At 66.4% G+C, this 55,199-nt stretch carries 53 protein-coding genes, 2 tRNA genes and 1 riboswitch (2 of these 56 only partly in view); of the genes, 25 read left to right on the top strand and 30 right to left on the bottom strand.

What is annotated here, in order from left to right; all coding sequences use genetic code 11:
* The 4 genes from trmB to E8L99_RS11910 form a co-directional block, all read left to right on the top strand.
* Positions 1 to 145 carry the 3' portion of a tRNA (guanosine(46)-N7)-methyltransferase TrmB gene (gene trmB / locus E8L99_RS11895; protein WP_137099735.1) on the top strand. The gene continues 548 nt to the left of window position 1, outside the view, so the window shows 145 of its 693 coding nt (coding positions 549-693); its start codon lies beyond the left edge, outside the window; its stop codon occupies positions 143 to 145.
* 16 nt (positions 146 to 161) lie between these two features.
* Positions 162 to 1,139, top strand: coding sequence for a FecCD family ABC transporter permease (locus E8L99_RS11900; protein ID WP_137099736.1), 978 nt, complete (start codon positions 162 to 164; stop codon positions 1,137 to 1,139).
* Positions 1,136 to 1,906 (top strand): ABC transporter ATP-binding protein, encoded by a 771-nt coding sequence (locus E8L99_RS11905; RefSeq protein ID WP_137099737.1) that lies wholly within the window; start codon positions 1,136 to 1,138, stop codon positions 1,904 to 1,906. The genes E8L99_RS11900 and E8L99_RS11905 overlap by 4 nt, the downstream gene beginning before the upstream one ends.
* Before the next feature lie 88 nt (positions 1,907 to 1,994).
* On the top strand, positions 1,995 to 3,170 hold the full coding sequence (locus tag E8L99_RS11910) for a M20 aminoacylase family protein (protein ID WP_137099738.1): 1,176 nt from the start codon (positions 1,995 to 1,997) through the stop codon (positions 3,168 to 3,170).
* A gap of 15 nt (positions 3,171 to 3,185) precedes the next feature.
* Here the strand turns inward: E8L99_RS11910 and E8L99_RS11915 are convergent, their stop codons facing one another.
* Positions 3,186 to 4,280, bottom strand: coding sequence for a 2'-deoxycytidine 5'-triphosphate deaminase (locus E8L99_RS11915; protein WP_137099739.1), 1,095 nt, complete (start codon positions 4,278 to 4,280; stop codon positions 3,186 to 3,188).
* Positions 4,281 to 4,355: 75 nt separating this feature from the next.
* Positions 4,356 to 4,434: riboswitch (SAM riboswitch) on the top strand.
* Positions 4,435 to 4,506: 72 nt separating this feature from the next.
* Between E8L99_RS11915 and E8L99_RS11920 the strand changes: the two genes are divergently transcribed.
* Both E8L99_RS11920 and E8L99_RS11925 read left to right on the top strand, forming a co-directional pair.
* Positions 4,507 to 5,733 carry an O-succinylhomoserine sulfhydrylase gene (locus E8L99_RS11920; RefSeq protein WP_137099740.1) on the top strand — a complete coding sequence of 409 codons (1,227 nt, stop codon included), beginning with the start codon at positions 4,507 to 4,509 and terminating at the stop codon, positions 5,731 to 5,733.
* Positions 5,734 to 5,802: 69 nt separating this feature from the next.
* A complete protein-coding gene (locus tag E8L99_RS11925) occupies positions 5,803 to 6,879 on the top strand; it encodes a quinone-dependent dihydroorotate dehydrogenase (protein ID WP_137099741.1) in 1,077 nt (358 codons plus the stop codon).
* On the opposite strand, the gene E8L99_RS11930 is transcribed toward E8L99_RS11925, so the two are convergent.
* The 4 genes from E8L99_RS11930 to E8L99_RS11945 all read right to left on the bottom strand — a co-directional run bounded on the left by E8L99_RS11930 (position 6,876) and on the right by E8L99_RS11945 (position 10,266).
* Positions 6,876 to 8,204 (bottom strand): MATE family efflux transporter, encoded by a 1,329-nt coding sequence (locus E8L99_RS11930; protein ID WP_137099742.1) that lies wholly within the window; start codon positions 8,202 to 8,204, stop codon positions 6,876 to 6,878. The two genes, E8L99_RS11925 and E8L99_RS11930, sit on opposite strands and share 4 nt — an antisense overlap.
* A gap of 35 nt (positions 8,205 to 8,239) precedes the next feature.
* Positions 8,240 to 9,130 carry a bifunctional helix-turn-helix domain-containing protein/methylated-DNA--[protein]-cysteine S-methyltransferase gene (locus tag E8L99_RS11935; RefSeq protein WP_137099743.1) on the bottom strand — a complete coding sequence of 297 codons (891 nt, stop codon included), beginning with the start codon at positions 9,128 to 9,130 and terminating at the stop codon, positions 8,240 to 8,242.
* Positions 9,131 to 9,216: 86 nt separating this feature from the next.
* Entirely contained in the window at positions 9,217 to 9,696 is a 480-nt protein-coding gene (locus E8L99_RS11940) for a YbaK/EbsC family protein (protein WP_137099744.1), read from the bottom strand.
* 39 nt (positions 9,697 to 9,735) lie between these two features.
* Positions 9,736 to 10,266, bottom strand: a complete 531-nt coding sequence (locus E8L99_RS11945; protein WP_137099745.1) for a DUF2244 domain-containing protein — start codon at positions 10,264 to 10,266, stop codon at positions 9,736 to 9,738.
* A 22-nt stretch (positions 10,267 to 10,288) separates the two neighbouring features.
* On the opposite strand from E8L99_RS11945, the gene nth reads away from it, so the two are divergent.
* From nth to E8L99_RS11975, 6 genes are all read left to right on the top strand, one after another.
* Positions 10,289 to 11,050, top strand: coding sequence for an endonuclease III (gene nth, locus E8L99_RS11950; RefSeq protein ID WP_137099746.1), 762 nt, complete (start codon positions 10,289 to 10,291; stop codon positions 11,048 to 11,050).
* A 134-nt stretch (positions 11,051 to 11,184) separates the two neighbouring features.
* Positions 11,185 to 12,411, top strand: coding sequence for an ABC transporter substrate-binding protein (locus tag E8L99_RS11955; RefSeq protein ID WP_215906999.1), 1,227 nt, complete (start codon positions 11,185 to 11,187; stop codon positions 12,409 to 12,411).
* Positions 12,412 to 12,555: 144 nt separating this feature from the next.
* Positions 12,556 to 13,425: a branched-chain amino acid ABC transporter permease gene (locus E8L99_RS11960; RefSeq protein ID WP_137099748.1), complete on the top strand. Its 870-nt coding sequence runs from the start codon at positions 12,556 to 12,558 to the stop codon at positions 13,423 to 13,425.
* Positions 13,426 to 13,438: 13 nt separating this feature from the next.
* The gene (locus tag E8L99_RS11965) at positions 13,439 to 14,458 is read left to right on the top strand and encodes a branched-chain amino acid ABC transporter permease (RefSeq protein WP_137099749.1); all 1,020 of its coding nucleotides are present in this window, start codon (positions 13,439 to 13,441) and stop codon (positions 14,456 to 14,458) included.
* Entirely contained in the window at positions 14,455 to 15,177 is a 723-nt protein-coding gene (locus E8L99_RS11970; protein ID WP_137099750.1) for an ABC transporter ATP-binding protein, read from the top strand. Before E8L99_RS11965 ends, E8L99_RS11970 begins: the two co-directional genes overlap by 4 nt.
* Positions 15,178 to 15,190: 13 nt before the next feature.
* Positions 15,191 to 15,895 (top strand): ABC transporter ATP-binding protein, encoded by a 705-nt coding sequence (locus E8L99_RS11975; protein WP_137099751.1) that lies wholly within the window; start codon positions 15,191 to 15,193, stop codon positions 15,893 to 15,895.
* Positions 15,896 to 15,898: 3 nt separating this feature from the next.
* On the opposite strand, the gene E8L99_RS11980 is transcribed toward E8L99_RS11975, so the two are convergent.
* The gene (locus E8L99_RS11980; protein WP_137099752.1) at positions 15,899 to 17,974 is read right to left on the bottom strand and encodes a TonB-dependent receptor; all 2,076 of its coding nucleotides are present in this window, start codon (positions 17,972 to 17,974) and stop codon (positions 15,899 to 15,901) included.
* 106 nt (positions 17,975 to 18,080) lie between these two features.
* Positions 18,081 to 19,493, bottom strand: coding sequence for a threonine synthase (gene thrC, locus E8L99_RS11985; RefSeq protein ID WP_137099753.1), 1,413 nt, complete (start codon positions 19,491 to 19,493; stop codon positions 18,081 to 18,083).
* Between the two features lie 235 nt (positions 19,494 to 19,728).
* On the opposite strand from thrC, the gene E8L99_RS11990 reads away from it, so the two are divergent.
* Positions 19,729 to 20,463 (top strand): HAD family hydrolase, encoded by a 735-nt coding sequence (locus tag E8L99_RS11990; RefSeq protein WP_137099754.1) that lies wholly within the window; start codon positions 19,729 to 19,731, stop codon positions 20,461 to 20,463.
* A 240-nt stretch (positions 20,464 to 20,703) separates the two neighbouring features.
* Here the strand turns inward: E8L99_RS11990 and E8L99_RS11995 are convergent, their stop codons facing one another.
* Both E8L99_RS11995 and E8L99_RS12000 read right to left on the bottom strand, forming a co-directional pair.
* A complete protein-coding gene (locus E8L99_RS11995; RefSeq protein ID WP_137099755.1) occupies positions 20,704 to 21,549 on the bottom strand; it encodes a patatin-like phospholipase family protein in 846 nt (281 codons plus the stop codon).
* 64 nt (positions 21,550 to 21,613) lie between these two features.
* Positions 21,614 to 21,865 (bottom strand): hypothetical protein, encoded by a 252-nt coding sequence (locus tag E8L99_RS12000; RefSeq protein ID WP_137099756.1) that lies wholly within the window; start codon positions 21,863 to 21,865, stop codon positions 21,614 to 21,616.
* Positions 21,866 to 22,160: 295 nt separating this feature from the next.
* Here E8L99_RS12000 and E8L99_RS12005 point away from each other — a divergent pair, with 295 nt between their 5' ends.
* The 3 genes from E8L99_RS12005 to E8L99_RS12015 all read left to right on the top strand — a co-directional run bounded on the left by E8L99_RS12005 (position 22,161) and on the right by E8L99_RS12015 (position 23,083).
* Positions 22,161 to 22,382, top strand: coding sequence for a hypothetical protein (locus E8L99_RS12005; RefSeq protein ID WP_137099757.1), 222 nt, complete (start codon positions 22,161 to 22,163; stop codon positions 22,380 to 22,382).
* Between the two features lie 115 nt (positions 22,383 to 22,497).
* Positions 22,498 to 22,574 (top strand) — tRNA-Pro (locus tag E8L99_RS12010).
* 233 nt (positions 22,575 to 22,807) lie between these two features.
* A complete protein-coding gene (locus E8L99_RS12015) occupies positions 22,808 to 23,083 on the top strand; it encodes a hypothetical protein (RefSeq protein WP_137099758.1) in 276 nt (91 codons plus the stop codon).
* Between the two features lie 76 nt (positions 23,084 to 23,159).
* Here the strand turns inward: E8L99_RS12015 and E8L99_RS12020 are convergent, their stop codons facing one another.
* The 7 genes from E8L99_RS12020 to E8L99_RS12050 form a co-directional block, all read right to left on the bottom strand.
* Complete coding sequence (locus E8L99_RS12020; RefSeq protein WP_137099759.1) at positions 23,160 to 25,409, bottom strand: sensor domain-containing phosphodiesterase; 2,250 nt, start codon at positions 25,407 to 25,409, stop codon at positions 23,160 to 23,162.
* 166 nt (positions 25,410 to 25,575) lie between these two features.
* Positions 25,576 to 25,779: a hypothetical protein gene (locus E8L99_RS12025; protein ID WP_137099760.1), complete on the bottom strand. Its 204-nt coding sequence runs from the start codon at positions 25,777 to 25,779 to the stop codon at positions 25,576 to 25,578.
* Between the two features lie 94 nt (positions 25,780 to 25,873).
* Positions 25,874 to 27,019, bottom strand: coding sequence for a M20 family metallopeptidase (locus E8L99_RS12030; RefSeq protein WP_137099761.1), 1,146 nt, complete (start codon positions 27,017 to 27,019; stop codon positions 25,874 to 25,876).
* Between the two features lie 12 nt (positions 27,020 to 27,031).
* Positions 27,032 to 27,808 (bottom strand): DUF1499 domain-containing protein, encoded by a 777-nt coding sequence (locus E8L99_RS12035; RefSeq protein WP_137099762.1) that lies wholly within the window; start codon positions 27,806 to 27,808, stop codon positions 27,032 to 27,034.
* 21 nt (positions 27,809 to 27,829) lie between these two features.
* Positions 27,830 to 28,936: a M48 family metallopeptidase gene (locus tag E8L99_RS12040; RefSeq protein ID WP_137099763.1), complete on the bottom strand. Its 1,107-nt coding sequence runs from the start codon at positions 28,934 to 28,936 to the stop codon at positions 27,830 to 27,832.
* Between the two features lie 2 nt (positions 28,937 to 28,938).
* A complete protein-coding gene (locus E8L99_RS12045; protein ID WP_137099764.1) occupies positions 28,939 to 30,348 on the bottom strand; it encodes a DUF898 family protein in 1,410 nt (469 codons plus the stop codon).
* Positions 30,349 to 30,739: 391 nt separating this feature from the next.
* Positions 30,740 to 32,368: a long-chain-fatty-acid--CoA ligase gene (locus E8L99_RS12050; RefSeq protein WP_137099765.1), complete on the bottom strand. Its 1,629-nt coding sequence runs from the start codon at positions 32,366 to 32,368 to the stop codon at positions 30,740 to 30,742.
* 244 nt (positions 32,369 to 32,612) lie between these two features.
* Between E8L99_RS12050 and E8L99_RS12055 the strand changes: the two genes are divergently transcribed.
* From E8L99_RS12055 to E8L99_RS12070, 4 genes are all read left to right on the top strand, one after another.
* A tRNA-Gln gene (locus tag E8L99_RS12055) sits at positions 32,613 to 32,686 on the top strand.
* A gap of 51 nt (positions 32,687 to 32,737) precedes the next feature.
* On the top strand, positions 32,738 to 33,709 hold the full coding sequence (locus tag E8L99_RS12060) for a glycosyltransferase family 8 protein (RefSeq protein WP_137099766.1): 972 nt from the start codon (positions 32,738 to 32,740) through the stop codon (positions 33,707 to 33,709).
* A 132-nt stretch (positions 33,710 to 33,841) separates the two neighbouring features.
* Entirely contained in the window at positions 33,842 to 34,294 is a 453-nt protein-coding gene (locus E8L99_RS12065) for a (2Fe-2S)-binding protein (protein WP_137102093.1), read from the top strand.
* Positions 34,295 to 34,297: 3 nt separating this feature from the next.
* Positions 34,298 to 36,493 carry a xanthine dehydrogenase family protein molybdopterin-binding subunit gene (locus E8L99_RS12070; protein WP_137099767.1) on the top strand — a complete coding sequence of 732 codons (2,196 nt, stop codon included), beginning with the start codon at positions 34,298 to 34,300 and terminating at the stop codon, positions 36,491 to 36,493.
* A 301-nt stretch (positions 36,494 to 36,794) separates the two neighbouring features.
* On the opposite strand, the gene E8L99_RS12075 is transcribed toward E8L99_RS12070, so the two are convergent.
* The 5 genes from E8L99_RS12075 to E8L99_RS12095 form a co-directional block, all read right to left on the bottom strand.
* Positions 36,795 to 37,487 (bottom strand): helix-turn-helix domain-containing protein, encoded by a 693-nt coding sequence (locus tag E8L99_RS12075; RefSeq protein ID WP_137099768.1) that lies wholly within the window; start codon positions 37,485 to 37,487, stop codon positions 36,795 to 36,797.
* A 122-nt stretch (positions 37,488 to 37,609) separates the two neighbouring features.
* A complete protein-coding gene (locus tag E8L99_RS12080; RefSeq protein WP_137099769.1) occupies positions 37,610 to 37,987 on the bottom strand; it encodes a response regulator transcription factor in 378 nt (125 codons plus the stop codon).
* 128 nt (positions 37,988 to 38,115) lie between these two features.
* The gene (gene fixJ / locus E8L99_RS12085) at positions 38,116 to 38,733 is read right to left on the bottom strand and encodes a response regulator FixJ (protein WP_137099770.1); all 618 of its coding nucleotides are present in this window, start codon (positions 38,731 to 38,733) and stop codon (positions 38,116 to 38,118) included.
* The gene (locus E8L99_RS12090; protein ID WP_137099771.1) at positions 38,723 to 40,243 is read right to left on the bottom strand and encodes a PAS domain-containing sensor histidine kinase; all 1,521 of its coding nucleotides are present in this window, start codon (positions 40,241 to 40,243) and stop codon (positions 38,723 to 38,725) included. Before E8L99_RS12090 ends, fixJ begins: the two co-directional genes overlap by 11 nt.
* A 222-nt stretch (positions 40,244 to 40,465) precedes the next feature.
* Positions 40,466 to 41,557, bottom strand: a complete 1,092-nt coding sequence (locus E8L99_RS12095; protein WP_168201655.1) for a DUF1176 domain-containing protein — start codon at positions 41,555 to 41,557, stop codon at positions 40,466 to 40,468.
* 191 nt (positions 41,558 to 41,748) lie between these two features.
* Here E8L99_RS12095 and E8L99_RS12100 point away from each other — a divergent pair, with 191 nt between their 5' ends.
* Positions 41,749 to 42,081, top strand: a complete 333-nt coding sequence (locus E8L99_RS12100) for an SH3 domain-containing protein (protein WP_137099773.1) — start codon at positions 41,749 to 41,751, stop codon at positions 42,079 to 42,081.
* A gap of 9 nt (positions 42,082 to 42,090) precedes the next feature.
* Here the strand turns inward: E8L99_RS12100 and E8L99_RS12105 are convergent, their stop codons facing one another.
* The 6 genes from E8L99_RS12105 to E8L99_RS12130 form a co-directional block, all read right to left on the bottom strand.
* Positions 42,091 to 43,383, bottom strand: coding sequence for a GGDEF domain-containing protein (locus E8L99_RS12105; protein WP_137099774.1), 1,293 nt, complete (start codon positions 43,381 to 43,383; stop codon positions 42,091 to 42,093).
* A 185-nt stretch (positions 43,384 to 43,568) separates the two neighbouring features.
* A complete protein-coding gene (locus E8L99_RS12110) occupies positions 43,569 to 44,318 on the bottom strand; it encodes an SDR family NAD(P)-dependent oxidoreductase (RefSeq protein ID WP_137099775.1) in 750 nt (249 codons plus the stop codon).
* A gap of 170 nt (positions 44,319 to 44,488) precedes the next feature.
* Entirely contained in the window at positions 44,489 to 45,388 is a 900-nt protein-coding gene (locus E8L99_RS12115) for a polysaccharide deacetylase family protein (protein WP_137099776.1), read from the bottom strand.
* Positions 45,389 to 45,400: 12 nt separating this feature from the next.
* Positions 45,401 to 46,162, bottom strand: coding sequence for an SDR family NAD(P)-dependent oxidoreductase (locus tag E8L99_RS12120; RefSeq protein WP_137099777.1), 762 nt, complete (start codon positions 46,160 to 46,162; stop codon positions 45,401 to 45,403).
* A 25-nt stretch (positions 46,163 to 46,187) separates the two neighbouring features.
* Positions 46,188 to 47,465 (bottom strand): MFS transporter, encoded by a 1,278-nt coding sequence (locus tag E8L99_RS12125; RefSeq protein WP_252511093.1) that lies wholly within the window; start codon positions 47,463 to 47,465, stop codon positions 46,188 to 46,190.
* Positions 47,466 to 47,639: 174 nt separating this feature from the next.
* Positions 47,640 to 48,104 carry a response regulator gene (locus E8L99_RS12130; protein ID WP_168201656.1) on the bottom strand — a complete coding sequence of 155 codons (465 nt, stop codon included), beginning with the start codon at positions 48,102 to 48,104 and terminating at the stop codon, positions 47,640 to 47,642.
* 201 nt (positions 48,105 to 48,305) lie between these two features.
* Between E8L99_RS12130 and E8L99_RS12135 the strand changes: the two genes are divergently transcribed.
* Together E8L99_RS12135 and E8L99_RS12140 are read left to right on the top strand one after the other, a co-directional pair.
* A complete protein-coding gene (locus tag E8L99_RS12135; protein WP_137099780.1) occupies positions 48,306 to 50,522 on the top strand; it encodes a sensor histidine kinase in 2,217 nt (738 codons plus the stop codon).
* A gap of 7 nt (positions 50,523 to 50,529) precedes the next feature.
* Positions 50,530 to 50,913, top strand: coding sequence for a response regulator (locus E8L99_RS12140; RefSeq protein ID WP_168201657.1), 384 nt, complete (start codon positions 50,530 to 50,532; stop codon positions 50,911 to 50,913).
* A 187-nt stretch (positions 50,914 to 51,100) separates the two neighbouring features.
* Here the strand turns inward: E8L99_RS12140 and E8L99_RS12145 are convergent, their stop codons facing one another.
* The 3 genes from E8L99_RS12145 to E8L99_RS12155 are packed head-to-tail and all read right to left on the bottom strand — an operon-like array spanning position 51,101 to position 54,092.
* Positions 51,101 to 52,099 (bottom strand): cytochrome d ubiquinol oxidase subunit II, encoded by a 999-nt coding sequence (locus E8L99_RS12145; protein WP_137099782.1) that lies wholly within the window; start codon positions 52,097 to 52,099, stop codon positions 51,101 to 51,103.
* 10 nt (positions 52,100 to 52,109) lie between these two features.
* Positions 52,110 to 53,471: a cytochrome ubiquinol oxidase subunit I gene (locus E8L99_RS12150; protein WP_137099783.1), complete on the bottom strand. Its 1,362-nt coding sequence runs from the start codon at positions 53,469 to 53,471 to the stop codon at positions 52,110 to 52,112.
* 33 nt (positions 53,472 to 53,504) lie between these two features.
* Positions 53,505 to 54,092, bottom strand: a complete 588-nt coding sequence (locus tag E8L99_RS12155; protein WP_137099784.1) for a GbsR/MarR family transcriptional regulator — start codon at positions 54,090 to 54,092, stop codon at positions 53,505 to 53,507.
* Between the two features lie 145 nt (positions 54,093 to 54,237).
* Between E8L99_RS12155 and modA the strand changes: the two genes are divergently transcribed.
* Together modA and modC are read left to right on the top strand one after the other, a co-directional pair.
* Positions 54,238 to 55,044, top strand: a complete 807-nt coding sequence (gene modA, locus E8L99_RS12160; RefSeq protein WP_391527491.1) for a molybdate ABC transporter substrate-binding protein — start codon at positions 54,238 to 54,240, stop codon at positions 55,042 to 55,044.
* 26 nt (positions 55,045 to 55,070) lie between these two features.
* Positions 55,071 to 55,199, top strand: partial view of a molybdenum ABC transporter ATP-binding protein gene (modC, locus tag E8L99_RS12165; protein ID WP_137099786.1) — the beginning only. Its footprint extends 981 nt past the window's final position; the window shows 129 of its 1,110 coding nt (coding positions 1-129); the start codon lies at positions 55,071 to 55,073; the stop codon falls past the right edge of the window.

Here is a 55,199-nt window from a genome sequence, read left to right on the forward strand (position 1 = left end):
CCTGCGCTCGCCGCACTTCGTGTTCGCCGCCGAGCGCGCGGTCGACTGGCGCACGCCCTGGGCAGGTTGGGAATCCACCCGCTATGAGGTGAAGGCCCTGCGGGAGGGCCGGCAGCCGTGCTATCTGACGTTCCGGCGGCTCTGATCCGCCCGGAGATGGCATGACCCCGGCGCTCGCGATCCTCTGCTGCCTGCTAGCCGGCCTGTCTCTGCTGGCGGGACCGGTGGCGCTGTCGCCGCTGGACGTGCTGTCCGGGCTGGCTGGCGGGACGACCACGGCCGCCGTCATCGTCACCGAGATCCGCCTTCCGCGCACTCTGCTCGCCCTGATGATCGGCGGGACACTTGGCCTCGCCGGCGCCGCGCTTCAGGGCCTTGTCCGCAATCCGCTGGCCGAGCCGACCCTGTTCGGCGCCCCGGCGGCCGCGGCTTTCACCTCCTCCGCGGTGCTGGCCTTCGGCGGTTCCTCCGCCCTGTCATTCTGGCTGCCGGTCGCCGGCATGGCTGGCGCCTTCGTCTCCGTTGCGGCCTTGCTGCTGATCGCCGGCCAGCGCGCCAGCCTGACGGTCTTGTTGCTCGCAGGACTTGCATTGACCAGCCTGTTCGGCGCCGGCACCGCCCTTGTCCTCAACCTGGCGCCCAATCCCTTCGCTGCCCTGGAGATCGCGTTCTGGCTGCTCGGGTCGCTGGAAGACCGCTCCTTCGTCCATGTCGGCCTCGCCGCGCCCTTTCTCGCATTGGGTGCAGTCCTCCTCGCATCTCAGGCTCGTGCCTATCGCGCCCTGACGCTCGGCGAGGAGGTCGCCGGCAGCCTCGGCATCAATGTCGCGAAAACGCGCCTCATTGTGGCCCTGGGTCTCGCCTTTGGCGTCGGTGCCGCCGTCTCGGTCACCGGGGCCATCGGCTTTATCGGCCTGGTGGCGCCCCATCTGGTCCGGCGTGCGGTGGGAGCGGACCCTGGCCGCATCCTGCTGCCGGCGACGCTCGCCGGCGCCTGCCTGCTCACCGCTGCCGATATCGTCGCGAGGCTCATCCCGGCCACGACCGAGGTCAAGACCGGCGTGGTGACGGCCCTGGTCGGTGTCCCCTTCTTCCTCTGGCGCATCCTGCGCGAGCGCAGGCTGGAGGACGTGGCATGAGTGCGCTGTCGGTTGCCGATCTGACGGTGAGGCTCGGATCAACACTGGCGGTCGATCGGGCGGCATTCTCGGCAGAACAGGGAGAACTGGTCGCGATCGTCGGGCCGAATGGTGCGGGCAAGACCAGCCTCGTCAGGGCTGTCGCAGGCCTCGTCCACCATTCCGGCCAATGTTCCCTCGACGGCACGCGGCTGGAGGAGCTTACGCCGGTTGAGCGCGCACGGCGCATCGCCTATCTGCCGCAACGGGCCGATTTCGCATGGGCGCTGCCAGTCCGCGATGCCGTGGCGCTGGGGCGGCTGCCCCATGGCGACCCGTTCGGGCGCCCGAGCCCTGACGATGCAACGGCTGTCGCAACTGCTCTGGACCGTCTGGCTCTGTCAGCCCTTGCCGATCGCCCGGTGACCGCGCTCTCCGGCGGAGAGCGTGCGCGCGTCATGCTGGCCCGCGTGCTGGCAACGCAGGCACCGTTGATCCTGGCCGACGAGCCGACGGCTGCTCTCGACCCGGCACATCAGATGCTGGTGCTCGACCTGCTGCGCGATGAGGCGAGGGCGGGGCGCATCGTGCTGGCCGTGCTGCATGATCTGGCGCTCGCCGCCCGCTATGCTGATCGGGTCCTGGTCATCGATCAGGGGGCGATCGTGGCCGACGGGCCTGCCGTCGCGGTGTTGACCGGCGACCTGATTGCGCGCGTTTTCGGGCTCGCCTGTCTGTTCGTGGAGATCGAGGGCCGGCGGGTGCCCATGCCGATCGGCCGCATCTAGGGGGCTGTGCTGCATCGCGACATCTCGACGCCGCGATCAACTGCGCTAACCTGAGGCTTCCCGTTTTCAGCTACCGGAAGCCTGACCCATGGCCGTCATCGATCGGATCGCCGCTTACCATGCCGAAATGACCGAGTGGCGCCGGGATTTCCACGCTCATCCAGAGATCGGCTTCGAGGAAGTGCGCACCAGCGGGATCGTGGCCGAAAAGCTGGAATCGTGGGGGATCGAGGTCTATCGCGGCTTCGGCAAGACCGGCCTGATGGGCGTGATCCACGGCCGCCCGGGCAACCGCAAGATTGGCCTGCGTGCCGACATGGATGCGCTGCCGATGCCGGAGCTCAACGATCACCTGCCCTACAAGAGCACCTACGAGAACCGCATGCATGCCTGTGGCCATGACGGCCACACCACAATGCTGCTGGGTGCCGCGCGCTATCTCGCCGAGACGCGCAACTTTTCAGGCACCGTCCATCTCATCTTCCAGCCCGCGGAAGAGGGCCTGACGGGCGCCGCCGAGATGCTGCGCGATGGCCTGTTCGAGAAATTCCCCTGCGACCAGGTCTATGGCATCCACAATGCCTGGAACCTTCCGCTCGGCACAGCCGCGATCCGTCCTGGCACGGTGCTGGCGGCCGTCGACTACTTCACCATCACGCTGAAAGGCCGTTCGAGCCACGCTGCCCAGCCGCACCAAGGGCTCGATCCGCTGCCCTGCGCGGTCCAGATCTATACGGCGCTGCAGAACCTCGTCAGCCGCCGCATGGACCCCCACGACGTCGTCGTTTTGTCCATCGGCCAGTTCAATGCCGGCACCTCGCAGATCGTCATACCTGAGACGGTGACGATGACGGGCACGATTCGCACCCTGAAGGCGGGCGTGCGCAAGCAGATGGACGAGCTCTTCCATCAGACCGTCCAGAACCTCGCTGCAGCTCATGGGGTCGAGCTGATCCTCGACTACAAGCGCTCCTACCCGCCGACCATCAACACGGCGGAAGAAGCCTCGGCCTTCGAGGCGGCGGCGCGCGATGTCGTCGGCGACGACCTCATCAAGACCGACCTGCCGTCGCTGACAGCCGGCGAGGATTTTGCCTATTACCTGGAGAAGGCACCCGGCGCCTTCATGCTGCTCGGCCAGACCACCCCGGAACACGGCGCCGTGCCGGTTCATAATGGCCGCTACGACTTCAACGACGACCTGTTGCCAATCGGCGCAAGCTGCTTCGCGCGGCTGGTGGAGCAGCAATTGTCGGGCGTCTGAACGCCCGGCAATCCCTTAGCGGAAGTGCTTGGAGAGCTTCAGGCCCTGGGCCTGATAGTTCGAGCCGACCTCGCCATAGAGGCTCTTCGGCGTCTCGATCATGTGCTCGTAGACGAGACGCGCCACGATCTGCCCGTGCTCCAGAATGAACGGCACCTCGCGGGAGCGGACCTCCAGCACGGCGCGGGCACCACGCCCGCCGGCCGTCGCATGGCCGAAGCCCGGATCGAAAAAGCCGGCATAATGGGCTCGGAACTCGCCGACGAGCGGATCGAACGGCACCATCTCGGCGGCATAGGCCGGCGGCACGACCACCGCCTCCTTCGAGGCGAGTATATAGAACTCGTCGGGATCGAGGATCATCTCGCCCTTTCCGCGGGCCTGGATCGGCTCCCAGAAGTCGAGCACATCGGCGGCGGCCTTCTTGTCCACGTCGATGACGCTGGAATGGCGCTTGGCGCGATAGCCGAGAAGCCCGCCCCAGGCTTCGCCCATCAGGTCGATCGACACCGCGATGCCGCCAAGCGCCACCACCGGCTCGCCGGTATCCACGAGGCGCTCGGTCTCCTGCAGCACATTGACCTCGTCGATCGACAGTTCGGCCCGGCCGCGCCGGAGCCGGATCTGCGACAGGCGCGAGCCCGTGCGCACCAGGACCGGAAAGGTCTGTGGCGAGATTTCGAGAAACAGAGGCCCCTCATAGCCCGCGGGGATCGTGTCGAAGGCCTGGCCGTGGTCGACGATCACGCGGGTGAAGACATCGAGACGACCAGTCGAGCTCTTCGGATTGCAGGTGGCAGAGATGCCCTCGCGGAGCGCCAGTCCCTCCATCAGCTCGACCAGATAGACGCAGCCGGTTTCGAGCACCGCGCCGCGCGTCAGGTCGATCTCGTGCAGCGCCAGCGACTGCAGCCGGTCGGCGACAGCCGAATTCGGTCCGGGCAGGAAGCTCGCGCGGATGCGAAAGGCCCGTGTGCCAAGCCGGAGATCGAGCGAGGCCGGCTGGATCTGGTCGCTGTCCAGCGACCGGGCTATCCGGATCACGCCACGGCTGACCAGTTCCTCGATCGCCTGGGAGGGCAGAATGCCCGTCCTGTCGTCCTGGCTCATGCGAAAAACTCCGACGAACGTTTCGTTCGTCAAAAAGAACAAAACACTTGACGCGGCAAGCCCTGAAACCTATCACGCTTGCCGCGTGGAGATTTGGCCGGCCGGCTTGCGGTCCACGATAAAGAAACCGCTAAAAGGCCGGGACCGCGGGTGCAACCCGGCCCTGGCTATTTGCCCGGCCGGGTTTTGTTTTTCCGGGGGACAAGTCCCCGAAAGGACCGTTGTGATGAAGAAGCCGTTCGACGCATCCCGCGCCCGCCCCGCCACCCGCCTCGTTCATGGCGGCACGATCCGCTCCAATTTCGGCGAGACCTCGGAAGCGCTATTCCTCACCCAGGGCCATGTCTATGACACGGCCGAGCAGGCCGAGGCCCGCTTCAAGGGCACCGACGAGGGCTTCATCTACGCCCGCTTCTCCAATCCCACCGTCCAGATGTTCGAGGACCGCGTGGCGCTTCTCGAAGGCGCCGAGGCCGCCAAGGCGACAGCGACCGGCATGGCGGCGGTCAATGCGGCCATGTTCGGCCAGCTCTCGGCCGGTGATCACGTCGTTGCCGCCAAGGCGCTGTTCGGCTCCTGCCGCTACATCATCGAGACGCTGCTGCCGCGCTTTGGCGTGCAGTCGACGCTGGTTGATGGTGCCGATCTCGCCCAGTGGGAAGCGGCTGTCCGCCCCAACACCAAGGTCTTCTTCCTCGAGAGCCCGACCAATCCGACGCTCGAGGTCTATGACATCGCGGCCATCTGCAGGATTGCCAAGAAGTCCGGCATCAAGGTGACTGTCGACAATGTCTTCGCAACCGCCATGCTGCAGAGCCCGCTCGAGCTCGGCGCAGACTGCGTAATCTATTCAACCACCAAGCACATTGACGGTCAGGGCCGCTGCCTTGGCGGTGTCATCCTGGGCTCAAAGCAGTTCATCCAGGACAATGTCTACCAGTACCTTCGCCAGACGGGCCCGGCCATGAGCCCGTTCAATGCCTGGGTCATGCTGAAGGGCCTGGAGACACTGCCGCTGCGGGTGGAGCGCCAGACGGCGACGGCCGCCCGCGTCGCCGATGTCCTGGCCGCCCTGCCGGGCGTCACCAAGGTGCTCTATCCCGGCCGCAAGGATCACCCGCAATATGAGCTGGCCAAGCGCCAGATGAAGGGTGGCTCGACGCTGATCGCCTTCGAGGTCGAGGGCGGCAAGGCCGGCGCCTTCCGCGTCGCCAATGCGCTGAATATCATCCGCATCTCCAACAATCTCGGCGATTCGAAGAGCCTTATCACCCATCCGGCGACCACGACGCACGACCGCTTCACGCCGGCCGAGCGGGCGGAGATGGGGATTTCCGATGGCATGCTGCGGCTCTCCTGCGGCCTCGAGGATGCCGACGACCTGATCGAGGACCTGACCCAGGCGGTCCACTCGCTGGAATGGCCGCACGGCGCCAAGATCGTCCGGCTCTGACGAATGCGGAGAAGGCAGGGGCGCACGGCGCCTCTTGCCCGGCCGGCGCTTGGGTGCGAAAGACCGGTCATGTCGCTCCTGTCCTTCGCCTCCCGCCTCGCCCAGCCGCTGCTGCTCGCAACCGATCCCGAGACCGGGCATCAGCTCGCGGTCACTGCGCTCAAGACCTTGCCGGTGCCGCGCTGCGGCGCGGACGATCCCCGGCTCGCGGTCCGGGCCTTCGGGTTTGATTTCCCCAATCCGGTGGGTCTCGCCGCGGGCTTCGACAAGCACGCCGAAGTGCCGGATGCCTGCCTCAGGCTCGGCTTCGGCTTCGTCGAGGTTGGCGGCGTCACCCCGAAAGCCCAGCCGGGCAATCCCCGCCCGCGCGTGTTCCGCCTCGTGCCCGACCAGGCGGTGATCAACCGCTACGGCCTGAATTCCGATGGCATGGACGCCATTGCCGCCCGGCTTGCGCGCCGCACCGGCCAGCCGGGCGTTGTCGGCATCAATATCGGTCCCAACAAGGACGCGACTGACCGCGTGGCCGATTACGGCACGCTGGTCGAGAAGCTGGCGCCGCTGGTGTCCTATCTCTCCGTCAATGTCTCCTCGCCGAATACGCCAGGCCTGCGCGACCTGCAGCAGGCCAGCTTCCTCGACGACGTGCTGGCCCGCTCGCTCGATGCCCGCGACAAGGTGGCGCCCGGCAAGCCGGTTCTGGTCAAGATCGCGCCTGACCTCTCGCTCGAAGGCCTCGACGACATGGTGCAGGTCTGCCGCAAACGCGGCGTCGACGGCATGATCGTGGCCAATACGACGATCGCCCGTCCAACGAGCCTGAAGGATCAGGCGACCGCCAAGGAAACCGGCGGCCTGTCGGGTGCGCCCTTGTTCGACCGCTCGACCCGCATGCTGGCCGAGACCTATATCCGCGTCGAAGGCCAGTTCCCGCTGGTCGGGGTCGGCGGCATTGCCTCGGCCGACGATGCCTTCGCCAAGATCGAGGCGGGCGCCACGCTGGTCCAACTCTATTCCGCGCTGGTGTTCAAGGGGCTGGGCTTGGTCGGCGATATCAAGATAGGGCTTGCAGATCGCCTCAAGCGCGGCGGGTTCGCTACCGTTGCAGCGGCTGTCGGAACCGGCGTGGTGCGCTGGCGTCTCTAGCCGAACGTCGCCCTGACGAGGCGCGGATAGACCATCCACTGGTAGAGCCCGCGCGCCGCCTGGAAGGCCAGATAGGCGATCCACAGCCCGCTATTGCCGTAGCCGGACAGGAGCCACCAGAGCGCCAGGAACGTGGCGAGCGCCGCGAGCATGCAGTTGCGCATGGCCACCGTCCATGTCGCCCCGATGAACACACCATCGAACAGGAAGGCCATCACCCCCGTGAACGGCGTCAACGCCGCAAACGGCAGGTAGCGCCGGGCTTCCTGGCGCACCGCATCGGCCGTCGAGATGAAGTCGATGGCGTGATGGCCACCGGTATAGAACAGCAGTGACGCGCCCGTGCCGAAGGCGACGGCCCAGATGGCGGAGAGCGCAACGGCTCGCCGGAAGCTTGCCTCGTCGCGCGCGCCGACCGCCTGTCCCCCCATTTGCTCGGCGGCGGTGGCAAACCCGTCGAGGAAGAAGGCAACGACGCCCACCAGGTTCATCAGGATAGCATTGGCAGCGAGCACCGTGTCTCCGCCGAGCGCACCTTCGCGTGTGAAAAACGCAAAGCCGCCAACCAGCGCCGCCGTGCGGATCAGGATGTCGCGGTTGATGGCAAATGTGCGGACGAGCTTCGCCCGGTCTAACACCACCGACCAGGCGACGCCGAACCGGCCGCCGAGCAGGGTCAGCACCACGGCGAGGCCAATCACCGCGCCGCCGATCTCGGCCAGAGCATTGGCGGCGGCTGCCCCTGTGACGCCATAGCCGAGATGGCCGACGAACAGCAGGGTCAGGGCCATGTTCGCGAGATTGATGACGACTTGCAGGATGAGGCCGGTGACCGTGCGAGCCTGCCCGATCAGCCAGCCGAGCACGGCATAGTTCATGAAGGTAGCGGGCGCCGCCCAGATGCGGATCGAGACATAGGTATCGCCGACCGCCTGGACCTCTGCCGAGCCGCCCATCAGCGCGAAGGCCCCCCGGACGATCGGACGCTGCAACAGGATCATCGTGCAGCCAATGATCAGGGCCATGACCAGCGCGCGCGCAATCACCGCCCGCTTCTCCGCGTCGTCCCCGGCGCCAACCGCCTGCGCGGTGAGGCCGATTGTCCCCATGCGCAGGAACACGAAGATCCATAGCAGCACATCGATGATGACCGCGCCCAGTGCCACCGCGGCCAGCGCGGTCGCCTCGCCCAGCCGGCCGATGGCGGCGGTGCTGACGATGCCGAGGAGCGGTGTCGTCACATGGGCGAAGATCATTGGCACCGCGATGGCGAGCACGCGGCCATGGGTGACGACGGGGGCAGCAGACGGAGCAGGCGGGTTCATGCGTCCAGTCTGGCCGATTCCCTTGAGTTCTGCCGTCAGTTTCCGGTCTTGCCGGCCTCCCAGCCGAGCATGGCTTGCTTGCGCGTCAAGCCCCAGTGGTAGCCGGTGAGGGCGCCCGAGCGTCCGAGGACGCGATGGCAGGGCACGACGAACGAGATCGGGTTTTTGCCGACCGCGGCGCCCACAGCGCGGGCAGCCGTCGGGCGGCCGATATGGCTGGCAATCGTCGAGTAGGTCGTCGCCTTGCCCATCGGAATGCGCAAGAGCGTCTCCCAGACCCGCACCTCGAAATCCGTGCCGATCAGCACCACGCGCAAGGGCTGGCCGTCCGCCCAGGTCGCCGGATCGAAGATGCGCGCGGCGATCGGGCCCGTCGCAGCCGCATTCTCCTGAAAGGACGCCCGCGGCCAGCGCTGGCGCATGTCGGCAAGCGCCGAGGGCTCACCGCCGGGATCGCAGAAGCCGAGGCCGGCGAGGCCTCGATCTGTCGCAACGACAATAGCCAGACCGAACGGGGAGGGGTGAAAGCCATAGGACATTGTCAGTCCGTCGCCGCCGGTCTTGAAGTCGCCGGGCGTCATCGCCTCGTGGGTCACAAAGAGGTCGTGCAACCGCCCCGGCCCGGAATAGCCGACCTCATAGGCGGCATCGAGCACGGTCGCCTCGTCGCGCAACAGCGCGCGCGCGGCTTCGAGCGTGATCGCCTGCAGGAAGTCCTTTGGCGTCAGGCCGGCCCAGCGGCGGAACAGATGGTGGAGATGGCCGGCCGACAGGCCCACATGAGCCGCCATCTCCTCCACCGTCGGCTGGCGCCGCCAATGGTCGGTGATGAAGGCAAGCGTCCGGCGGACCACCTCGTAATCATCGGCGGCTTCGGTCAGGCGAATTGGAATGCCGTGCTTCTCGAGCTGGACGACATTGAGCATGGGGTGGCTCCGGTTGGGATCGTGAACCCGACTGTGGCGCGGGCACGAGGATCAAACCACCCGTTTCCTCATTGCCGAGGTGCAGATCATTCCTTGACGTCGGCGATGCGCCCGCCGCTGACCCGCACCAGCGCGGCGAAGTTCGTCTCGAAGACGCTGTTCGGCGCGCCGGCGGCCGCCCAGATCGGATCGAGCGCCTGGAGATCCTCATCGATCAGCACGGTCGGCGGCGTGATGTGGCCAACCGGGGCCACCCCGCCAATGGCGAAACCGGTGACGGCACGGATCCAGTCGGCATCGGCGCGCTTGATGGGCCGGCCCACAAGGTCCGCGATCTTGGCCGTGTTCACCCTGTTCGCGCCGGAGGTGACGACAAGGACCGGTGTCTCGCCGGCGCGCAGCATGATCGACTTGGCGATCTGCGCGACGGTGCATCCGACCGCGGCCGCAGCATCGGCGGCCGTGCGCGTGCTGTCGGAAAAGGCGGTGATGGTGTCGGAATGGCCGGCTGCTACAAGGGCAGCCCTGACCCTGTCCACCGAGCCGGTCGACGGCTTGTCTGTCATGCGCTGGAAGTCCTCGGTCTTGAAACGTCTCTTCGAGCGTCAGTCGAAACGGGTTCGTGTCGGTCCGCGCCTCGCTTCGGCCAGCGCCGACTTCAGCGCCTTCCCGAACGCCTCGCGTTCCACCGGCGGCAGGAAAGTCGCGATATCCAGCCTGCGGCGGCCCTCGTCAAGGGTCAGGCTCATCACCTGGCCATCGTCCTCGTCGACCGCCTGATGCAGGCGGGTCCAGGCCGGATTGAACCGCCATTCCCGCGACCGGCCGTGAAACGTCACCTTGCGGATACGGATATCGACCGGCGTGACGATCACCTCTTCGAAGGCCCGGGCGTGCAGGTAGTTGGCCCGGAACGCCAGGAAGATGATCAGCACGTCGAGCCCGAGGAACGGGGCGACCGGCCAGGCGCCGATCGCCGAGAACAGCACAATACCGATGAGGTTGAGCACGATCACCGCGGCCATCACGGCATAGAACCCTGTACGGCCAAGCGAGCGGTGCGGCGTGAGGATCGCCGCAAACAGGGGGGCGTCCTCAGCCTCGTCAGGCTCGCAGATCGGGTTGCCGGTGCTCATGTCGCCGCACTATACGACAGGGATGTCCGAGCCGACCACTCCAGCGCCGAAATCCCCGAAGAAGCCCGCTGCTGCCCGCAAGCGTCCGGCCAAGGCGATCGCCAATGCGCTGGCCGCCAAGGCCGCCTCGAAGCGCCGCAAGCGCGATGGCCTGACGGCCCAGGAGATCGAGGCGATCTTCTTCCGCTTCCACGAGGTCGAGCCGGAGCCGAAGGGCGAGCTGGAATCGGTCAATGCCTTCACCCTTCTGGTGGCGGTGGTCCTGTCGGCGCAGGCCACCGATGTCGGCGTCAACAAGGCGACCCGCCCGCTGTTCCAGGTGGCCGACACGCCGGCCGCGATGCTCGCGCTCGGGGAGGAAGGGCTCACCGGCTACATCAAGACCATCGGCCTGTTCCGCAACAAGGCCAAGAACGTCATCGCGCTGTCCCGGATGCTCCTCGATCGGCATGATGGCGACGTGCCGCGCGACCGCGAGGCCCTGGAGGCGCTGCCCGGCGTCGGGCGAAAGACCGCCAATGTCGTCCTCAACATGGCCTTCGGCGTGCCGACCATCGCGGTGGACACTCACCTGTTCCGCGTTGCCAATCGCACGGGCCTTGCCCATGGCAAGACGCCGCTCGCCGTCGAGCTTGGACTAGAGAAGATCGTGCCGGACGCCTACCGCCTCCACGCGCATCATTGGCTGATCCTGCACGGGCGCTACGTCTGCAAGGCCACAAAGCCGGCCTGTCCGCGCTGCATCATCCGTGACATCTGCCGCTTCGAGCACAAGACGGTGTGATGGCCGGGCAAGACGGAGTTGCGTGCCTGCCGAGCCGCAATGTGCTTCCGTATTGCCAGCATTCGCGCTAGATCGACAGCATGCTGAACAAGACCGCAGGCCATGGACGGCCAGCCGGAAACAGGGAGTTTGCGATGACCTCGGACAAGACTTTCTCGCGCCGTGCCGTGATTGCCGGCGCCGGTGCCGTTCTCGCGGCTCCCGCCGTGGTCAAGGCACAGGCGCAGGTGCTCAAGATCGCCAATCTCGTGCCCCGCTCTGGCTTCTTCGCCCAGGCCGGCCAGAGCATGCATCGCGGCGCGCTGGCATCCCCGGCTCTGCTCGCCGAACTCGGCTACAAGGTCGAGATCGTCCATATCGACACTGAATCCAACGCCGACGTCGCCCGTACCCAGGCCGAGCGCGCGATCAATGATGGCTGCCATGTCATCACCGGCGCCTTCGATTCCGGCCACACCCTGGCCATCGCCCAGGTCGCCGAGCAGCGCCAGATTCCCTTCGTGGTCAATGTTGCGGCCGCCCCGCAGATCACCGAGCAGGGCTACAAGTACCTGGTCCGCAACTTCCAGACCGGTGGCCAGCTGGTCACCAACGGCTTGCGTCTCATCAAGGATGTGACCGACGCCAAGGGCATCAAGCTCGAGACGGCCGTCTTCCTGCATGCCAACGACACGTTCGGCACCGCCCAGCGCGGCGCCATGGATGCGATCTGGCCGCGCGTCAACCTGCCGATCAAGCTGGTCGAGTCCATTGCCTATGACCCGCGCGCGCAGGATCTGTCGGTCGAAGTCACCAAGATCCGCTCGATCAACCCCGATCTGGTGATGTGCGTCACCCGCGCCTCCGACGCCATCAAGATGGTGCGCGACATGGTGCGCCAGCGCTTCCAGCCGAAGGCGATCATCTCGCCGGGCTCGCCGGGCTTCTATGACGAGGAATTCTACCAGGCGCTCGGTCCGCTGGCCGACTTCCTGCTGTTCGGCCTGCCCTGGGTCAATCCGAAATCGGCGATGTCGCAGGCCTTCGAGAAGGCGTTCCAGAAAGCCAATCCGAACAACCGGTTCGCCCCCGATGGCTTCAACGCCGGCTTCACCTTCGAGGGCTTCCTGATCGCGGCCGAGGGCTTCAAGAAGGCCGGGACCACCAACGGCCCGCAGCTGATGGAGGCCATCCGCGGCGTCAACATCGCGGAACACGTGATGATCGGCGGCCCGATCCAGTTCGACGCCAAGGGCCAGAACGTCAATATCGGGTCCGCGATGATCCAGAACATCAAGCGCACGCCGACCGTGGTGTTCCCGAGCGCCGTTGCCGTCACCGAGCCGGTCCTGCCGCTGCCGGCCTGGCAGGGCCGTTCCTGATCCCTGAACGCGCGGGCGGATTCCTCCGCCTGCGCCTTTTGCCCATCATTTCCGCACCGATCCGGCCGCAGCGCTGTTGCCGGACCGGTGCCTTCCCCTTAAGTCCCCCCATCGCCTTTCCGGAACAGGACCCGTCCCGCCCCGATGCTCTGGTCGCTCTATGGCAATGTGCTCGTCCAGGGCATCCTGACCGGTCTCGTCTATGGGCTGATGGCTCTCGGACTGTCCGTGATCTTCGGCGTTGTCAGGGTGGTGAACTTCGCCCATGGCGAGTTCGCGGTCGTCGCGATGTACGCGGCCTTCGTGCTGTTCAAGCAGTTCGGGCTCGATCCCTTCGTCAGCTTGCTGCCGATCGCCGCTGCCTTCTTCGTTCTCGGCTACGGCCTGCAGCGCACGCTGATCAATCCCTTCGTGTCGCGTCCCGAGCATGAGCAGTTCATCCTGCTGGTAGGCCTCGCGATCATCCTGGTCAACGGCTCGCTGATGGTGTTCGGCCCGGACGCGCGCTCGGTCAATCTGCCCTATTCCTTCGACAGCTGGATGATCGGCGAGATCATCGTCGACAAGGTCCGCGTCTTCGCCGCCATCGCGGCATTGGCAGTGGCATCGCTGCTGTTCGCCTTCTTCCGCTTCACCCAGACGGGCGTCGCGATCCGCGCTTGCGCCGACAATCTCGTGGGTGCCGCCGTGGTCGGCCTCGACGTGAAGAGGCTCTATGCGCTGACCTTCGGCCTGGGCATGGCCTGCGTTGGGGCTGCCGGTGCGCTGATGGTGACGCTCACTGACGCCACGCCCATGATCGCACCGGCCTTCACGCTGCTCGCCTTCACCATCGTCATCATCGGCGGCATGGGCTCGATGGCCGGGGCCGTGGTTGGCGGCCTGCTGATCGGCGTGGTCGAGGCCATGGCTTCGCTGGTCATCGCGCCTTCCATGAAGACCATGGTGTCCTTCGGCCTGCTGGTGCTGATCCTGGCGCTCCGCCCGCAGGGGCTGCTCGGGCGGCGCGCATGACGGGGCAGAGCCGATGAACCCGTTCGTGACCTTCGCAAAGCTCGCTGCCGAGACGCCGCGCCGCGCGCTCGCGCTGCTCGCCCTGTTCTTCGCTGTGCTGGCCATCGGCCCGGCCTTCATGGACCGCTACCTGCTCTCGGTCTTCTTCCTGATCTTCTGGTTCGCCACCGTCGGCCAGGCCTGGAACATCATGATGGGGCTTTGCGGCCAGCTCTCACTCGGCCATGCGCTCTATGTCGGCCTCGGCGGCTACATCGCCGCCGTCCTTTGGGTGAAGTTCGGCATCTCGCCGGCGATCTCCGTCGTGCCTGCCATGGCCGCCGCCATGGTCTTCGGCATGGCCATCGGCTGGCTCGGGTTCCGGTTCGGCATCGAGGGCGTCTACTTCTCGCTGTTGACCATCGCCTTCGCCGAGGTGGCGCGCATCGGCTTCGACAATTGGAGCTTCGTTGGCGGTGCCGCCGGCTTCTTCATTCCCGTCTCCGCCACAGGCGGTTCGCCAATCAACCTGCGCGGTGGCCCGGTCCTGTTCTACTATGTCGCGCTCGCCATGATGGCGCTGGCCTTCCTCATCTGCACATTGCTGCGGCGCTCCAAGCTCGGCCTTGCCTGGCTTGCCGTGCGCGAGGATGCGGAAGCTGCACGTGCGCTCGGCATCGACGTGTTCCGCGCCAAGATGGCGGCGGTGCTGGTCTCATCCGCCATGACGGCGGCGGCTGGTGTCGTCTATGCCTTCTACCAGAACAACCTGTTCCCCAGTCAGACCTTCGACATGGCGCGCTCGATCGAGATGATCCTCGCGCCGATCATCGGCGGACTTGGCACGCTGTTCGGCCCGATCCTCGGTGCCTTCATCCTGACGCCTCTCGGCCAGACGCTGATCGCGCTGGTCGAGAAGATCGCCGGCCATGCCGTGCCGGGCGTCAACCTGGTCTTCTACGGCCTGGCGCTGATGGTCATCATCTGGGGCGCGCCGAACGGCGTCTGGCCCTGGCTGAAGAAGGTCCTCGGCATTCCAGAGGAGCGCTCATGACCGCGCTTCTCGAGGTCCGTGGCGTCACCAAGCACTTCCGCGGACTGACCGCGGTCGACGACGTGTCCTTCGACGTCGCGGAGGGTCAGATCTTCGCGGTGATCGGCCCGAACGGCGCCGGCAAGACGACTCTGTTCAACCTGATCGCCGGCGTCTTCGCCCCCGATGGCGGCACCATCGCCTTTGCCGGCGAACGCTCCGACGGTGTCGCGCCGCATCTCCTCTGCCGCCGGGGCCTTGCCCGCACGTTCCAGATCGTCCGGCCCTTCCCGGAACTGACTGTGCTCGAGAACGCCACCATCGGCGCCATGATGCGGGCGCCTGATGTGGACACAGCCCGCGCCCGCGCCATCGAGGTGCTCCGCCAACTCGACCTGCTCGACAGGCGCGATGCCAAGGCGAAGTCGCTGACGCTGCCCGACCGCAAGCGACTGGAATGCGCCCGCGCGCTCGCCACCGAGCCGCGCCTGCTGCTGCTCGACGAGGTGATGGCCGGCCTCAGGCCGACCGAAGTCGACCGCATCGTTGCGATCCTCAAGGACATCAACCGCTCCGGCGTGACGATCCTGCTGATCGAGCACGTCATGCGCGCCACCATGGCGCTCGCCGACCGCATCCACGTGCTCCACCACGGCGCGACCATTGCCGAGGGCACGCCGGACGAGGTGACGCGCCACCCGAAGGTGCTGGAGAGCTATCTGGGGGCCGAGGCCTTGTGATGGGAACGCTCTGATGCTCACCATCCACGATCTCGACGTCTTCCATGGCGATGCCCAGGCGCTCGATCGCGTCTCGCTGGACGTGCCCGAACAGGCGATCGTCGCGATCGTCGGCGCCAATGGCGCGGGCAAGACCTCGCTGATCCGCACCATTGCCGGCATGCACAGGCCGGCCGGCGGCACGATCCGCTTCCGCGGACGCGACATTGCGGGCCTGCCAAGCCACGAGGTCTGCAATCTCGGCATCGGGCAGGTCGCCGAGGGCCGCCAGGTCTTCCCGACGCTGACGGTTGCCGAGAACCTTGCCATGGGCGCCATGATCCCGCGCGCCCGCCACCACCGCACCCGCAATCTCGAACGCGTCTACACGATGTTCCCCAGGCTCAAGGAGCGGCATTCCCAGGCCGCCGGCACGCTCTCCGGCGGCGAGCAGCAGATGGTCGCCATTGGCCGCTGCCTGATGGGCGAGCCGGAACTTGTCATGTTCGACGAGCCCTCGCTCGGCCTCGCGCCGACCGTGGTGCAGGAGGTTCTGCGCACCATCCGCGACCTTGCCGAGGGTGGGCTCACCTGCGTGTTGGTCGAACAGAACGTCGCTGTGTCGCTGAGGCTGGCGGCCAGGGCCTATGTGCTGGAGAACGGACGCGTCACGCTGTCGGGCACCGGCGAAGAGCTTCTGGCGAACGACGGGGTCCGCAAGGCCTATCTGGGGCTCTGAGGCTCAGAACCGGCCAGCCACCGTCAGGCGCGCCGCCCGCGGCTCCGCCGGCTTGAAGTGGCGGTCGGCGACGCCGCCGAGCGGCTCTCCCTGCAGCCTGGACCTGTAGTAGTAGTCGATCTGGCTGGTCTGGGCGTTGAGCAGGTTCAGCACATCCAGTTGCACGCTGACGCCGTTGTCGAACCGGTAGCCGATCCGGCCATTGACGAGGGCGGTCGCCGGTGAGCGGGCGCTGTTGTCCTCAATCAGCGGTCGGGAGCCAAAGAAGCGCAGGCGCGCGCCGCCGAACCATCCGGTCTGATGCCCGATGGTGAAGCCTGCCGCTGCCACCAGTTCCGGCGCACCGGGTACGTAGCGGCCGGCAGGGTCCGTATCGGTGAAGCGGGCACGGGCATAGGCGATCTCGGCATCCAACGAGAGCCAGGGCGTCGGCCGCCAACGCGCCGTCCATTCGACACCCACGCGCCGGCTCGGCCGGCTTGCCTCGGTGGTGCCGGCATCACCGACGAACAGGTTCTCCGAGGCGAAGTCGAGGACGAAGACCGCGAAGCTCGTGTCGAACACATTGCCCTGCCGGTAGCGCAGGCCGACCTCCGCGCCCCGCGACTTCACCAGCAATGGGACACTCGCAAGCGGCGTCACCTTGTCGGTCGGATCGACAGTGATGGTGGCCCCGCGGGCATCGTTGGAATGGAATCCGTGGCCGGCATTGAGGAACAGCTCCGTGTTCCAGAACGGACCCAGGACCAGGCCGGCCTTCGGACTGGTGATGGCGGCCTGCACCCGGCCCGAATTGGCCGCGGTATCGCTGAGAACCGAGGCCCCATACCAGTCGACGCGTGCGCCAAGCGTGGTCCGGAGCCAGGGCGTCCAGCGGAGCGTGTTCTCGGCGAAGAACCCGACGCTGGTCTCCCGGACGCGGTCATCCCGCACCACCGAGAGGGCTGAGCGCGCCTCGGTCCGCTCCAGCCCGACGCGGATATCATCGTGGCGCGCCTGCAGCCCGACCTTGGTCTCCATGGGGATCGAACCGAGCCGGCCGAACCAGGTATGGCTGGCATTGATGCCGAGCACGGTCCGGAGATCGCTCTGGCGGAACTGGTCGCCATTGACGGGATTGTCGAGGAAGTAGGTGAAGTTGTTCCACAGGTTCAGGCCCGAGCGGATGGCATAGGCCTCGATCCGCGTGGCGCTGTCGGCCTCCGTCCGGCTCCATCGCCCCGACAGGCTGAAGCGGTTGGCGTTGCCCCCGTCGGTCGGATCCAGCGACCCGTAGCGGTTGATCTGCCCGCTGGCGATCGCCCTGACCGGGATCTGGTCGGTCGAGGTCCAGCGGTTGAGATAGGCCATGCCGGTCAGCGATATCCCGTTCGCCTCGGTGCCCTGGCTGTAGCGCAGCACGGTCGAGACCTTGCGCACATCGTCCGAGACCGCCCAGGGGCCGCGGTAGAGGTTGACGTCGATCGCCGCCAGGAGGTGGCCCTCGCCGACCGGGCGGGACGCCGCAACCAGCCCGCGCCACATGCCGAACGAGCCCATGCTGACCTGCGCGAGCCCGCGGTCCAGCCGGTCGACGTAACCGATGCGCACCGATCCCGCCGAGGCGAAGTCGCCCTCCTCGGCATAGTAGGGGCCCTTGCGGTACCAGACGCCGCCGATCAGTTCGGGGATCAGGAAGTTGAGATCGGCATAGCCCTGGCCGTGGCCGTGGCTGCGCATGTTCACCGGCATGCCGTCGACATGGATGGCGATGTCGGTGCCGTGGTCGAGGTTGAAGCCGCGCAGGAAGTACTGGTTGGCTTTGCCCTCGCCGGAATGCTGGGTGACGATCAGCCCCGGCACCACTTCCAGCGCTTCGCCGGGCCTTGTGATCGGCCGGGCCTGGACCTCCTGGGCGGAGACCTCCCCCTGCGATGCCGAGGCGACGGGGACAGTTCCGCCCGTGCTGCCCTCACTGCTGCGCTCGGCCGAGACGGTGATTTCCGGCAGCGCGGTCTGGGCAGTGGCGACCACCGGCAGGACGCCCAGGGCGATGCCCGCCGCCAGCCGGATCAGCCCGCGCCGTTTGCCTGCTGCCATGCCCATTCCCCGATCAACGGGGATATGGTTGCATCGCAGCAAAACCGGCGGAAGGGGTCGGTATGAAGAATCGTCAGATTATTCACACCGGCGGATGCCGCCTCGCTCAGGCAGCGCCCAGCAGCGCCGCGCGCGTCTTCTCCAGCACATAGGTCTCGACCGCCTTCTGGTCGGCGGCGAGATGCACCATGCGCTCCTCGCGTTCCATCAGGTCGCCGGTCCAGGCGGGCAGGGCGGGCCTGACGCCGCAGGCGGCTTCCACCGCATCGGGGAACTTGGCGGGATGGGCGGTCGACAGCACAACGGTCGGCACCTTGGGGTCGGCCTCGCCCTTGCGCGCCGAGACCACGCCCACCGCCGTGTGCGGATCGAGCAGATAGCCGGTCTTTTCCAGCGTCTCGCGGATGCAGGCTGAGACCTCGGCCTCGTCGGCGCGGGCGGCCGAGAACTCGCGCCGGATCGCCGCCATCGGGGCGTCTCCGATCGAGAAGCTGCCGGATTGCGAGAGGCTCGCCATCATTCCGCGGAGCGTCGCGGCATCGCGGCCGACGGCATCGAACAGCAGGCGCTCGAAGTTGGACGAGACCTGGATGTCCATCGACGGCGACGAGGTCGCGACCACGCCGGTCACCTCGTAGCGGCCGGTGCGCAGCGTGCGCTCCAGAATGTCGTTGACGTTCGTCGCCACCACCAGCTCGCTGATCGGCAAGCCCATGCGCTTCGCCACATAACCCGCGAAGATGTCGCCGAAATTGCCCGTCGGCACGACATAGCGCGCGGCCCGTCCCGGTGCGCCAAGGGCCGCGCCGGCGACGAAGTAATAGACCACCTGGGCCACGATCCTGGCCCAGTTGATCGAGTTGACGCCCGAAAGCTTCACCCGGTCGCGGAAGGCGAGGTTGTTGAACAGGCCCTTCACGATCGCCTGACAATCGTCGAACGTGCCATCGATCGACAAGGCATGGACGTTCGGCGCGTTGACGGTCGTCATCATCCGCCGCTGCACATCCGACACGCGCCCATCGGGGAACAGGATCACCACGTCCACCTGCTCCAGCCCCTTGAAGGCCTCGACGGCGGCGCCGCCGGTATCGCCCGAGGTCGCCCCGACGATGGTCGCCCGCTGTCCCCGCGCCTTCAGCACATGGTCCATCAGCCGTCCCAGCAGCTGCATTGCGCAGTCCTTGAAGGCGAGGGTGGGGCCGTGGAACAGTTCCAGCACCCATTCCGACGACGACAGCTGCACCAGCGGCGTCACGGCGGGATGGCGGAAGCTCGCATAGGCCTCGTCCACCATGGCGTGGAAGGCCTTCTCCTCGATCGCGCCGTCGACGAAGGGCTTCAGCACCTGCTTGGCCACATCCGCGTAAGCGAGGCCCGAGAATCCGGCGATCGTATCCTCATCCAGGACCGGCCAGCTCTCCGGCACATAGAGGCCGCCGTCACGGGCAAGGCCCGCCAGCAGCGCATCGGAGAAGGAGAGCTTGGGCGCTTCGCCCCGGGTCGAGATATACAGCATGGCGGCCTCTGTCTTCGGTGCTCCGATTAAGCCGGGGGGCGCCGCGAGGCAACAGACTTGTCCCCGTTCGAGCCGGAATCGTCATGGAACAGGACGGAGACCTCCCTCCGGCATGGGCCTGGCTGCGCCACCGGGACGGAGAGCACCTGGAACAGGAGAGAGGTGTCGCTCCTCTGGACCGGAGACACCCGCCCATGTCACAGGGCAGTCGCAATTGCCGCCTAACCGGACCGTCATGACAGCCGATCTCGCAACCGCCTCAGCAACCCCGCTTCGTGCCATCCTGCTCGACAAGGATGGCACCTTTGTGGACTTCCACCAGACGTGGGGGCCCGCCGCCTTCCGGGTGATGACCCGCATGGCCGGCGGCGACCGCGGCCGCGTCGGGCGGCTGATGGCGGTGAGCCATTACGACGAGGCGTCCCTGTCGTTCCGCCCGACCTCACCGCTGGTCGCGGGCTCCTCGGCCGATTATGGGCCGCTCTGGGCCGACGCCATCGGCGTGCCGTTCTCGGCCGCCGTCACCGACGAGATGGATCGGCTGTTCGTCGCCGAGGGCCTGGCGGGACTGGTGGCGATCGGCGATCCGAACGCCGTCATGATCGACCTCAAGCGGCGCGGCCTGATCCTCGGCGTCGTCACCAACGATTCCGAGAACGGCGCCCGCTCGCAGACGGCCAAGCTCGGCATCGACCACCATTTCGATTTCATCGTCGGCTGGGATTCCGGCCATGGCCGAAAGCCCGAGGCCGGCCAGATCCACGCCTTCCTCGATAGCCACGGCATGGCGCCGCACGAGGTGGCGATGGTCGGCGACAGCCTCCATGACATGCATGCGGCAAGGAAAGCCGGCGTGATCGCGGTGGGCGTCACGTCCGGGCCGATGGTGCCGGATGAGTTCGAGAGCCATGCCGACGTGGTGCTGGGCTCGATCATGGAGCTTGGTGACTGGCTTGATCGGCGGGGGTGAGGCGAGTGTTCGTCAGGCTGGCGAGGTTTCCGCTGGCCCCCCACCCCCATGCCCCTCCCCACCACACGTGGGGGGAGGGGAGTTCGGGACGCGCTTTCTGAGAGGCTTGCGCACGGGAGCAGGGGGGCTCAAGCCTGAGGCCGATCGAGATCGGACGCCGTTGCAGGCACGACCGTTCCCTCCCCCCGCTTGCGGTGGGGAGGGTTAGGGTGGGGGGCCTTGCAGCAAGCCTTCACATCCTCACGTGAACCGCGTCGCGAACACCGCCCCGTCCTCCAGCCCCTGCTCATAGGCCGCACGGATGGCCCCAGCATCGGTCACGGCGAAGCGGCTGGTGAGGATCGGCACGCTCGGCCGCACCACGATCCGCTTGTCGGTATCCTCCATCGCCTTGCCGGCGCGGGTCGACAGAACCAGTGTCCGGCCGCCCTGGTTCTCCACATCGGTCAGCCGGTCGATCGGCGGATTGTCGACGAGGCCGCCATCCAGCGCCGCCCGTCCGCCAACCTTGCCCACCGGCATGAAGGGCGGCACCGTGGCCGTGCCCATCAGCGCGTCCACCAGCTCGTCCGCGCTCTCGATCTGATGGGTCGAGACCCAGCTCGCGGTGAGGCCGACATGCCGGCCGGCGCGCGAATGGGCCGCCCCCATCCACACCTTCTCCACCTGATAGGCGCCGATCGCCAGATAAGCCGCGAGATAGGCCGGCATGAAGCGCGGCGGGTGGGTGATCTGGATCAGGATCTCGGGCGCCGCCTTCAGCGCGGCGATCTCCAGGGGCCCGAAGACTTCCGCGATCAGCTGGCGATAGAGCGAGCCCACGATGAACGGCGAGCGGCCCTTCAGCATCTCGCTCCACACCACCTCGCGCTCGAAGCCCTCGCAGGCGTCGAGCACGATCTTCCTGACACGGTCGCCCTGGCCGATCAGCGAGAAACAGGCCTGGAAGGCGCCGGCCGACACGGCCACCACCTGCTTCGGGCTCTGGGGATGGCGCGCCGTGAAGGCGTCCCAGAAGCCGCCCTGCCAATAGCACCGGTTGCCGCCGCCGGCGAAGGCAACAGCGTCGAAAGTCGCTTGCGTCATCCTCAATGTCTAGCGGGGTTCCGACGCCTGCGTCGAGAGTGTCCGTGTCGTCCGCGCAAGCGCCTCAGGCCTGATCGCCATCGGGGTCGCGATTGCGCCACCGGACCGTTGGCCGAAGCGCGATGACCCGCGCCCCCTCGTGCAGGCTCAAGGTTGCGCCGCGAATGCCCTGGCTGAACAGAGGACGCGCCCAGCGCCGGGCATAGATCCGCGCGGCCCTGTCCTCGATGGCATAGAAGTGCTCGTACACGAAGGGGACGATCTCGTCGTCCTTGGGGCGGCACAGCGCGACCTGATAGCGCTTGGCAATACTCATGCAAAGCTCCACTGGAGATGGGCCATAGATGGCAGTGTTCGCCAGATTATGAGTCTGGAAAAACATCATCTGTCTGAATGTTAGTCACTTCAGTCTATGAATGCCGTCGATCGATAGTCATCGATAAGTCATTCTGCATTCATAGATGCAGTGTAGCCCAATTTATAAGCGCCCGATCTGACGCGAATGTGACGACGTGCATGATGTCAGCTCAAAAATGACGCAGCGTAAGATAACCTGTCTGTTATACGCCCCATAGGCTTGGGTGCGACGTGATTTGGAGAGGAGCAGTCAGATGATGCCTGATGTGGTCGCCGAGCGTGTTCTGCCGATGGATCTCCGCAATACCGAGTTCCGGGCCATGCTCATCGACAAGGGCTTCCGCTGGGTGACGATCGAGCGGCGCAGTCCGGATGGCCGGTTCACCAGCATGCACAAGTGCGAGCGTCTGGCCGAACGCGCGGCACGGTCGTCCAATCGCATTGTGGTGAACCTCGAGACCGGTGATTTCGGCTGACGCGCTATGCCGGTTTCGAGCGTGCCGCGGTCCCGGCGTCGAGCCTGTCAGTTCGTCATCGCGAGGGGTTGCGTCGTGCCGAGGCGCTCGCTATACAGCGGCCTCGTTCGCGAGGCGGAGTGTAGCGCAGTCTGGTAGCGCACCACGTTCGGGACGTGGGGGTCGCAGGTTCAAATCCTGCCACTCCGACCAGCGGCCCCAAGGGGTGGCGCGGTCGGGCCCGCGAACGAAGACGCTCTCCCCCAAGTATGTCCCTAGAAGCGATAAGTGTTAATCCGTACGGTGGCGCGCGGTGATAATAGTATCGCGCCGAGTTACTGCTCGTGCTGTCAATTTCCTCTTCCGCGGGGGGGCGGCACTTGGCTAGAGTGCACCATTCGTCCGAACGTCATCGGTCGATTGGTTGGCTGCACGGAGAAGCCTGAATGTTCCCACGACTTGCTCTTGTTCTTGGTCTCACCGCCTGCGCGTCCGGCGCGGCCTTGGCGGAAAGCCCCGGCTTCTGCAATCAATATTCCGACAAGGCGCTCCATGACGCGCGGCGCGCTCGCTCGATACCGCGATGCTCGATCAACCTGCACCCGGGTGTGTTCTCGACCGATCGGGCCGTGCATTACAATTGGTGCCTGCGCGTCGATCGCAATCGCGCCTATGGCGAGACAGACAAGCGCGAGGCTCACCTCCGGCGCTGCGGCGCATAGCCCCCAGCAGACGGGGCATGGCCGGAGCGGGTGAGGCGGCTGGCGATTGATGTCGCCGTGAAAGGCCTTCAGCCCCTCATGCCACCCGCTTCGCGCCGGCTTCCTGTCCGTCGAAGAAACATTCGGCCGGCTGCGGCCGGCCGAACCGGTAGCCCTGCGCCATCGGGCAGCCGATGGCGGCGAGGAACCGGGCCTGGCCCTCCGTTTCCACGCCCTCGGCCACCACGCTCATGCCGAGCGAATTGGCGAGACCGACGATCGCCTGGATGATGGCGGTGGTGCCCTGGTGGGTACCGAGCTTGGCGACGAAGGACCGGTCGATCTTGATGACGTCGACCGGGAAGTCGTTGAGATGGGTCAGCGAGGCATAGCCGGTGCCGAAATCGTCGAAGGCGATGGTCAGCCCCGCCTGTTTCAGCTCGCGGCAGGTTTCGGCCACTGGGCCGGCATTGCGCGCAAGGAACACATCCTCGGTCACCTCCACCTCGAACATCGAGGGGTCGAGCCCGCTGGCCGCGATGGCATCGAGGATGGCGCGCGCCGGCCGCCGGTTGCGGAAGTCGGCGGCACTCAGATTGAAGGCGATGCGGCCGAAGGCGAAGCCCTCCGCCGTCCAGCGGGCCGCCTGCGCGATCACCGAGGCGATGACGAAGCGGCCGATCTCGCGGCAGAGTTCGGGATCCTCGAAGGCCGCCCAGAAGCTGGCCGGCATCCGCACCGTACCGTCGGGCTGCGGCCAGCGCAGCAGCGCCTCGTAGCCGACCACGCGGCCCTGTTTCAGCTCGACCTTCGGCTGGTAATGCAGCGACAGGTCGCCGTTCTGCAGCGCCTGGCGAAAATCACGGATCACCGCGAAACGGGCATTGGCATCGGCGAGCAGCCTGGGCTCGAAGATGATGTGCTGGTTCCGTCCGGCCGCCTTCGCGGCGTAGAGCGCGAGATCGGCCTCCTGCATGAGGGCGGAGGGGCAGATCTCCTGGTCCGGCTGGCGCACCGAAATGCCGATGGAGGTGGCAAGCAGAAAGGCATTGCCGCGCCAGCGCACCGGCCGGGCAATGGCGGCGCGGATCGCCTCGGCGACCTCCTCCACCTGGCTCATGCTGTCGGCCGAATCCATCACAACGACGAATTCATCGCCGCCGATCCGCGCGGCGAGATGCCGGCCATCCGACAGGTTGCGCAGCCGCGCCGCGATCCGCTTCAGGCAGGCATCGCCGGCGAGGTGGCCGTGGGTGTCATTGATCTCCTTGAAACCGTCGAGATCGAGCATCAGCAGCGCGAAGATCTGCCCTGGCGGCCGCGCATCGGTGCGAATCTGCTCGAGCTTGCTCTGCAGCGACGAGCGGTTGTTGAGCCCCGTCAGGGTGTCGTAGCTGGCCAGCCGCAGGATGTGGTCGTGCATCTGCTTCTGTTCGGTGATGTCCTGCATCATGCCGAAGCGGCGGAGCACCACACCGTCGCGCAGCTCGACACCGGCCGCGACCTTGACACAGCGCTCATTGCCCTTGGCCGTGATCATCCGGCCCTCATAGGCGAAGGGCTCATTGGTGGCGACCGAATGCTCGATCATCGCGCGCAGCCGCGACAGGTCGGGCTCCGGGTAGAAATCGAGCAGGCTCTTCATCGAGACGGCGGTGCCTGGCTCCAGCTCGTGGAGGGCGTACATGCCGGCGCTCCAGCTGATCGCATCGCTTGCGGGGTCGCGCTCCCATGCACCAGTGCGGGCGAGCTCGGAACCGCAATCGAGGATGCGCTTCTGGATCTGAAGCTCCTCCGACTGCCGGGCCACCAGGTCGGAACGGGCCTGCAGTTCCATGGAGAGATCGCGCAGCTCGGCATTGGCGCGATGGCTCTTGATCAGGTTGATGGCGATTTCGCCCAGCTGTTCCAGGCGATGGACCTGCCAGGCCGTGATCGTCCGCGGACGGGTGTCGATGATGCAGAAACCGCCGAGGCTGATGCCCGGCTCGATGAACAGCGGCACGCCCGCATAGAACCGGATGAACGGCGCACCAGTGACGAAATCATTGTCGCGGAAGCGGGGATCGGCGTGGGTGTCCTCGATGATGAAGGGCCCGGGCTCAAGCAGCGCATGGGAGCAGAACGAGATGTCGCGCGGGGTGCCTTCATAGGGCACGCCGCAGACCGCCTTGAACCATTGGCGGTCGCTGGCCACCAGCGAGACCATGCTGATGGGCACGTCGAACATTTCGGCGGCGAGCTCCACCAGCGCGTCGAATTGCGGCTCGCGCGGCGTGTCGAGGATGCGCTGGTCCAGCAGGGCCTGGAGGCGTTCGGGCTCGTTCTGCGGTACCAGAAGTGTCATGCCGCGCTCCGATTCGCGTATAGAGCGAAAACGAAGCTGATTCTGTCACGTCAAATCTTCACGGAACGTTACCAATGAGCATATGACCTCGCGTCAGCGCGGCATTTGTTGTCGTTTGAAAAGCAACGAGACGCGACGATATTTTCCAATAAAGTCTTCGTAAGTTCTAAAGTGCGACCGCTCGTCGGATGCCGGGATTTTCCGGCGGCGGAATGATCCGATATTCGCCGCACCAGTCGCTGCGTGCCACGCCAGGCCAGCGCGCGGTGCCGTCGGATGGAACGAGCACTGGCGGATGGGCGCGGCAGAGCCCCGCGCTGGTGCCCCGCTGCTCCCAATAGTTCCGGCAATTCGCGCACATGTCGGCCATGCTTCGGCTGCTCCCGTCTTGGCTTGTCGGGGGGACCCTAGCGGCGACGGGTTACCTTCGGCTTTCCGGGCTGGGTTACCCGGACCTTGCCGGATCAGCGAAGGGTTTCCATAAGCCCCGCCAGCAGGCGCGCGCGCGGCACGATCGACGAGACGAGGCCGTGCTCGTCCAGCGTGTGGGCGCCGGCGCCGTCGATGCCGAGGCCGTCGAGGGTCGGAATGCCCAGCGCCGCGGTGAAATTGCCGTCCGAGCCGCCACCCGTCATCGGGCAATCCTCCAGGTCGAAGCCGATGGCGCTGGCCACTGCCTGTGCCCGCACCAGCACGTCGGCGGTCAGCGCCGTCTTCGGATAGGGCGGACGGTTGAGGTCGCCCTCGATATGCAGCGTCACGTCAGGGCCGACCGGCGTCAGCCCGCGCAGCCTCGCCAGCATCTCCGCGCCGATCACCGGATCGGGCACCCTGAGGTCGATCTCGCAGCTGGCATTCTCCGGAATGACATTCGCCGCCGAGCCGCCCTTGATGATGCCGACCGTGGTGGTGATGCCGCGGGCATAATCCGTCATGCCCTCGATCACGAGGATCTGGTGGGCGAGTTCGCGTATGGCGCTGCGGCCATCCTGGTGGCGGGCGCCGGCATGGGCCGGACGGCCGGTGACGGTCAGCACGAAGCGGGCGACGCCCTTGCGCGCGGTGACGATACGGCCGCCGTCGCGGGCGGGCTCGGTCACCAGCACGAAGGCGGCCTTCTTCGCCTCCTCCTCGATGATGGCGCGCGAGGTCGGGCTGCCGACCTCCTCGTCCGGCGTGAACAGGAAGGTGACCGGCCGGGCCGTCGGCACGCCGGCGCGCACCAGTGCCCGATAGCCCGCGACCGCCAGATAGGCGCCGCCCTTCATGTCATAGAGGCCGGGACCGTAGAGCTTGTCGCCGTCGCGGCGGAACGGCAGGCGGCCCGTCAGCGTGCCCTTGGGGTGCACGGTGTCGATATGGGTGAGGACGAGGATCGGCTTCTCGTTGGAGGGCTCCGAGGTCGAGACCTTCAGCGTGCCGCCATAGCCGTCAATGCCGGGACGGCGGTCGAGGGTAACCGGCAGGCCGGCGAAATCCTTCTCCACCTCGTCCAGCACCGCCTCGACGCCCCCGGCATCATGGGTCGGGCTTTCGACCGAGACCCAGCGGCGGATGCCCTCGATCAGCTCGTCCTCGTGCAGCGGGATGGTGGCGGCCTTGATCGTCATGGTCTGGTCTTCCTAACGCTGCGCACGCCGTGCGGCGGTTCTCAATTCGTCGATGGCCGTGATCACGCGGCGGGCATTGACGCCGAAATCCTGCAGGCCGTAGCGGGCGGCCGAGCGGATGTCGATGCGCGCGCGCGGCCCCACCTGGCGGATGCGGATGACGATATCGTCGCGAAAGCCCATGACCAGCGAGCGGGTCACCAGCTCGAACCGGCCTTCGCGCTGGGGACCGCGGAAATCGACCTGGTCGAGGATGCGCCACTTCTTCTCGTCGATCATGTCGGTGACGAGCTCGTTGACGTCCTCGGCCGGCAGGTCGATCTCGACCGGCCGGATCTCCGGATAGAGCCGGCGCTGCAACTCCGCCAGGGCCGGCCGATAGGCCGATGGATTGGCGCCTGCGGGCCTGGCCGAGGCCACGATGTCGAAGGCCGGGGGATCGGAGGGATCGGTGGTGATGTCGTTGAGGGCCGGCAGCCGCGAACCGATCACCGCCAGCGCCGCGGGATAGGCGAGGATGGCGACGCTGATGAGGGCGGCGGCCACCGCGTAGCGCGCGCCGCGATAGCCGGTGACCCAGATCATCGCGCCGGCAATGAGCGCCATCAGAAGCGACAGGGCGATGAGGCCAAGCCCGATCGCCAGCGCCAGCACGGCCTGCCCGCCATCCAGCCAGTCGGCGCGGGTCGCCAGCACGGCGATGACCGCAACGGCGATGCCGATGGCGGTCAGCCAGAGGCTGGAGACGGCGAGGCGGGAGGTGGGCTCGACAAGGGCGCTGCGGCGCATGCGACGGGCAATCCGGGGTGGCTATTCCGTCTTCTGGCAGATCGAGCGTAGCGCTGTCCATTGCTGCGGCGTGAGGGCTGCCGCGACGGCGGTCCTTTGGGCGACGGCGTCGCGGATTGCCTGTTCGCGCTCGGCATTGGCCGGGTGCGACGAGATCCAGGCAAGGCCGCCCGGGTCGGGAACGCCGAAGCCCATGAAGAAGCGGGCGAGCCCCATCGGATCGCCGCCGGCCTTCAGCATCAGATCGACGGCGAAATGGTCCGCCTCGCGTTCGGCATCGCGGGAAAACGCGCTCTGCATCAGGCTGCGCGAGGCATAGACGATGGCGGTGCCGCCGGCGAAATCGCCGAACACCGTGCCGAGCAGGAAGCCGAGGCCGCCAGCCTGGATCACCGAGCGCAGGCCGTGGCGCAGCTTCACATGGCCGGTCTCATGGGCCAGCACGCCGGCCAGTTCATCCGCCGAGCGCGCCTTCTGCAGCAGGCCGTTGAAAATGTAGATATAGCCGCCGGGCAGCGCGAAGGCATTGACCAGCCGATGGTCGACGACCACCACCTTGAGCGGCAGATGCAGGCCGCCTGCGCGCTCGAACCGGCCGACCAGTTCGGCGAGCACGGCGACGCCCTCCGGGTTGGTGCAGGTCTTCAGTCCGCGCGATCCGCCGAACATCTGGCGGATCTGCGGATCCATCGTGGCGCCAAGCCTGACCTCGGCCGAGGACGGCACCAGTGGCGCCAGGCGTCCCGCGATCGCTGGCAGGCCGATGAAGGCGAGGCCCAGGAGCGACACGACGGCGGCAATCGCCCAGCCGACCACCGTCCAGCGCTCGCGGCGGGCCGCCAGGCCATGGGTCAGCGTGAGCGGCGCGCGCGCGGCCAGTTGCGAGGCGAAGGCGGGATCGGCGATTTCCAGGCGCGGCTCGGCGGTGGAGCCGGGTTCGGGCAGGCGGGTGATGGCAAGGCCGGTGCCGGAAAAGCCCTCGATGCGCCGGATCTTCGGATAGGGCCAGGTGGTGATCATCCGGCCGTCCAGGCCGAACAGCGCCAGCCCCTCGGGATGAAGCGACACTTCCGCCGTCTGCCGGGTGGAGGTCAGGCCGTCGTAATAGGTGGCGGGCACGCTCGGCATGATCAGAACCCGATGCCGATATCGACCGCATCGCCCAGGCTGTCGCCCATGGCGGAAGCGTCGACATTGCGGGCGGCGACGCCGTCAAGCGCCGCGATGCCCAGGACGGCGATCGAATTGACCCGCGCGCGGTGCAACCGGAGATCGATGAACACCTGCTTGAAGATCCAGAAGGCGCCGAAGCTGAGAAGATAGGCCAGCACGATGAAGACCATGGCCGCGATGCCAGTGCCGCTGGCCGATCCGAAGGTCGAGAACGTATAGGCCAGACCGCCGAGGACGATCGTCAGGCTCAGGCTGAAGACCATCATGCAGCCCATCGCCGCCAGCATGCCGAGGCCATAGACCCGGTAGGACCTGCCGATGGTGAGGTTAGACACAAGGCTTGCGCCGCCAAGCCGCGTGCCACTCATCCGCCAGCGGAACAGGACAGCCTGGAAGGCCGGAAACAGCAGGACGGCGATGACACCCGACAGGACGATGGCCCCGGTCAGTGCGATGAACGCGACCGCGATCGGGCCGCGCGGGCTGAAATCGCCCTGCCGCGCATCGTGCCACAAGGCCTCGAAGAAGCCGGAGGGCGTGCCGCTCAGCGCCTGATAGACCATCACCAGGGGCAGGCCGAAGCCGATGGCCCAGATGATGATGCCGGACTTGAACAGCTGGAACGGCTCGCCGGTGAAATCGCCCTGGACGTCGCCATACCAGGTCTCGCGCATCTTGATCCGCTCGAGATAGGCCGTGGTCCAGGGGAGGGCGAGGCCGAGCGTGGCGATCACGATGAGCGACAGGCCGAAGGCCTTGGCGGCATAGGCCCAGGCCGAGCCGGTCATGCGCAGCCTCAGGCCCCGCCACGCCGTGCGGGCCAGGCGGTAGCGCCGTCCCGCATAGGCGGCGAACTGGCCGAGGAAGATCAGGATCAGGAACAGGGCGATCGAGATCACCATGTCGGCCTGGGGCAGGCCGAGCGCCAGGAAGAAGGCGCCGGCCTTCAGCGGCACCAGGATGGCGAGCGCGATGAGGAAGCCCTTGAACAGCTCCAGGCCGCGGCCGGTATAGCCGATCGCCTCGGCCCCAACCATGGTGTGCGACCAGTAGAACCGGCGGACATCGGTGATCAGCCAGAAACGGTAGAGGCCGAGCGTCACCAATTGCAGCAGGAAACCCATGGTGAGCAGGCCGAACAGGCTGCCGCCAAGGCCGGTGAAGGTCATGGCGGCGGTGTTCGGCGGTTGCGGCATGGCGATGGCCGGATTCACCCAGCCGGTGGGTGGTGGCGGCCCGCCCGCCTCGGTCCAGCCGGGGGGCATCGCGGCGGCCCGCGACGCGGCCTCGGCGGCAGCCATGGCGCCCGCGGTCGAGCGCGGTCCCCAGGGGCCAGGGACGGGAGCCTGGGCGGCAGCGTCGGTCATGCGTGGCGTCTCCGTCGGCGGATGAACGCGAGCATAGGCCGGCAAGGGTTTCCGGGCCAAGTCCCGGGAGGGCAGGGGATGTTTCGAGGGGAAAAGTCCACCCCACCCCAGCCCTCCCCGCAAGCGGGGAGGGGGACTTGAGTGCGCTATCGGCACATAGCGCCAACAGTCGAACTGCGAGTTAGGCGAAGCCTCAGCTCATTAGTCTCGTTGGCGGCAACCCTCCGGACCTCATCCTGAGGTGCGCGGGCGAAGCCCGGGCCTCGAAGGATCCCTTGCGCTGGCGCTGTCCTCAAAAGGTCCTTCGAGGCTCGCTAACGCTCGCACCTCAGGATGAGGTCAGGAGGCAGTCGATGTGCGGCCGGCATCTCGGCTAGCCAGCCCCCCAGCCTCACGCCGTCGGCAGCGTGTAGCCCTTGAACCGGTCGCGCAGCGTCGTCTTCTGGATCTTGCCGGTCGCGGTGTGCGGGATCTCGTCGACCACCACCACGTCGTCGGGCAGCCACCACTTGGCGATCTTGCCCTCCATATAGGCCATCACGCTCTCTTTCGTCGGCGCACGCCCGGCCTTGGCGACTACCACCAGCAGCGGCCGCTCGTCCCACTTCGGATGGGCGATGCCGATGACGGCGGCTTCCGCCACGTCCGGGTGGCCGACGGCGAGGTTCTCGATGTCGATCGACGAGATCCACTCGCCGCCCGACTTGATGACGTCCTTCGAGCGGTCGACGATGCGCATATAGCCGTGCGGATCGATAGTCGCGACGTCGCCGGTGTCGAAGAACCCGTCGGCGTCGAGGATCTGTCCGCCCTCGCCCTTGAAATATTCCCGCGCCACCGCCGGTCCACGCACCAGAAGCCTGCCGAACACCTTGCCGTCGCGGGCAAGCTCGGTGCCCGCGTCGTCGGCGATCTTCATCTCCACGCCGAAGGGCGGATGGCCCGTCGTCTCCTTGATGTCGAGCCAGGCGTCGCCCGTGAGATCGGCATATTCGGGCTTCAGCGAGCAGAGCGTGCCGATCGGGCTCATCTCCGTCATGCCCCAGGCATGCATGACCTCGGCGCCATAGACGTCGCGGAACTTTTCCGTCACGGCGCGCGGGCAGGCCGAGCCGCCGATGATCACCTTGGTGAGGTCGGGCAGCATCTGCCCGGTCTTTTCCAGCTCCTGCAGCAGCATCAGCCAGACGGTCGGCACGGCGGCCGAATGCGTCACCTTGTAGATGGTGAGCAGTTCGGCGATCGAGGCGCCGTCCATCTTGGCGCCGGGCATGACCAGCGAGGTGCCGGCCATCGGCGCGGTGAAGGCGAGCGACCAGCCATTGGCATGGAACATCGGCACCACCGGCAGCATCACGTCGCGCGACGACAGGCCCAGCATGTCGGGTGCGTTGCACATCAGCGAATGGATGATGTTCGAGCGGTGGGAATAGACCACGCCCTTGGGATTGCCCGTGGTGCCGGACGTGTAGCACATGCCCGCCGCAGTCTGTTCGTCGAACTGCTTCCACTCGTAATCGGCGTCGACCTGGCCGATCCAGTCCTCATAGGCGACCGCGTTCTTGAGCGAGGTCTGCGGCATGTGGGCGCCATCGGTCAGCACGATGTAGCGCTCGACCAGCGGCAGCTTGTCCTGGAGCTTCTCCATCAGCGGCACGAAGGTGAGATCGATCATCATCACGCGGTCTTCGGCGTGATTGGCGATCCAGGCGATCTGCTCGGGGAACAGGCGCGGGTTCAGCGTGTGATAGACCGCGCCCATGCCGGTGATGCCGTACCAGACCTCCAGATGGCGCCAGGTGTTCCAGGCGACCGTGCCGATCCGGTCGCCGAGCTTGATGCCGTCCATCTCCAGCCGCTTGGCCACCCGCTTGGCGTTCAGCCGGATGGCCGAATAGGTGGTCTCGACGATCGGCCCCTCGATCGAGCGGGAGATCACCTTGCGCCCGCCATGGTAGAGGCCGGCATGGTCGATGATCTTCGAGATCAGCAGCGGCCAGTCCTGCATGAGACCGAGCATGGCATTCCTCCGGTATGTGTGGGCCTGCGCACGGACCCTGATTGGCGGCGAAACTAGACGAGCCGGTGCGCACCCGTAAACTCCGGCGCTTGGCCGAGGCGCAAACCGGGCTTCTCGCCGCAGCTTCGGCTTGGCCGCCGCGCAATTCACCGCTTTCGACCGAAGGCCGTTGAACCCTCCCGCGACGGTCGCTATGGTCCGCCCGCTTCGCGACCGGCGCCCTTCACATGCGCCCGTCCGCCGGTGGGTCGTCGTCTAATGGTAGGACTCGGGATTTTGATTCCCGCTATCTAGGTTCGAATCCTAGCGACCCAGCCAAGGGCCTCAGGCCAGCTGGCCGGCGGCAAGACATTGACCGAGTGTTCCTCTGTGACCCACTCACCGATCCACGTCGCGATCGCCTTCGATCGGGCCATGCTGCTGCCGGGGCTGGTCCTCGTGTCGTCCATCCGCGACACGGCGAAGGCCACCCGGCCGATGGTGGTGCATCTGCTCCATGACGGGCTGGCGGACGACCTCGCTCCCGCTTTTGCCGAGCTCGAACGGCCGGGATTGTCGATCGCGCTTCATGACCTCGCCAGCCGCTTCGCCGACATCGACATTGCGCCCCCGCTGTCCCGGGCGGCGCTGTTCAGGCTGAGCCTGCCTGACGTGCTGACCGGCATCGGGCGGGTTGTCTATCTCGATGCCGACACCCTTGTGCTGCGCGACCTCGGCGAGTTGCACGACCACGCCCTGGGCGGGCGACTCCACGCCGCCATGGCCGATGTCCCGCTCTATTATTTCGAGCTGCTGTCGCCGCTGCCGGCCCCCTATGGCGGCGTCGCCATGACCTATCTGCGCGATCATCTGGGGATCGCCTATTCGCAGCCGTCGGACTATTTCAATTCGGGCGTCATGGTCATCGATCTGGAGGCCTGGCGGTCACGGGACATCGCGCGGCGCTGCACCGATCTGATCCGCCGGAAGGGGCCCTTCGTCTGGGCCGACCAGGACGCGCTCAACATGGTCTGCGGCAAGGATTGGGCGCCGCTGGATGCGCGCTGGAACAGCTTTGCCGCCAAGGCCTCCGCCGTCTCGCCTCTGGGCAAGCCTTATGCCCTGCTGTCGCTGCAGCACATCTGGCGCTCCGATCCCTGGATCGTCCATTTTTCAGGACCGGCCAAGCCCTGGCATGCCGGCACGCCGCCCACCGTCCACGACCATCTGTACTGGCGCCAGGCGGCGAAAACCCGATGGGGGCGGCGGTTGCGGCGAGGCCGGACCGTCGCCCGATGGCGCTCGCACGCACGCACCGGCTTGGCGCGCGCTCGCGGCCTTGTCGCGCGCTGGATGCGGTGATTGGTCGCGAGGGGCGAGGGGTCGTCATCGAGGGGCACGTCGTGAGACTGTTTGAGCCTGCCCGTCGGCGCCTTTCCTTTTCAAAAGGATGGGATAGGCTTCGATCAAAGAATAAAGAAATGGGGAGGACTGATGACCGTCATCAACGTGAACGGGCAGTCGCGCGAGAGCAAGGCTGACCCCTCGACACCTCTGCTCTGGGTTTTGCGCGAGGAATTCGGGCTCACCGGCACAAAATATGGCTGTGGCGTCGCAGCGTGCGGGGCCTGTACGATCCACATCGATGGCGTTGCTGCAAGGGCGTGTGCCACGCCCCTTTCGGGGGCTGTCGGCGCGAAGATCGTGACCATCGAAGGCCTGCCGGGCGGCGCGGATCATCCCGTGATCAAGGCGTGGATCACCGAACAGGCGCCCCAATGCGGCTATTGCCAGTCTGGTCAGGTCATGAGCGCTGCGGCGCTTCTGGCCCAGACGCCAAAGCCAACCCGCCAGCAGATCGTCGACGCCATGGACGGCAATCTCTGCCGCTGTGGCAGCTACAATCAGATCATCGCCGCCGTCGAACGCGCAAGCCAGGGAGCCTGAACCATGACCAGCTCCCTCAACGCCATCGCGATCGCACCGTCTCGCCGGAACCTGCTCGCCGGTGCCGCGGGCCTCTCCTTTGCCTTTGCCTTCGGGACTGCCGGCACGGACGCGCAGGCTCAGTCCGGCGGAACGCTCAACGCCTATGTGAAGATCGCGCCAGACGGAACGATCACCATCATGGCGCCCGCGCCCGAGATGGGGCAGGCGACCAACACGTCGCTGCCGCTCATCATCGCCGAGGAGCTGGATGCCGATTGGAGCCGTGTGCGCGTGGAAACCGCACCCGTTGCCGCTGCCTACAACCATCCCGTTTTCCGCGCGCAGTTTGTCGTCGCCAGCCTCACGACCCGCGCCTATTGGATGCCGCTTCGCACAGCGGGTGCACAGGCGCGCCGGGTTCTGATCGACGCTGCCGCCGCGCGTTGGAACGTCCCGGCCACCGAGCTTACGACCGAGCCCGGCATGGTCGTGCATGGGCCAAGCAATCGCCGGCTGAGCTATGGCGAGATCGCCGGCTTCGCGACGGTTCCCAATCCGCTGCCGGAGATCAAGCCCGAGCAACTCAAGAAGCCCGCGGATTTCCGCCTGATCGGCAAGGATGTCGCCCGCTGGGACGTGCCGGCCAAGTCGACCGGCCGGGCGACCTATGCCATCGACGTGCGCGTGCCGAACATGGCCCATGCCGTCATCGCGCGCGCGCCGGTCATGGATGGCGGGCCCAAGAGCCATAATGGCGATGAGGTCCGGAAAATGCCGGGTGTCATCGCCGTGGTTCCCCTCGCGCAGGGCGTTGTGGTGGTCGCCGAGCGCGTCGAGCAGGCCATGGCTGGGCGTGCGGCCCTCAAGGTCGAGTGGAATGCCGCACCGGCCAGTGGCTACGACTCAACGGCCGCCCTGGCGAAATATGTCGCCGATGCAAAGGACGCCACGAAGCAAGCCGTTGTCGGCCGCAAGACGGGCGAGGTCGAGCCTGCGCTTGCGTCTGCGGCGCGGGTCGTCTCCGGGGAATATTCGACCGATTATGCCTATCACGCGCAGATGGAGCCGCTGACCTGCGTTGCCTCCGTGACGGCGGATGGCGTCGAGGTCTGGACCGGCACGCAATGGCCGACGAAAGTGCAGGGCGACGCGGCGAGGATTGCCGGCGTTCCGCCCGAGAAGGTCAAGGTCAACATGCAGCCGATGGGTGGCGGCTACGGCCGGCGCGCCCAGACCGAATATGCCAGCGAGGCCGTGGAAGTCTCCAAGGCCATCGGGCGTCCGGTGAAGCTCATGGCCACGCGCGAGGATGATGTCATCAACGCCCATTGCCGCCCGATGACCGCGCACCGGATCGATGTCGGGCTCGATGCGAGCGGCAAGGTGACCGCCTGGAAGCACCGGCTCGCTGCCGATCTTGTCGTGCTGCAGGTCTATGGGCAGGCGCGGCTCGATGCCCAGAAGGGCGTCGACCATATCGTCATGGCCCATGCCGACGTGCCGCTCTACGATGTGCCTCATCACCTGGCCGAACATGTCTACGAGGATAGCGGCGTCAGGACTGCCGCCTGGCGCGGCATTGGCGCGGGGCCGAACGCCTTCGCCATCGAGGCGATGGTCGACGATCTGGCAAAGCTCGCCGGGCAGGATCCGGTCGCGTTTCGCCTGGCCTTCCTCAAGGATGCGCGCGCCAAGGCTGTGATTCAGGCTGTCGCCGCGATGTCCGGCTGGCCGAAGGCGCGTGAAGGGGCAAGCCTCGGCGTTGCCTTCTCGCGGCTTGGCGTGCCGCAGCTGGGCGAGTCGCTTGCCGCTGTCGTCGCCGAAACAACGCTGGATCGGGCAAGCGGGACAATCCGCGTCTCGAAGCTCTGGTGCGCGGTCGATGTCGGCTTGCCGGTACAGCCGCGCAACATCCGCCAGCAAGTCGAGGGTTCGCTGATCTGGGGCCTTTCAAGCGCGATCAAGGAGCGGATCACGCACAAGAACGGCGCCGTCGAGCAGCACAATTACACGGACTATCCGATCCTGCGCATGTCCGAGACACCGCAGATCGAGATCCGGATCATCCGCAGTGGCGACATTCCGATGCCGGTGGGCGAGCTGGGGCTGGCATCCGTGACACCGGCCGTCTCGAATGCGATCCTTGCCATGACGGGCAAGCGCCTCGCCAACGCGCCCTTCACGGCGGATCGAGTCATGTCGGCACTCAAGACATAAGCGAGGACGGGCGTTTCCAACCGACGTGCTGCCGTCTCCGGCATTGCGGCTCTGCCACCTTGAGGCGACGCGCTCGGCCACCAAGGTTGCCGAGGCGGTTGTGAGGGATCGGCGTCGTGATCCCCCACAAAAAGACCGGCGTCGTCTTGTCGACAACGCCGGCTGAGGTTCTGGATGTGCGCCCGCCGTGCCAAGGGGGATGCCGGCCCGTCGTGCAAGCGATCAACGCGGGAGGGCGCCGATCGTTTCCGGACCCGGAGGTTCGGCTGTCATCCAGTCGTGAAACGGAGGCCAGCCCCCATCATTCCGCCATGCGGCGCAGCATGCCCTTGTTCTTCACGATGATGGCGCGGCTGCAGGGCGCGAATTCGATCGCCTGTTTGCGCTGCAGCTCCATCAGCGTGCGCGACACGGTCTCGATGGTCAGACCCAGGTGGTCGGCAATGTCGAGCCTGGACATCGGCAGCTCGAGATGATCGCCGCCGTTCGAGCGCTCCATGAGCGACAGCAGGAACGAACCGACCTTTTCCATCGCCGTCTTGCGGCCGAGCAGCACCAGATGGTCCTGCGCGCGCTCCAGCATCCGCATGGTGGAGGTCAAGAGGTCGCGTGCCGCGGCCGGATCCTCGCCGGCCCTTGCCGTGAACGACACGCGGCGGCGCACGATCAATGTCACGTCGCCCAGCGCATCGGCCGAGAAGCGGTGCTCGGCGCCCAGCTCGATGCCGAAAATGTCGCCGGCCAGATGGAAGGCGTCGATCTGGCGGCGGCCGTCGCTGAGCAGCTTGGAGGTGCGCACGGCACCCGACACGATCTCGTAGACATGGGCGGCATCGTCGCCCTCCGCGAAGATTTCCTGCCCGTCGGTGAAGTTCATCCGGTTCTGCGGCGCCACCTGGGGCCGCAGGGCCGGCAGCGTCTCGGCCCGCATCTGGCCGAACAGGGCAGGCGAAACCGGGAGGCGTGCGGAGGTCTGGGGGCTGGTGGCAAGCATCGGGGGGTGTCCTGCTCGGGTTGGTTGGCTTGATCAACCGATAGACCCGGGCGGGGATGCCGAAAATTCAGATGGTGTACTCAGGACTATCCCTGAGGGGTGCCGCACCGGGCCGCCCTCTGTCAGGCCCGGTGGGCAAGCGCCAGGCGGATCGCCTCGATCAGCGTGCCGCCGTTCAGCGGCTTTTCCAGCACATGGGTGAAGCCGGTGGCCCGGGCACGGTGGTCCAGCTCGTCGGAGGGCTGCACCGTCATCAGGATGGCGGGAAGCACGACCTGGCGCGTTCTCAGTTCAAGCATCAACTCGACGCCGGTCATCACCGGCATGAAATGGTCGACCAGCAGGCAACCATCGGTCGTCCGGTCGACATGGGCGAGGAACGCCTCGCCGTCGCGGAACAGGACGACGTCCAGGCCCTCAAGCTCAAGAACGAACTTCAGCGATTTCCGAACGGCCTCGTCATCGTCAATGACGAAAACAGGGCCCCGGGCGGCAACCATGGCAATGTCCTGAACGGCGCCTGAGGGGAACTCAGGATCAAGCTAGCGGAGCCCTGGGCACCGATGCTTGATTTGGCTCAACCCGCGTCGCGATGGCTACTCCGCAATTCCCCTTAAGGAACTGTGGTTCAGGCCGCGCGGTCCTCATCGGCCTGCAGGACCATGCGCACCAGTTCCGACAGGCTGCCCGCCTGCATCTTGCTCATCGCATTGGCGCGGTAGATCTCCACCGTGCGCGGCGAGATATCGAGATCGAAAGCGATGACCTTGTTGGCCTTGCCGGCAAGCAGGCCGTCCAGCACCTGGCGTTCGCGTTCCGAGAGGAGCTTCAGGCGGCTGCGGCACTCGGCGACCTGCTGCTGGTGGTGGATCGTCTTCGCCAACTTGTCGAGCACGCCACGCACCGAGCCGAGGAACACGTCGTCGGCAAACGGCTTCTCGATGAAGTCGGCCGCGCCCTCCTTCATCGCCGAGATCGCCAGCGGCACGTCGGCATGGCCCGTGATGACGATCACCGGCAGGGTCGACCCGCGTACTTTCAGCTCGCGCAGGAACTCGATGCCGTCCATGCCCGGCATGCGCACATCGGTGACGATGCAGCCGATCGTGTCGTGCATCTTGTCGAGATAGGCCAGCGCGCTGTCGTAGAGCCGGACGGCCAGCCCATCGGATGCGAGCAGGAACGACAGCGACTGACGGACCGCGAGGTCGTCGTCGACAACGTGCACAATGCTCTCACCCGGCATTCGTCTGTTCCTCCGGCTCGACCGCCCTCAGCGTGAAACGGAAGATCGTTCCGCCGCCGGGATTGGCCTCAGCCCATATCTTGCCGCCATGCGCCTCGACAATGGTCCGGCAGATCGACAGCCCCACACCCATACCCTGTTGCTTGCTGGTGACGAAAGGCTGAAACAGCCGCGCCAGGATCTCATCGGCGATACCACCGCCAGTGTCGCGGATGCTGATCTCGACCGTGCCGTCGCCGTCGTCGGCGCGCGTGGCGATGGTCAGCTCGCGCCTGGCGCTGTCGTCCATCGCCTCGATGGCATTGCGGATGAGATTGAGCAGCACCTGCTGGACCTGGATGCGGTCTGCCAGCACCAGGGCGGCTTTCAGATCAAGCCGCATCGCCACGCGCACGCCCCTTTCCTTGCCGCCGACAAGCGCCAGCGCGCTTGCTTCCTCGATCAGCTTCGGCAGGCTTTCGATATGGTGCTCGCTCTCGCCGCGTGAGACGAAATCGCGGAGGTGGCGGATGACCTTGCCTGCCCGCAGCGCCTGCTCGGCCGCCATGTTGACGCCCTCCTGCAGCATGGGGACCTCGCCCCCCTCCATGCGCGACAGGATGCGGTTGCAGCCTTTCAGGTAATTGGCGATGGCGGTCAGCGGCTGGTTGATCTCGTGGGCCAGCGTCGAGGCCATCTCGCCGAGCGCCGTGAAGCGCGACATGTGGATGAGCTCCGACTGCAGCTCCTGCATGCGGGTTTCGGTCTGCTGGCGCTCGGTCAGGTCGCGGATGAAGCCGGTGAAGAACCGTGCGCCGGCCGAGCGCATCTCGCCGACCGACAGTTCCATCGGGAAGGTCGAGCCGTCCTTGCGCTGGCCCACCACCACGCGGCCGATGCCGATGATCTTGCGCTCCCCGGTGGTGTGGTAGCGCTGAAGATAGCCGTCATGCTGTTCGCGATAGGGCGAGGGCATCAGCATGTTGATGTTCTGCCCGGTCACCTCGGCCGGTGCATAGCCAAACAGGCGCTCTGCGGCGCGGCTGAACGACTGGACCGCGCCCTGCTCGTCAATGACGATCATCGCGTCCGGCACGGTCTCCAGGATCGAGGTCAGATGCGCCTCGCGCGCCCGCAGGGCGGCCTCCGCGCTGAGCCGGTCGCTTGCGTCCCAGGCGAGGCAGGCGAACCCCTCCACACGGCCGGCCGGCCCGATGGGCCTGAGCGTCGTGTGGGCGGTGAAGGTGCTGCCGTCGCGGTTCTGCCCGCGATGCTGGCCATTCGCCCGGCCCTCGCTACGGGCGGTCTCGATGTCGCGGCCGGGCTGGCCGTCGGCATGGGCTTCGGTGGCGAACAGGCGAGAGAACGGCTGCCCGACGATGTCCGCCTCGGTGAAACCATAGAGCGCCTCGGCCCCGGCCCCCCAACTGGCGATGCGGGCGTCTGAATCGAGCACGAACAGCGCGACGTCGAGTGTCGCGCCGATCAGGGCCGCTGCATCAAGGGAGCGGCTGCCGTCGGGGGATGGCATGTCCGGCACTCTCACATTCAGTCATAGAGACGAGTCAGTCCTCCATGCGGAGGCTGTCGTCAATCCATCCGGTATGCAGCCCATTCCGAGATTCAGCAATGCGCTGTCTGCATTGGACCCGGAATACCGACGGGATCGACACGCGCATCCACCCCCGCGAGCCGTCGACGAAGCATAACCGGGTGTCGGGCCTACTCTGTTCTTGTGCCCGAGCGGGCGCGATCAGCGGGTCCGGTAGAGCAGTGGCCAGTGATAGGCGGGAATGCCCCGGCAGACCGGCATGCGCCGGTAGACAATGGGCTGGAAGGCGCGGCCGTCCCATTGCCAGGTGCCGAGATCCCCACAATCGCCGAGGCCCCGGCCCTTGGCATAGTAGGACACCGCAGCGGAGACCTCGTCTGGCTCGCCATTGGTCAGCACATTGTCGGGCGACTGCGGATCGTCGGGCGTCGCGTCCCGGTGGGGGCGCGGAAACAGGGCAGGACGGATCACCGGCTGCGGACCGTCCTCCAGCAGGAAGAAGGCGCGCGAGAAATTGTAGGCGCCACTGAAGCAGCGCACGGAGGCAAGCAAGAGCGTGCCGCCGAGCGGGATCGCCGTTGCGCCCTCGGTATCGGGCGACCTGTCGTCGCGCTCGCAATAGCTCTGCGAATGCTGCTCCATGGCCTGGCGGGCGGCGTCCGAAACGGGTTTCGATGAGCCGGCCGGCTGGGAGCGTTCGGGCGGTGCGGGCGGCAGGGCGGGCGGCGCGGGAACGGCCGAGGCCGGCCGCGATCCCGGGCGCACCAGGGCCGTGGTGGTTCCAACCCGCTGCTGCTGCTCGTCGATCCAGAGCAGCGCCGCACTGATGCCGGCGAGCGAGATGGTCTGCACCGGCTTGTCGGCGGGAATGGCGGGGTCGAAGCGCAGATCGAGGCTCTCCGCCGTGCGGGCCGCTGAAAGAACCGCCTGGATCGCCGCCCGGTCCTGGATCACCAGCACCTCGTCGACAATCGCCATGCCGCGGCCGACCGCCAGGGTGGCAATCGGCCGGCCCGCATGGGCAATGACCAGTCGGGTCCCGGGGCCAGGCTCGCCGTCGGTTGGCAGGATCGACAGTTGGACCGGCGCGCTGGCGGTCCCGTCGCGCTGGAGGCGCAGAACCCAGGCCGTGTCATCGCTGTCGGGCTTCAGGCTCACCGCCTGGCACGACCGGACATTGTCGCAGGAGGCGAGCCAGTTGCGAAATTCACGCTGCGTCCCGAGTTCGCCGGCCAGGGTGGGCACAGACAGGGCGGAGGCGAACAAAGCGGGCAGGACAAGGCGGCGCAACATGGGCAACTCCGGTGAGACCCCGGCAATAGGCAGCGAGGGTTTCGATTGCGCTCCGCGGGCGGGTTCGCGGCAAGCCTGGGCGGAAACACAGGAAACAGGATGGAAAGCCCGGGCGGGTGGCCCAGGCATGGCACGGAAGCGCGGGCATGGCACTGACGGCGCAACAGACCTGGACCCAAGGGAATTCCGCCATGCGCTTCTTTGCTCTCGCACTCGCCGCCACCACGCTTTCGCTCGGCCTTGGCTCGGGCCCCGCGGCGGCCACCAGCGCCGCCTGCGCGATCAAGACGACATCCGACGGTTTCGTGGCGCTGCGCGCCGAACCCTCGCCCAGCGGCCGCCTGCTTGTCCGGATGGCCGCGGGCCATACGGTCGCCATGCACCATGCGAGCCCCGGCCAGCCGTCACGCCGGGGGCAATGGGTGAAGGTCTCGCACTGGGCGGATGGCGAGCTTCGCGCCGTTGGAGCACCGCGCGGCCGCACAGGCTGGGTGCATGAGGGCCTGCTCGACGATTGCGGCTGAGCGGCCTGTTCAGGCGAGGCGCAGCTGGGCCTGGGCCGGCAGTTCGGCCTCCTCGACCGGATCGGCCGCCACCACGCGGTCGCGGCCCTCGGCCTTGGCCCGGTAGAGCCGGCGATCCGCGCAGGAGAACAGGTCCAGCAGGTCGCTCGTGTCGGCCGAGACGCTGGCAACGCCGATGCTGACCGTGACGGGCTGCGGGTCGTTGCGGGTGCAGATCGCGACATGCTGGCGCAGCATCTCCGCCTGCAACCTGGCGACTGTCTCGCCTTGGGGGGCGAGGATGGCGAATTCCTCGCCGCCAATGCGGAACACCTGGCCATTCTCGCCGACGCAATCGGTCAGCAGGCCGGCCAGTGTCTTGAGCACCTGGTCGCCGCTGGCATGACCGCGGCGGTCGTTGATCGCCTTGAAGTGATCCACGTCGATGACCATCAGGCTCAGGGGCCGGCCGGTGCGTTGCGCCTCGGCCACGGCCGCCTCGCCGCTCTTTTCGAACGAGCCGCGGTGCTGCAGGCCGGTCAGGCCGTCCCGATTGGCCTGTTCGAGGGCGGCATGATAGCGCTCGCGATAGGTCAGGAGGTCGAACACGTCGTTGATTGCAGGCGCGGTGTCGCTGCCCACGGTTTCGAACCAGCGCAGATATCCGACCACCAGCGCACTGAACACCAGGGCTGCCGCCATCTTGGCGAACCAGCCGCCGAACAGCACCGCCACCGGCGCGCCGGTGATCCAGTGCAGGGCGGCGAAGAAGCCGATCTGGTCGAAGGTCAGCACCGCGCAGGAGGCGAGTGCCACCCGGGCGAACAGATGGCCTTTCAGGACCTGACCGAGCTTCTCGTAGAGCAGGATGATGGCGATGGCATCGACATAGAGCAGCGTCGTGCCCCAGACCATCAGCCAGCCCATCTCGTCGATGAAGCCGATATCGGGGACCCGGCCTGCGCCGCCGACCACCTCGTGCAGCCGCAGGATCAATACCAGGCCAACCATGAGGAAATTGCCGGCCAGCAGGCCATAGATCGGCTGGCGGACCGTGACCGCATCCTCGCGCATGTAGATCAGCAGCAGCATGACCAGCTTGCCGGAAAACAGCACGGTGGAGCCCGGCGAGATGATGCCGAAGGGCAGCGCCACGTAGAACACGCTGGCGAGATAAGTCTCCAGGAAATGCATGACGCCGAGCGCGCAGAACATCAGGCCGAGGCCGGTGCGGTGCCGAAGGCGGAAAAGGACGGCCATCACGCCGAAATAGAGCAGGGCCTCGCCAAGCAACAACCAGCAATTGATCAAAGATGTCGGCATTGATGTCCCAGGTTGCGGGCGCCGTCATTCACGTGGGCACCAGCCTTCCGGTCTTCACACGGAAAGATTAACCCTGGGTATCCACTGGCCGCCGCGCAGAAACGCCAGTCGAGACTTCCCTTACGGTAGCGTGGACGTTTTCGCCTTCCCGCCAAAACGGATTTGTTCACCGTCTGGCCCGCGCCTCAGCAGCTCCACTGGAAGCCGTCGACCACGAAATGCTGGCCGGTCATGAACATGTGCGGTTCGGTGGCGAGATAGGCGACGAGGCTCGCCACATCCTCCGGCGCGCCCATGCGTCCGAGCGCGATGCCGCGCACGAGGGAATCGTGGCTGTTGGTGATCATCCGCTTCAGGAGATCCGTGGCGATCACGCCCGGGCAAATGGCGTTGATGGCGATCTTCGGCCCGAACTCCTTGGCGAGCGAGCGGGTCAGGCCGAGAATGCCGGCCTTGGCGGCGGCATAGGAATGCTTGCTGACCGCGCTGGTGACACCGCCCGACAGCGCGTTGAGCGACGACATGGAGACGATCCGCGCCACGCCCTCCTGCGCCAGCATGATGGGCGCCGCCGCATGGATGTAGTTGAAGCAGCTCTTGAGATTGACCGCGATCGTGCGGTCGAACTCGTCCTCGGTGATCTCCAGGATCGGCTTCGGGTTCGGCGCGCCGGCATTGTTCACCAGCACGTCGATCCGGCCCCAGGCTTTCGCCACCTCATCGACGATCGCATGGGCGCGCGCGAAGTCGGTGACATCGGCAGTGAAGGTCAGCGTCTTCACGCCATGGGCGGCGGCGATCTCCTTCGCCGTCGCCGCCATGTCGTCCTCGAGCAGGTCGATGAGCGCGATGTCACAGCCCTTGGCGGCGAGCGCTTCCGCGCAGGCCTTGCCGATGCCGCGTGCGCCGCCAGTGACGATCGCTGTCGTGCTCATATCGGCTCCTTCAGATCGTTGTTGACGTCAGCTTTCAGCCGTCATGCCCGCCCTTGTGGCGGGCATCCACGCCTTTGGATGCCGCATGATGGCTCCTTGAAGGCGTGGATGGCAGGCACAAGGCCTGCCATGACGCTTGGATCTAGACGCACCGTTCGTTTGAACGGGTCTCAGGCCGCATTCTCCTTGGCGAAGCGCGCGACATCCGCATGGGTGGCAAACCACACATCGCCCTTCGCCTTGGCGAGCCGGATCAGCTCCTCGATGATCCAGATGCGCGAGCGATAGCCGATGATGTGGGGATGGGTGGTGAGCTGGAAGATGCCGCCTTCCTCGTAGGCCGCCTCGAACTCGCGGCGGAACACATCGAACACACCCTCCGGCGGTGTGTAGGGCCTGAGGCCCTGGAAGCGCAGCATCATGAAATAGGGCGCGTCGTCGCGGATCCATTCCACCGGCAGCTCGACCACGCCGGTCTCCTCGCCGTCGAGCAGCAGCTCGTAGCAGTCGACATCGGCCATCAGGGATGAATCGTAGAGGAGGCCCATCTCCTTGGTGATCCGCAGCGTGTGGGGCGAGAAGTCCCACGACGCCGTGCGGGAGCCGACCACGCGCACGCCGGTGATCTTTTCCAGCGTGTCGGCCGAGCGCATCATGATGTCGCGCTCGTCCTTGTAGGAGAGCACCGAGTTCAGCTCGTGGATCCACGAGTGGAGCCCGATTTCGTGGCCCTCGGCGATCACCCGGCGTTGTTCATCGGAGTGCAGCAGGGCTGCCACCGCTGGCACGTAGAAGGTTGCCGGCACCGAATATTTGGCGAGCAATTTCAGGATATTCGGTACGCCGACGCGGTTGCCGTACTGGCCCCAGGCCATGCGCCCGACCGACTTGCCGCCGTCGCGCAGCTCGTTGGTCTCGTGGTCGGAATCGAACGACAGCGCGAAGGCCATGCGCTTGCCGTCCTTCCACTTGGCCGGACGATAGGTCTTGCCGGCGCGCACATGGTTGACCAGGCCGCGCCAGTGATCTTCCGGCCACTGCCAGGGTTCAAGCTTGGACATGTCGGTCATGGTCATCTCCTGTCAGAGCAGCGGATTACCGGTCACCGGGAGCGTTTGCCCGGTGATCCAGGACGCATGGTCGGAGGCGAGGAACGTCACCGCATCGGCAATGTCCTCCGGCTTGCCCATGCGCCGCATGGCGATGTTGTTCGCAAAATTGGCGCGATATTCGGGCGTCCAGTTGTTCCACTGGCGCTCGTAGTCGGGACTGGTCGCCATGAAGCCCGGCGCCACCGAATTGACGGTGATGCCGAAGGGCCCAAGTTCCTGGGACAATTGCTTCACAAGGCCGATCTGGCCGTGCTTGGAGGCGGCATAGCTCTGGATGCCGGTGAGTGAGGTGGCCAGGCCGGCGCGGCTGGAAATGGTGATGATCCGGCCCTTACCTCGAGCCTTCATGCCCGGCGCCACCGCCTTGGCGAACAGAAAGGCGCCCTTCAGGTTGACGTCGACGATCGCGTCGAAATCGTCCCCGGACACCTCCTCCAGCGGCTTCGGCTTCTGTCCGCGCACGCCGCCGGCGACATAGACGAGAATGTCAGCGCGGCCGCCGGTCGCTTCCACCACACGGGCGATGGACGCCTCGTCGGTGACATCGACGGCGAGCGGACGGATCGAGCCACCGCCCTCGACCGGGCCGGCGAGCGGCTCGAGCGCCTCCACCATCAGGTCGCAGGCGAAGACCTCCGCCCCGTCGGCGGCCAGCGACCGGGCGATGGCTTGCCCGATCCCGCGCGCCGCGCCTGCGACGATGACTTTGCGTCCGTCGAAACGGATCAGCATGGCATTCTCTCCGCGGTTGCGGTCGTCACTGCAGGTCGTCGAAGGCCGTCTCGCGCAGCTGCCAGATGACGATGGTCGACACGATGGCGGCGGCGATCAGATAGTAGGTATGGGCGATCGGCGACCCGAAGGTCGAGATCAGCCAGACCGAGATGAACGGCGCGAAGCCGCCGAACAGGGCGACCGCCAGCGCATAGCCAGTGGTCATCCAGGTCGAGCGGTTGCGGGTGGGGAACATCTCGGCAATGGCCGCTGGCCCCGCGCCGGAGAACATCGAGATCATCAGCGCGAAGACCACCTGCACCAGGATCAGCATCGGCAGCGAGACGCCGCCGGACAGGAGATAGGTGAAGATCGGATAGGGCACGATGACGAAGCACAGACAGCAGGCGATCAGCAGCGGCTTGCGGCCGAACTTGTCGGACAAGAGGCCCATGACCGGGATCGCCAGCATCAGCGCCAGCAGGCCGGCCGTGTTGGCCCAGAGTGCCGCCGAGGCCGAGATGCTCATGTAGCGCTGCGTCCAGGTCGGCATGTAGTTCAACAGCACGTAGAAGCAGACCGTCCAGACGATGGTGAAGCCGAAGGCACGGCCGGCGAGCAGCCAGGGCGAGGTGTCGTCGTCGGGCGATTTCGCCACCGGCTTGCCCTCGCTGACGGCCTTGTAGGCGGGGGTTTCGTCGATGGTGCGGCGCATGTAGAGGCCGACAGGGCCCAGGATGCCGCCGAGCAGGAACGGCACGCGCCAGCCCCAATCGTCCATCTGCTGGGTGGTGATGAAGGTGGTGATCAGGGCGGCCATGCCGGAGCCGAGCAGAAGGCCTGCAACCACGCTCATCTGCTGGAACGAGCCATAGAAGCCGCGCTGGTCCTTGGGCGCCCATTCGACGATATAGGCGGTGGAACCGCCCCATTCGCCGCCGGCCGAGAAGCCCTGCATCAGGCGGGCGACCACCAGCAGCAGCGGCGCCCAGAAACCGATCGAGGCATAGGTCGGCAGAAGGCCGATCATGACGGTGCCGGCCGCCATCAGGAACATGGTCAGGAGGAGGGCGTTCTTGCGTCCCGAGACATCGCCCATGCGGCCGATGATGATGCCGCCGAGCGGCCGGGCGAGGAAACCAAGGCCATAGGCCATGAAGGCCGAGAGCAGAGCCGCGACCTCATCCTGCCCGGGGAAGAACTTCCGGGCGATGATGGATGCCACATAGGCATAGACGGCGAAGTCGTACCATTCGAGGACATTGCCGACGACCGCGGCGGAAACCGCCTTGCGGCTTTTCGTTTGATCGATGGAAGACATTGTTGAGCCCCTCAGCGGGGGCGCTGTCTTGCCGGGGGCTTTGATCATGCCGCCGCCGCTGCGCCCTCGCCCGAAAGGATGAGCCGGCCTCTGTCATGTTGCAACAATGCGACAAGGCCGGACAGCCTTGCGATCCCGTCGTATCGGCTGGAAATGCGGCGGTACCGAAGGACCTCAGGCAGCCCTTTCGGGACGATCCGCGGCTGCGCCGCCATGGCGCGCGGTCTGGGCCCAGTAGGCGACGATCGATTCGATCATCGTCCGGTAGCCGTCGAGCGACTGCGGCTTGTGGAACATCGCGTTGGCGCCCAGCTCGTAGGCCCGATCCACCGCCTGACGGGAGCTGTCGCCGGAAATGACCACAACCGGAATATGGCGGGTCATCTCGTCGCTGCGCAATGCCTTGAGGAATTCGAAGCCGTTCATCGCGCCGAGAGACAGATCGAGGATGATGATGTCGGGGTCTTCGTGCAGCTGGGGGTTGTCGCCCTTCGCCTCGGCGAAATGGAGGCGGGAGAGGGCATCCTCAGCAGACGAGAAGGTCTCGAACTGGCAAGCCGGCAGCGCTTCCTTGAAGAACTGCATCATGAAGCCGATGTCATGCAGCTCGTCATCGACGATCATCAGACGGGTAATCATGTGCGTGGCAACTCCGAATGCCATGGCTGAAGATAGGGCCGCACGTGTCAGTTGATTCGCTCATCATTCGCGTACCAACGATCGGGTGAAAGGATAGCGTGCTTTTGTCCTCTGCGGCAACTGACGCACCCGTGATAGCTACGCCAGGTTGCAAAGGTGCGGTATGGGCTCGCAAGCCAGGCGGCAGGGAATGGACGACCAATGACCGGGGAGCGGCCGTCGCGCGGGTGGAGCCTTGCCGTCTATCTCGCGGCTTTCGCGGCTGTCCTCGCCCTGCCACCCATGATGTTCGCGGCGATCGCCACCTGGCGTTTTGCGACCGCCGAGGCCCAGCGGCTGGAAAGTGCCGCAATCCAGCGCAATGCCGAACTTGTCAGGCTGATCGACGCCGTCGTCAGCGCGCGGATTGGTGTTCTCGAAGCGCTGGCGACCTCTCCCGCCATCGACAGTGCTGATTATGCCCGCTTCGATCGGCAGGCCCGCTCCCTGTCCGAGCAGGGAATGGCAATCCGCCTGCGCGACCCCGAGGGCAACATCCTTGTCGATACCGGTCTGTCGGTTGGTGTGCCGCTCGGTCAGTTGTCCCTCATCGAGCCGCACCACCGGGCCTTGAGCCAGATGGAGCCGGTGGTCACCAATCTCTTCACCAGCCGGCGCGACGCGAAACCGTGGGTCGGCATCATCTCCCCGGCCGTGCGCGAGGGCCGTCCGCGCTATCTCATCACCACCGCTTTCGACCCCCGCTATTTCGCCGCCATGCTGGCGCGTTCCGGCATCGAGGCTCCCTATTTCGCTTCCCTGGTCGACCGCAACGGCGTGATCATCGCGCGGTCGGAGGCGCATGAGCAATCGGTCGGCCAGCGGCTGCCGGGCTTCGACCTGGCGTCGGGGCCCTCCGGCACGTGGTCGGGGTTCAATCCGTCGGGGGTGCTGGTCTCCGGTTTCTACCAGCGGTCAACCGTCTCCGGCTGGATGGTGACGATGGGCGTCGACCAGACGGCCCTGCGTGCGCCGCTCGTGCGCAGTCTCTGGCTGCTCGGCGGGGTTGGCGCAGCGCTTCTGCTGGTCTCGGCGGTGCTGGCGCTGGGGCTTGTGCGCCGCCTGAAGAGTGCCTCGACGAGCCTCACCGATGCGGCGGAAGCGGTGATCCGTGGCGGGCTGACCGCCGTTCCGCAGACGCCGGTCACCGAGGTCAACCATGTCGGGCGCGCCTTCGCCGAAGTCTCGCGCCGCCTGAGCGATCAGGCCGCCGCGCTCGAAACGGCCAATCGCGGACTGGAACAGCGCGTCGAGGAGCGAACCCGTGCCCTGGCGCTGAGCGAGGCGCGCTATCGCCTGCTCGCCGAGGCCATCAGCGATATCGTCCTGTTGCGGTCGCAGGAGACGGCGACGATCGAGTATATCTCGCCTGCCGTATCGCGCGTGCTCGGCTACGATCCCGCCGAACTGATCGGCCGCCCGCGGCCTGACCTGATCCATCCCGACGATCTTGAGGAACTGAAGCGCGTCAACCGGACGGTCTCGCCGGAAGCTCCGCATGCGCTGAGCATCCACCGCATGCGCCATCGCGACGGCCACTGGGTCTGGGTGCAGAACGCCTACACGCTTCTGCCTGCGACATCGGAGAGCGAGGCAAAGATCCTGGCGGTGATCCGCGACGATACCGAGCGGCAATTGAGCGAGGCGAAGCTGCAGCAGGGCAATGCGGCGCTCAAGCAGTTCTCCGCCATCGTCTCCCACGACCTGCAGGCGCCGCTGCGCCACATCGCCATGTTTGCCGAGATGCTTCAGGCCCATGTCGATGGGTCGAGCCCGGAAAGTGCCGAATATGTCCGGCGCATCTCGGCGAGCGTCGAGCGCATGATGCGGCTGATCCGCAGTCTCGTCGCCTATACGGCTGTCGCCTATGCCGAGGTGAAGTCCGACGGCGTGGACCTCAACCAGGTGATGGCTGACGCGATGGCACTGCTCGAGGGCGAGATCCGCGACAGCGGCGCGACGATCAGCCTGTTCAACCTGCCGCGGATCTCCGGCGATGCCGACCTGTTGGTGCACCTCTTCCAGAACCTCATCGCCAATGCATTGAAGTACCGCAGCGAGGCGCCGCCCCTGGTCAAGATCCGCGCGCGACGGACCGGGCAGCTCTGGGAGATCGCCGTCGAGGACAATGGCATCGGCATCGACCCGCAATATGCCGAGCGGGTGTTCGAGATCTTCAAGCGCCTGCACCGCGACGAGAGTCGCTACCCCGGCATGGGCGTCGGCCTCGCGCTCGCCCGGCGCATTGTCGAAAGCCACAATGGCGAGATCGGGCTCGATCCGTCCTATTCGCAGGGCGCGCGAATTGTGCTTACATTACCAGCAAGGGACGTCCGCAGGTCGTCGGGCCGCGTTGGGGATGCCGATGGACATGCGTGAGCGGCGATTGCTGATCGTTGACGACGAGGCCGACGAGGCGGTGTTCCTCACCCATGGCTTTCGGGATGGCCCATCCAAGGTGCAGATCCGCCACGCCGACAATGGTGCCGACGCGCTGGACATGATCCGGTCCTTCGACCCTGACCTGGTGCTCCTCGACCTGAACATGCCCGGCATGGACGGCTTCGATGTGTTGCGTGCCATCAAGTCGGACAGCGCCACGCTGGCCGTGCCAACCTTGATCTTCTCGTCATCCGAGCGCGCTGTCGACATCGAGCGCTGCTACCGCGACCGGGCCAACGCCTATGTCGTGAAGCCCCACTCGCCGGAAGGCTATCGCCGGCTGGCCGAGAATATCGACCGGTTCTGGTTCGAGACCGCCAGGGTCTGAACGCCGCGACCATCCGCCTCAGCGGTATCTCTCCGCCCTCATCCTGAGGTGCGAGCGCGAGCGAGCCTCGAAGGACCTCTTCTCCGCCAACGGAACGCCGTTCTTCGAGGCACTGTCGCTGGCGCTCCGGTGCGCCTCAGGATGAGGAACGGATAGGGTTCACCGGAGGGGAGCCGAGCTGCACCCCTCAATCGTAGCTGAGATCGGTCGCCTTGCCGCGGAACACCGCATAGGACAGCGCCGTGTAGCCGAGGATCATCGGCAGCACGACGCAGGTGCCGATGAAGATCAGCATCAGGCTTTCCGGCGCAGCCGCCGCCTGCCAGACCGTCAGCCGCTCCGGCACCACATAGGGGTAGAAGGAATAGGCAAGCCCGGCAAAGCCCAGCACGTTGAGCATCGCCGCCGCCATGAACGGCACGCCGTCGAGATGATGGTCGGCCCGCGGCATGCGCTTCAGGAAGATCCAGATCCCCAGCACGATCGCGCCGGTCATCAGCGGGATCGGCGCCAGCGCGATGATCTCCGGGAACGAGAACCATTTGGCGAAGATGCGGGGAGAGGCGAGCGGTGTTGCGATCGACACGGCCGCGACCCCGATGGCGACCGAACCGAGGGTCAGGCGCGCCCAGCGCACGGCCTTCACCTGCAGCGCATCTTCCGTCTTCCACAGGAGCCAGGTCGAGCCGATGAAGGCATAGGCAGCGGCGAGACAGACGGCTGTCAGTGCGCCGAACAGGTGGACGAACACGCCCTCGGCAAAGCCGGTGACATAGAGCCCGAGCATGTAGCCCTGCGACAGCGCGGCCACCAGCGAGCCGCCGAAGAAGCCACGATCCCACCAGCGCTTGAACGGCGTTCCGGCCTTGGCGCGGAACTCGAAGGCAACGCCCCGCACCACCAGTGCGATGAGCAGGAACGTCACCGGCAGGTACAGCGTCGTCAGAATGACGCCATGGGCTTCGGGAAAGGCCACGAGCAGCAGGCCGACGGCCAGCACCAGCCAGGTCTCGTTGGCGTCCCAGAAGGGTCCGATGGACGCGATCATCCGGTCGCGCTCGGAGGGCTCGGCGAAGGGCAGCAGGATGCCGACGCCGAGGTCGTAGCCATCGAGGATGACATAGGCGAGGATCGAGACGCCCATCAGCACCGCGAAGGCGACTGGCAGCCAGAATGCGGGTTCCATGGCGTCCTCCTCAGGCGGGTTGCTGGGTGAGAACCGGATCCTTCAGATCCGGTTCGGCGGCATGCGGCTTGCCGGCCTTGCGCGCGAGATAGAAAATCACGCTGACATAGGCACCGAGCAGGAACAGATAGGTCGCGAGATAGGCGGCAAGCGTGGTCGCGACCATGCCGCCGGACACATTCGAGACCGCATCGGCGGTGCGCAGCACGCCGGAGACCAGGAACGGCTGGCGGCCGATCTCGGTCACGTACCAGCCCGACAGCGTCGCGACCCAGCCCGAGAAGGTCATCGCCACCAGCACCCGCTGCATCCAGGGAGCGGGCTCGCCGCGCCGCCACATCTGCCACGAGGCGAACCACGAGACGGCGAGCATGAGAAGCCCAACGCCGACCATGATGCGGAACGCGAAGAACACCGGAGCCACGGGGGGATGCGCGCCCCTGAAGTCGTTCAGGCCCGGCACCACGCCATCCGGCTTGTGGGTAAGGATGAGGCTCGCCACCGAGGGAATGGCGATCTCGAAGCGGTTGCTCCGGGTCTGCTCGTCAGGCCAGGCGAACAGGACCAGGGGCACGTTGCCGCGGGTCTCCCAATTGGCCTCCATGGCGGCGACCTTCTGCGGCTGGTGCTTCAGCGTGTTGAGGCCGTGCTGGTCGCCGGCGAAGATCTGGATCGGGATCAAAATGGCTGCCAGCACGATTCCGGTCTTCAGCGTCGCGCCAACTGCATCGCGCCGGTCGCCCCTGAGCCGCTGATAGGCCGACAGGCCGGCGATCAGGAAGGCAACCGTCAGGCCCGATGCCAGCAGCATATGGCTGAGCCGGTAGGGCATGGAGGGATTGAACACGATCGCCCACCAGTCCACCGCATGGGCAACGCCGTTGCGCATCTCGTGGCCGGCCGGCGTCTGCATCCAGGAATTGAGCGCGAGAATCCAGAAGGCCGAGAGCGTGGTGCCGAAGGCCACCAGGCCAGTCGCCAGATTGTGCAGCCAACCCGGCACCCGGCGGAATCCGAACAGCATGATGCCGAGGAAGCCGGCCTCCAGGAAGAAGGCGGTCAGGACCTCATAGGCGAGGAGCGGCCCGGCGATATTGCCGACCTTCATCATGTAGCCCGGCCAGTTGGTGCCGAACTGGAAGCTCATGGTGATGCCGGAGACGACGCCCAGCGCGAAGGTCAGCGCGAAGACCTTCACCCACAGGCGATAGGCGTCCATCCATGCCTCGTCGCGCGAGCGGACATAGCGCCACTTGAAATAGATCAGCACCCACGAGAGCGCGATCGAGATCGTGGGGAAGAGGATGTGGAACGAGATATTGGCGGCGAACTGGATGCGCGCCAGCAGGAAGGGGTCTAGAGCGGTAAACATGGGGGAACAGGCCTCTAGCGGGGGGAGCAGGCACTAGGTCGTGGGCACATCGGCGCGAGCCGCTTTCGTCTTGCCGCCCGGCAGCGAGAACAGGCGATCCTTCATCTCGAGGACCTTCACCACCTTCGAGCCGAGGGTCAGCAACTGCACCAGCCGCTCGGTCTCCAGCTTCTCGATCTCGGCATACCAACCGGTGAGGAGCTCGATCAGCTCATGCATGTCCTTCATCCGGCCCTGCGCATGCTGCTCCTCGTCAGAGGCCGGCGCCTGCATCAGCAATTCGCGCAGCACGGTCAGCGTCGGGTCGATCTCGCGTTTCTTGCGCTCGGCCACCAGGGTGCGGACGATCGCCCACACATCGTCAGGCGTGGAGAAGAAGTCGCGCCGGTCACCGGGAACGTGCTTGAGGCGCACGAGGTTCCAGGCCTGCAATTCCTTCAGGCCCATCGAGACATTGGAGCGCGAGACACCGAGCCGCTCGACCAGATCGTCGGCGCAAAGCGGACGGTCGGCGGCAAACAGCACCGCGTAGATCTGGCCGACGGTGCGGTTGATGCCCCAGCGCGAGCCCATCTCGCCGAAATGGAGCACGAAGGCCTGGATCAGAGGGGGAAGGTTCATCGGGGGATGCTTTCCAATTTTCAGGAATTACTGAAATGACGGAATGGGCAGGATGTCAAGCGACGCGGTGTCACGGCTGCGTGTCGGGCTCCCTCGATCCGGCTGGACACGATGTCAGATGCGCTATATCCATTCAGCTATAACGATGGAGGCCAGGATGGTTTGGGCAAAGGCAACACGCCGGCTGGTACTGGGCCTTGCCATCACGGGGCTGGCCTGCCTGCCTGACGCAAGGGTTGTCATCGCGCAGGAAGTGCGCCCCGTCCTGGTCTTCGCCGCGGCCAGCCTGCAGACGGCCCTCAACGCCATTGGCGCTGAATGGCAGAAGGAAACCGGCAGGCGCGTATCGTTCTCGTTTGCCGCCTCCTCCGCGCTCGCTCGCCAGATCGAGCAGGGCGCGCCAGCCGACATCTTCGCTTCCGCCGATCTCGAGTGGATGGACTGGGTTCAGCAGCGAGCCCTCATCAAGCCGGCGACGCGCACCACGCTGCTCGCCAACAGCCTGGTGTTGATCGCCGCCAAGGACGACCCGGTCCAGCTCGTGATCGCCCCCGGCTTCGCGCTCGCCGCCGCCATCGGCTCGTCCAGGCTTGCCACCGGCGATCCGCGCGCCGTACCGGTCGGCCGCTACGCGCAGTCGGCACTCACCGCACTCGGCGTCTGGGACGCGGTCTCTCCCAGGATTGCGGGCGCCGACAATGTCCGCTCCGCCCTGGCGCTGGTCGCGCGCGGGGAAGCGCGCTTCGGCATTGTTTATGCAACCGATGCGAAGGTCGAGCCGCGCGTGCGGGTGGTTGGCACGTTTCCGGCGGGGAGCCATCCGGCCGTGGCCTATCCCTTCGCGCTGACGGCCAGTTCCAGCTACCCGGATGCTACCGCCTTTCTCGCCTACTTGCGTTCGCCTGCGGCAAGCCGGATCTTCGAGGCCGAGGGGTTCACCCTTGTGCGATAGGACGCGGTGATGAGCGGTCGAGGCCGATGATCTCCTTTGACTGCTGCTGGCAGCGCCCGGATTTCCGCTTCGAGGCGGCCTTCGAGGCCGGCGCTGGCATCACCGCGCTGTTCGGGCCGTCCGGGTCGGGAAAGTCGACGGCGATCCGCCTGATC

This window comes from Phreatobacter aquaticus, assembly GCF_005160265.1.
In the GTDB taxonomy this organism is placed as follows: domain Bacteria; phylum Pseudomonadota; class Alphaproteobacteria; order Rhizobiales; family Phreatobacteraceae; genus Phreatobacter; species Phreatobacter aquaticus.

Excerpts from the sequence above, each read along its gene's own strand:
- E8L99_RS12105 (WP_137099774.1), bottom strand. The coding sequence starts at position 43,383 with ATGCCGACATCTTTGATCAATTGCTGGTTGTTGCTTGGCGAGGCCCTG.
- E8L99_RS12045 (WP_137099764.1), bottom strand. The coding sequence starts at position 30,348 with ATGACCGACGCTGCCGCCCAGGCTCCCGTCCCTGGCCCCTGGGGACCG.
- E8L99_RS11940 (WP_137099744.1), bottom strand. The coding sequence starts at position 9,696 with ATGACAGACAAGCCGTCGACCGGCTCGGTGGACAGGGTCAGGGCTGCC.
- E8L99_RS12080 (WP_137099769.1), bottom strand. The coding sequence starts at position 37,987 with ATGGTTGCCGCCCGGGGCCCTGTTTTCGTCATTGACGATGACGAGGCC.
- modA (WP_391527491.1), top strand. The coding sequence starts at position 54,238 with ATGGAGGCCAGGATGGTTTGGGCAAAGGCAACACGCCGGCTGGTACTG.
- E8L99_RS12095 (WP_168201655.1), bottom strand. The coding sequence starts at position 41,557 with ATGTTGCGCCGCCTTGTCCTGCCCGCTTTGTTCGCCTCCGCCCTGTCT.
- nth (WP_137099746.1), top strand. The coding sequence starts at position 10,289 with ATGTCCGAGCCGACCACTCCAGCGCCGAAATCCCCGAAGAAGCCCGCT.
- E8L99_RS12145 (WP_137099782.1), bottom strand. The coding sequence starts at position 52,099 with ATGGAACCCGCATTCTGGCTGCCAGTCGCCTTCGCGGTGCTGATGGGC.
- E8L99_RS12135 (WP_137099780.1), top strand. The coding sequence starts at position 48,306 with ATGACCGGGGAGCGGCCGTCGCGCGGGTGGAGCCTTGCCGTCTATCTC.
- E8L99_RS11935 (WP_137099743.1), bottom strand. The coding sequence starts at position 9,130 with ATGCTCAATGTCGTCCAGCTCGAGAAGCACGGCATTCCAATTCGCCTG.
- E8L99_RS12070 (WP_137099767.1), top strand. The coding sequence starts at position 34,298 with ATGACCAGCTCCCTCAACGCCATCGCGATCGCACCGTCTCGCCGGAAC.
- E8L99_RS11945 (WP_137099745.1), bottom strand. The coding sequence starts at position 10,266 with ATGAGCACCGGCAACCCGATCTGCGAGCCTGACGAGGCTGAGGACGCC.
- E8L99_RS12000 (WP_137099756.1), bottom strand. The coding sequence starts at position 21,865 with ATGAGTATTGCCAAGCGCTATCAGGTCGCGCTGTGCCGCCCCAAGGAC.
- E8L99_RS12100 (WP_137099773.1), top strand. The coding sequence starts at position 41,749 with ATGCGCTTCTTTGCTCTCGCACTCGCCGCCACCACGCTTTCGCTCGGC.
- E8L99_RS11975 (WP_137099751.1), top strand. The coding sequence starts at position 15,191 with ATGCTCACCATCCACGATCTCGACGTCTTCCATGGCGATGCCCAGGCG.
- E8L99_RS11905 (WP_137099737.1), top strand. The coding sequence starts at position 1,136 with ATGAGTGCGCTGTCGGTTGCCGATCTGACGGTGAGGCTCGGATCAACA.
- E8L99_RS11960 (WP_137099748.1), top strand. The coding sequence starts at position 12,556 with ATGCTCTGGTCGCTCTATGGCAATGTGCTCGTCCAGGGCATCCTGACC.
- E8L99_RS12020 (WP_137099759.1), bottom strand. The coding sequence starts at position 25,409 with ATGACACTTCTGGTACCGCAGAACGAGCCCGAACGCCTCCAGGCCCTG.
- E8L99_RS12150 (WP_137099783.1), bottom strand. The coding sequence starts at position 53,471 with ATGTTTACCGCTCTAGACCCCTTCCTGCTGGCGCGCATCCAGTTCGCC.
- E8L99_RS12035 (WP_137099762.1), bottom strand. The coding sequence starts at position 27,808 with ATGCGCCGCAGCGCCCTTGTCGAGCCCACCTCCCGCCTCGCCGTCTCC.
- E8L99_RS12115 (WP_137099776.1), bottom strand. The coding sequence starts at position 45,388 with ATGACCGACATGTCCAAGCTTGAACCCTGGCAGTGGCCGGAAGATCAC.
- E8L99_RS12015 (WP_137099758.1), top strand. The coding sequence starts at position 22,808 with ATGTTCCCACGACTTGCTCTTGTTCTTGGTCTCACCGCCTGCGCGTCC.
- E8L99_RS11995 (WP_137099755.1), bottom strand. The coding sequence starts at position 21,549 with ATGACGCAAGCGACTTTCGACGCTGTTGCCTTCGCCGGCGGCGGCAAC.
- E8L99_RS12110 (WP_137099775.1), bottom strand. The coding sequence starts at position 44,318 with ATGAGCACGACAGCGATCGTCACTGGCGGCGCACGCGGCATCGGCAAG.
- E8L99_RS12090 (WP_137099771.1), bottom strand. The coding sequence starts at position 40,243 with ATGCCATCCCCCGACGGCAGCCGCTCCCTTGATGCAGCGGCCCTGATC.
- E8L99_RS11920 (WP_137099740.1), top strand. The coding sequence starts at position 4,507 with ATGAAGAAGCCGTTCGACGCATCCCGCGCCCGCCCCGCCACCCGCCTC.
- E8L99_RS12005 (WP_137099757.1), top strand. The coding sequence starts at position 22,161 with ATGATGCCTGATGTGGTCGCCGAGCGTGTTCTGCCGATGGATCTCCGC.
- E8L99_RS11930 (WP_137099742.1), bottom strand. The coding sequence starts at position 8,204 with ATGAACCCGCCTGCTCCGTCTGCTGCCCCCGTCGTCACCCATGGCCGC.
- E8L99_RS12030 (WP_137099761.1), bottom strand. The coding sequence starts at position 27,019 with ATGACGATCAAGGCCGCCACCATCCCGCTGCACGAGGACGAGCTGATC.
- E8L99_RS12065 (WP_137102093.1), top strand. The coding sequence starts at position 33,842 with ATGACCGTCATCAACGTGAACGGGCAGTCGCGCGAGAGCAAGGCTGAC.
- E8L99_RS12050 (WP_137099765.1), bottom strand. The coding sequence starts at position 32,368 with ATGCTCGGTCTCATGCAGGACTGGCCGCTGCTGATCTCGAAGATCATC.
- E8L99_RS11900 (WP_137099736.1), top strand. The coding sequence starts at position 162 with ATGACCCCGGCGCTCGCGATCCTCTGCTGCCTGCTAGCCGGCCTGTCT.
- E8L99_RS11955 (WP_215906999.1), top strand. The coding sequence starts at position 11,185 with ATGACCTCGGACAAGACTTTCTCGCGCCGTGCCGTGATTGCCGGCGCC.
- E8L99_RS11980 (WP_137099752.1), bottom strand. The coding sequence starts at position 17,974 with ATGGCAGCAGGCAAACGGCGCGGGCTGATCCGGCTGGCGGCGGGCATC.
- E8L99_RS12120 (WP_137099777.1), bottom strand. The coding sequence starts at position 46,162 with ATGCTGATCCGTTTCGACGGACGCAAAGTCATCGTCGCAGGCGCGGCG.
- E8L99_RS12040 (WP_137099763.1), bottom strand. The coding sequence starts at position 28,936 with ATGCCGAGCGTGCCCGCCACCTATTACGACGGCCTGACCTCCACCCGG.
- E8L99_RS12025 (WP_137099760.1), bottom strand. The coding sequence starts at position 25,779 with ATGGCCGACATGTGCGCGAATTGCCGGAACTATTGGGAGCAGCGGGGC.
- E8L99_RS12125 (WP_252511093.1), bottom strand. The coding sequence starts at position 47,465 with ATGTCTTCCATCGATCAAACGAAAAGCCGCAAGGCGGTTTCCGCCGCG.
- thrC (WP_137099753.1), bottom strand. The coding sequence starts at position 19,493 with ATGCTGTATATCTCGACCCGGGGCGAAGCGCCCAAGCTCTCCTTCTCC.
- E8L99_RS12155 (WP_137099784.1), bottom strand. The coding sequence starts at position 54,092 with ATGAACCTTCCCCCTCTGATCCAGGCCTTCGTGCTCCATTTCGGCGAG.
- E8L99_RS12075 (WP_137099768.1), bottom strand. The coding sequence starts at position 37,487 with ATGCTTGCCACCAGCCCCCAGACCTCCGCACGCCTCCCGGTTTCGCCT.
- E8L99_RS11915 (WP_137099739.1), bottom strand. The coding sequence starts at position 4,280 with ATGAGCCAGGACGACAGGACGGGCATTCTGCCCTCCCAGGCGATCGAG.
- E8L99_RS11990 (WP_137099754.1), top strand. The coding sequence starts at position 19,729 with ATGACAGCCGATCTCGCAACCGCCTCAGCAACCCCGCTTCGTGCCATC.
- E8L99_RS12130 (WP_168201656.1), bottom strand. The coding sequence starts at position 48,104 with ATGATTACCCGTCTGATGATCGTCGATGACGAGCTGCATGACATCGGC.
- E8L99_RS11970 (WP_137099750.1), top strand. The coding sequence starts at position 14,455 with ATGACCGCGCTTCTCGAGGTCCGTGGCGTCACCAAGCACTTCCGCGGA.
- E8L99_RS11925 (WP_137099741.1), top strand. The coding sequence starts at position 5,803 with ATGTCGCTCCTGTCCTTCGCCTCCCGCCTCGCCCAGCCGCTGCTGCTC.
- fixJ (WP_137099770.1), bottom strand. The coding sequence starts at position 38,733 with ATGCCGGGTGAGAGCATTGTGCACGTTGTCGACGACGACCTCGCGGTC.
- E8L99_RS11910 (WP_137099738.1), top strand. The coding sequence starts at position 1,995 with ATGGCCGTCATCGATCGGATCGCCGCTTACCATGCCGAAATGACCGAG.
- E8L99_RS11965 (WP_137099749.1), top strand. The coding sequence starts at position 13,439 with ATGAACCCGTTCGTGACCTTCGCAAAGCTCGCTGCCGAGACGCCGCGC.